The sequence below is a fragment of the Stenotrophomonas sp. 115C5 genome (assembly GCF_056861055.1).
Genome location: NZ_JBSPUQ010000008.1, coordinates 56998 through 114668 on the forward strand (window position 1 = coordinate 56998; position 57671 = coordinate 114668).

A 57671-nucleotide genomic window follows, 5' to 3' on the forward strand; every position below is an offset into this window, starting at 1 on the left:
ATCTACGAGTACGGCCCACGCATGCTGCATACCAAGGCCTTCATCGCCGATGACGACGTCTGCATCGTTGGCAGTGCCAACTTCGACCACCGCAGCTTCCGGCTGAACTTCGAGCTGTCGATGATGATCAGTGACCGTGACCGGGTGGCTGCCCTGGCCGAATTGCTGCAGGGCGAATTCGACCGTTCCACGCGGGTGCGCGACCAGGCCGGCCGCTCGTTGTGGCTGCACCGCCTGCCCGAGGCCTTCGCCCGGCTGGCCTCGCCGCTGCTCTGACGCAGCGCTACACTGCGGCGATCACCCGGGGAGCCCCACTATGTACTGGTTGTACCTGCTGCTGGCGCTGGGCTGTTTCGCCTTCGCGCTGAAGACCCCCAGCGCCGGGCTGATGACCCTGTGCCTGCTGGCCGCCCTCGCCTTCCTGCTGGCCTGGGTACGAGGCCGCTACGTGGCCCGCTTCGGCGATCTGCAGCGCGATCCGTCCACACTGGTCGATGCCGACGAACTGCGCCGCCTGCGCGAGCAGGCCCAGGCCCGCCCTGGTGACGACCACAACGATCACGATCCATCCCCTCTTTCCAAGTAGTTCCGTTCCATGACCCAGCTCAGCGTCAACGTCAACAAGATCGCCGTCCTGCGCAATTCGCGCGGCGGTGCCGAACCGGACGTGGTGCGTGCCGCCCAGGCCTGCCTGGATGCCGGCGCGCATGGCATCACCGTGCACCCGCGACCGGACCGCCGCCATATCACCGCCGAGGACGTGCTGGCCCTGTCCACGCTGACCCGCGCGCGTGGCGTGGAATTCAACATCGAAGGCAACCCGTTCGCACCGCCGCGCGAGGGTTACCCCGGCCTGCTGCCGCTGTGCGCGCAGACCCGCCCGGCGCAGGCCACCCTGGTGCCTGACAGCGACGGCCAGATAACCTCCGATCATGGTTTCGACTTCGAGCGGGATGCCGAGCGGCTGCGCCCGCTGATTGCCGAACTGAAAGCGATGGGTTGCCGCGTCAGCCTGTTTGTCGACGCGGGCAACCCGCTGCTGGAACAGGCGGCCGAAGTCGGGGCCGATCGCATCGAGCTGTATACCGGCCCCTACGCCGAAGCGCACGCCGCTGGCGACGCCGAGGCGATGCTGGCGCTGTTCGCCACCGCCGCACGCCGTGCACAGGCCGTCGGTCTGGGCGTGAACGCCGGCCACGACCTGTCGCAGGACAACCTGCGCGATTTCCTGGCCCACGTGCCGGACGTGCTGGAGGTATCGATCGGCCACGCGCTGATCGGCGAGGCGCTGTATGACGGGCTGGATGCTACGGTGCGCGGCTACCTGGCGCTGCTCTGACCGATGGATGCAGCCGAGCATAGGCTCGGCTCTACAAAGTACCCGTATCCACTGTAGAGCCGAGCCCACGCTCGGCTCAGACTTGCCCTGAACCCTTCAGGCGGCCGTCGCAGCCACTGAGACGGCTGCGACGTACGCTGCCGCAATGGGTATTGCGATCAAGGGCCGAGGTTCCACGTCCCACCTTGCCGGGCGCTTTGAAAGCACCGTCAGCGAGGCGGTGGACGACGGCTGGGCGGTGGACGAGAGCGAGGAGTTCCTTGCCCCGCGCCTCCGCACCGAGGTGCGTGCCGAGACCGCGCGTAGCATCATCACCCGCAACACCTCGCCGGACGTTGGCTTCAGCCAGTCGGTAAATCCCTACCGCGGCTGCGAGCATGGTGCGAACGTGCCGTAAGTGCTCACGGAAATTATTTATATAAAGCAATCACATACGCGCGTTCTGATGAGCACTTTGCACGCGGAATGCAGCCCGCGCCTTTCTGCAAAGGCCAATGGAACGACTCCTAGTTCGTGCCCGTACTTCGAAGAAGCCAACCGAGCCGCTTGGCTCAACGGCGCCTGACATTGAGGTGTGGATAACTCTGGGGGCAATGAGGCGTCGAATTCAGCTCAGTCCCTACGGCTACATGAATCCCCGTCAGTTGCACTGCCTGTGGTTAGCAATAATACTAATTGTTCGCTGAAGGGCTTGGGGGAGATATGGAACAAGACGCTCGCAAGGTCCAAGCGCCAATCAAAGGCCGCGGCGCCGCCTCACGCGTACCGAGCAGATTCGACACAACAGCGACAGTCGGAATCGATGATGGTTGGGAATCAGTCTATGAAGATCTTCGCGAGATGTCCTCGCTGAGGACTGAGGTAACTGAAGAGCGGGCGCGGAGTGTGATCAGCCGTAACACTTCACCTGATGTTGGCTTCAGCGCATCGGTCAATCCCTACAGGGGATGTGAACATGGATGTGTCTACTGCTTCGCCAGACCCTCGCACGCCTACCTGAGCCTATCGCCGGGTTTGGACTTTGAGACGAAGCTCTTTGCCAAGACGAATGCCGCAGAGCGATTGCGTAGTGAGCTGAGCCGCCCGAGCTACAAATGTGCAGCAATCGCTCTAGGCATCAACACAGATGGCTACCAGCCTATCGAAAGGAGTTATCAGATTACCCGCCAATGCCTTGAGCTCCTGGCCGAGACGCGCCACCCTGTGAGCTTCGTCACCAAGAGTGCGCTGATCACCCGCGACATCAACCTGCTCGCAGCGATGGCGAAGGATCGTCTGGTCACGGTCTACTTCTCCGTGACCACACTTGATCGAAAGCTGTCAGCCAAGCTCGAGCCCAGGGCAGCGGCACCACATGCGAGATTGAGGGCGATGGATGCACTGCATAGAGCCGGCGTTCCGGTAGGAGTACTGGTTGCCCCAGTAATTCCCCGCATCACTGACAACGAGCTCGAGGCGATCCTCGAAGCAGCTCATGCCCACGGAGCGCGGGCTGCAGGGTATGTGTTGCTGCGCCTACCCAACGAGATCAAGGAAATCTGGAAAGAATGGCTGGAGCTGCACTATCCGGATCGGGCGGAACATGTGCTGAGCCTGATGCGCCAACTGCATGGAGGGAAGGAATACGACTCTACCTTCGGAACGCGCATGCGTGGGACCGGGCCCTTCGCAGATCTCCTGGCGCAGCGTTTCAAGAAGGCACACCGGCAGCTTGGCTTCACAAAGCTCCCGCCTCTGAACACAGAACTGTTCCAGCCTCCTAGGGAGTACTCCCCACAAGGCCAACTCTTCTAACGCCGAAAAAGAGCGATCGCTGCAGGCAACTAGGAAAGAAACGGTCTCACGCCGTGAGACAGGCTGAGCCTAGCCTTCCCACGACGACGGAGAGCAAACCTATGAACTGGCTGAAGCTACTGCGCTTGTACTTCCCTGCCCTGCTGGCCGCTTTCTTGTCCTTGATCTGCGCGCTCATCGTGTCCTCGCTGAGCGGCAACAGCATGACCAGAGGCTTCTATCAAGCGATGATCTGGCTCCCAGTGGCCGGATTGGTTTGTGCCTTCATCCTCGGGGCTTGGACAACCTATCGCTGCAGGCAAGCAGAGCTCGGACTTGGTCCTACCTGCCCCTACTGCGGCGGGCCCCTTGGTCCCGAGAAACAAGGCCGATACAGCTTGCATCGGACATGTATGGCTTGCGGCAAGCATGCAAATGAGCGCCACTACCGCTAACGGTAGCTAGAGGTCACAGGACCTCGGACATGGTTGCCTACAGGCAAAAAAGTTGAAGCGTTGCATGCTGCAGCACCGAGTCAGCTCCGCAGCGAGCGCACAATCTGCGCACTGGCCTTGGAGAAAATGCGACCTGAGTCGCACAAACTTCGTTCTGTGAAATCGGTCTAAGAACTGCAGCGCATCCTTCCCTCTGAGCGTAACGCATTGAGTTCCCACAACTAACTGTTCGAAGATTGAGGCTGTCTGAGCGATCTCCGACAAGAATTTTTCCAGTCTTGAACTGGGAACAATGGTGCGACTATGTTCTCGCGCCATGACGATCTATGACGCTGAAATCCGGCACGTAAAAGCGCCAAAAGCAAAGGATCAAAGCGCTGGGAAGCGCACACATTCAAAACGATCCGGAGATGCCGGCACACCACTACCACCAGGTTTCAGCTTCCTGGTCAGCCGAGACACGGCAATGGCCATCGAGCCAGCATTTGAGTTTCTTTGCTATGAAACCCTGACCAGGGAAAAGCGGCCGTCTCTTGTTTGTTCCCCTGCATCAGCAAAGGGCTGGGCTGAGGACCTCATAGACTTCCATCACTACCTCGATGCGAGAGGCAGAACGTTCGAGCTGATCGATGAAGAGCTTCTTCAAGGCTATGCATACGATTTAAACAACAGCATCTCGCCTGTGACCTTTAGAAAGTTTGCGGCAAGTACGATACGTCGCCGCTGGTCAACATTGACCAAGGCAATCCGGTTCTGCCAGAGCCGTGGCTACCTGAAAAACCGCTTCGCTATCGTAGAGGTGCAGACGCCACAGGGCACCGCTCTCAACCTCGACGTTGGAGTGAAGCTTCCGGGTCTCAATGAGGCGGACGAACACGTTACCGCGCTACATATAGACACACTCAATGGTGTGTTCGATCAGCTTGGGCCCAGTCCCACCCATGTGGAGGACGGGGAACTCATCATCAACGATGGCCTGACCGGCCCACGCCTTATGGCAGAGCTCTGCAGGCATGCTGGACTTAGAAGAGCAGAAGTCTGCGATCTGAAAGTTCAGACAGTCCTGAACGCGATCACGAATGGAAAGGACAACTTTGTTCAAGTCGCGATCCAGGTGATGGGCAAGGGATCGAAGAAGCGGAAGGTGCCGGTTCCCGTTTGGCTTCTCAACGCGCTCAAAAGATATGCCGTGGAGGAGAGAGCCCGCCTACTTGGGCCGAGGACAGCGAGGGGCGGAATGGACCACGGCTTCCTCTTCGTTCAAAGGACCAAGAACTCGCGCTACAAAGGCGAACCAGTCACTCCCGAAGCACTCAATCGCGTCTTCGCCAGAGCGCGAGACGAGTATCTGAAGAAGCTGGCAAGCAAAGACGATATAGCTTATGAGCGTGCATCCCGCGAGCGAATCACGGTCCACGCGATCCGGCACACGTTCGCCCTACACACCTATGTGGCGCGACAGACAGCCGGCGATCCAGATCCCATCAAGTACATCCAGCTGGTTCTCGGTCACGCCATGCGTCAGACCACTGAGTCCATCTACCTCCGAAGCTGCGAGGCTCACTACAGCGAGCTGGAGAGCGAGATCCTGCAAAGAATCAACGCCAGCATGAAATGAACTCAGGCCTAAGCCCTCCGTGCAGTACCGCCACTCAGAGTACGAGTGGACACTTCTATCGCTGAACCAACTGAGATCTATGGCTGGTAAACGAATATCCCACGCAAGGCACACTCCGCAGCAAGATTGCAAGCGCCAAGCCTCTCCACAGCAGGATGCTCAGAGCATAACTGAGTATGGGTGGAGGGTTGATACTACGGATCAGAAGATGGTGGCGGTTTTCGATAGAGAAGCCGGCCTAGAGCCGAACATCGTGAACCTCACCCGCTGGAAGCAAATAGGCGCCGCAGCGCCAATCTTTGCCCAAGCCTACTGCCTCGCCTTTCGATACGACGCTAGGTCTACCAGAAGTAGTTCAGCAAACAACTTCATCAGCGGCTTCGTGAAATTTGCGCGGGAGAATCAAATAGAGATCAACTCCCCAGACGACGTTCCCGAGGGCATCGGAAACGCCTTCGTCGAATTCCTCGATGCAATCGAGGATGGCAAAAAGCGGTTCTCGATCAACACACAGCTGAACTATCACAAGACCTACAAGAAAGTGGCTGAGGCGCTACACAAGCTGGACCCGGCTTGGAAACGCCTATCAGTAGCTCACCAGCCGTTTGCCGGGAAACCGGCCCTCAGCATGCCCAAGGAAGACCCGACCGAAAGGCTTGGGCTGGTGATGACCGCAGCTGCCAAACAGGCGAAGGAGACCATGGATGATGTCTGGACATCCTTACCCAGGATGCATGAGGAGCTAGCGGCGCTGATGGACGGTGGAAAGCCTAGAACTTCCAGTCCCGAAGCGAAGGTAGCCTGGATACTCGATGAGTTCGGCGGCAACTATCCGCTGCTCAAGACAGTCAGAACCCTGCCGGGCCTGAGGGATATGAAGGAGGATGAGTACGTCGAACTACGCCGAATCGCCCATCCCATCGGCATTGACCTAGTGCCTTTCTTTCTGCTGTTGAGCATGCACACGGGATTCAATGAGCAGACTCTGCGAGAGCTGACGTTGAGTGGGATTGTCCCGATCGAGTTCCTCGGAGAAGCCAGGCTTCTAATCAAATCGTCCAAAAGAAGGGCCGGGCCCAGCCAGATTGGTGCCCCGCAAAGGCGCGCCATTCCTGCCAGCGACTACGAGTTGGCACCCGAACGCCTTATCCAGTTCGTGAGAGATTGGACTGCTCGAATTCGAAGCTTCGCAATTCCCCAGATCCAAGATGACCTGTTCATGCACGTCACCTCTGAGGGGGGGAAGAACAATCGTCGCGGACTCCGCGTCGACAGCTATGCCGGAATCAACGACAACTACAACACCAAGGTCGCGAACTTCATCATGAAGTTCTGCGAGGTTCGCAACATCAAGTACTCAGCGACCAGAGACAGCAGGCTCGCATTCTCCAACTTGATCGACGAGCTATCGGGAGGTGATGCGCTCGAGCTGAAGAGGTTACTGGGCCACAAGCGAATCTCTACTGGACAGAATTCTTATCAGACCTGGGAGATGCAGAAGCGAGGCGCAGAGAAGCTAGCAGGAGCTATTGCAGCACACCAGCGGTTCATCAACTCTGGTGGAAAGATTGACTCTCGGAGGAGCTCTACACAGCACGATCGGACGGCTGCTACACCTGGCTTCATCTGTGCTGATGTATTCCAGAGCCCCCAGTTTGGAGAGCGGGAGGGAAGGATGTGCGCAAGCTACGGGAAATGCCCGGCCTGCCCGCTAGCCGCTTCAGACGCGAACAAGGCTTATGCACTAGCAAGGTTCCTCCAGCTCAAAGAACTTTACGAGTCGAGCATTGGCGAGCTTGGCATCGAGATCTGGAAGAGCAAGTTCAGCGACAGCTACGAAGCCCTGACCACCAAGTGGATCCCCGCGGTCGACAGCGAGAAGAACCGGGACGCAGCCAGTCGAGTCGTTCTGGCGACGCTGCCGTCGCTCGAATAGAAGACCAGCCGTCAGTCCAACTGCCACTAATGCGAGATGAGAACGTGCCAAGTAGCGCGCTGAACGAAGAATCGAAGTTCCTCCACCCAAAGTTCAATGTCGAAGCCAGTTCGAAGCTCTGGCGGTTCGCGTATGACCTCGCTGGCTCCAACCGGGAAGAGGTAATCCTCGACTGGGAGTTTGAGGTTGGGGCGAAGTCGAAGTTCACGGACATCCAGAACAAAGGGCTTCTCCTGGAGTTTCAGAACTTCATGCAAACCGCGATTACGGCAGACGATGCCGGGATCCGTATGGAAGTCGGCAGCATCCCCAGTACCTTCATGGGTCTACGAGAGCTTGCCGTCTTCATGGTCTCTCGCGGACTGAAGAGCATTCGTGAAATGACCTCGGCACTAAGTTGGGAGTACGTGGAAGAGCTAGATGATCAGTACACCGACGTAGTGAACGTGCAGGGACGTGAGCGCAAATGGACGTTCTCGTCTGCCTTCAAGCTTCTGCATCCTCTCGTTCAGTTTCACACTGTGTCTCGAGTGTGCAAGAGCAGGCCAATTGCAGGACCTAGCGAGGCACCATTTGATGGGAGGAGCACCTACAACGTAGTGGTTCATTCCCTGGGCCTCCAGAAGAATGGCCGCCTGGGCCCAATTGAAGACGACATCTCCGTCCCCGCTCTGTCCGAGGCACAGATGTGGATTGAGTGTGGAGCGGAGGATCTTGTAGATCTTGTTAACAATGTGATGCCCGCACTAGAGCTGGCGAGATCGCAAACAGGACCTAGAAGGAATGAAGTTCTGAAGGAAATTCGATCTCGAATCGAGCGCTTTGAGATGAGTACTAATCCTTTGACAGGATTGGCTTGGCACGAATCCCTTGAGCCCTATGAAAGGACGACGGAGTACGGCGAGTTCGAAGTGAGCGGGCTTCAAGTACTCAGAAGAGCGATCATAGAGATGCAGAGTGCGTGCACGACCGTCATCCAAGGATGCACTGGAATTAGGTCGCATGAGCTGATGGGACTAAGAGTCTCAAACGAAGCGGCGATTGGCGGAGGCATTGTGGAGACCAGCCGATCGACAGATCTGGTGATGGATGTCTTCTCGCTGGTTGGGATCTCTGCCAAGCGTCAGGAAACCCAGCATCGCTGGACCGCGGGCTTTCGACCGTCGGGGACGAACAGTTTGCCAATTATCGTCGTTGCTGTAGACGTGCTCTGTAGGTTGTTCGCCTACTGGAGAGAGCTGTCGGGAAGAAGCGATCTACTCCTTTCGTTCACTTCTGCGAAGTCATTGCCGACTGATGCGTCGAACGTTGGGCGCATGCATACAGCCAAGCACGCCATCCATCAGCGTGAGTTCGCGGCGAATGCTCTGGTGCGCCGTTTAGGCATCTCAAAGGAACAAGCGATTTCCCTGGTGCGGGCACTGCGTCCGCAGCGTTGGCGCCCCACCTTTGCCCATTTCGTCTATAGATCCAATCCGAAGCTCATCACTCAGCTCCGACATCACTTCCGTCACATGAGCGAGCAGATCACAGACCACGGCTACATTGGCAACGATCCAGAGCTGCTCGCAGAGCTTGAGGGTGAGCGGACAATGGAGACTGCCCGCATGATGCTTGAGATAAGCGTCGGAAAAATGGTGGTGGCAGGGCCGGCAGCGGCGCTCCTAAAGAAGCATGCAAGCTCGGTCACGCAGCTGGTGGAGAAAATGGAGGGTGAAGATTCGCTCCAGAAGGCCGCAGCATTGGTGGAGCTTGCGGATATCCACCTCTGGACGGGTACGTACGCAAGTTGCCTTATCAACATTCTTCCTGGCAAGTCCAGCTGCAACTCGCAAGCTGCGATGCTGCCTCGGGCTGCACGCCCCAACTTTGGCGCTCGATCACCAGGTCTCTGCTCATCGTGTCAGTGCTGCGTAATCCTTCCCGAACATCAGGACTTCTGGGAGCAAAGGTTGAAGGCGAATGCGCGTCTCGTCGCGGAGGAACAACGCGGACAAACCTTCAGTAAAGGCTCTGCTGCTGGAAGGCGGGTCGCACAGAGCAGAAGCATCCTCGCTCGACTGACTGAGGTTAGCGAGGTCGTGTCCGCCGATTCTGACGAAACGCCGTCACGTTGTCAGAGTCTGAATGAACCGGCGAACTACGGAGACGATTGAGTTCGAACTTGAGCGAAGCATTCTGCAGATCACTCTTGTGGAGCTGCTCGCGCAACCTGGCGATCTCCGAGCGGGCCTGCTCCAATGCAGCCCCGTTGACTGTCTGGGTCTCCTCCTTGCTGGCTCTCTGGATTGCCTCGTAGACGTGGGCGTGGCGTTCCAAGCCGGGGCGGAAATTGTTACGGCTTATGCCCGCTTCGATCGCGACGGTACGTACAAAGATGATCTTGTGGCCAGCCATCATTCTTGCTCTGATGGTTGGATGAGTTGGCTTTCCAGCCACCAGACGCTTCAGTGCATCCAGTGCGCGGCGTTCAATGCTGTCCAAGAGGCTGTCCACTCCGCTGTCTCAAACTGCGATCGGGTCGTTGCTTCCAGCGACCCAAGATCTCCACCCGATTCGTAAGTTCTCGGGAGGTAATAATGCTAGCGAAGTAAGGGTCTCGCGAGGCACCTGAGACGCGGAGTTGTGAATTCCATCTAGAATTCTTCATTGCTGGACGATTCAACGCGGAATCTGATCTGCGCCGGGCGGTAGCGCATTGGCTCCGAGCTCAGACGAGTGGGCACTGGGTTCGTGCGGGTATTTCCTGCAGGAACCTCTGTAGCAGTACTGCCAGGCGCTCGGGCTCTACTTCAGACCGAAAGCGAATGGGGGGCACTCGTTTGGAGCTAGCTCTACGGCTAGTCTTCTTACAAGGGCAGGAAGCTGATCCAGGCTTCCCTATAGGCGATGGCGGGCAGATACCCAGTTGTGCAGGAACTCCTCCTGTTCCGATGTCTCAACAGCACCAAGGCGCACGCCTCTCACGCGCTTGATCGCATCCTCGCTGCTCAGGGAGATCTTGGTTGCGAGGAGAAGCATGCAAGCCACAGTACCTGCTCTACCAAGCCCCCCTTTGCAATGGACGGCAATCCTCTTTCCCTCAAGCAGGGCGTCGCAGAAGGGCGTCTCCAGGTCCTTCCAGCTCTGAAGGAATATGGAGTCGGGCGCGTTGCCATCCACAATTGGCAAACCGTACCACCGTAGGCCATGGGATTTCGCACGCTCCGGTAGAGCGGTGATCTGAAGCTCCTTAAACTCCCATGGCTCAATCAGGCTGATGAGATAGTTGGCGCCCCAAGAACCTATAGCTTGAAGGTCCATTTCCAGATCTCGAGACCAAGAGCCAGTCATTGCAGCTTCTTGATGTTTGCCTGGAGCGAAAGTGACTCCGATGGCTCCTCCACGTCGACCGACCGGCAGAGTTGCTATCTGAAGAGGGTTGGAAAGACTGGTTCTGGTCATGCAGACTCCGCCGATCAGTTGGTTGGTGCCTTCACGTAGAGACCAAAGAGGCCTCTAGGCGCCCTTCACAAGCTAGCTCCAGTCGCCTCATCCAGCTGACATGGAAAGCATCAACACCCTCTCCTCGATGCGTCTCCGGGAGATCCGTAAACCGCGGTCATCGGTAGGGTATGGCGACGCGAACAGTGGAGCTTCAACCCAAAACAGGAGTTGGTCGGGATGGACATAAGGGTTGTGGTCATCCAACAGCAGGGCTTGGCCCAAGCGGGGAGACACGAATCGAAGGTCTTTGGTAGGACCTTTCCATTCGACGTAGCGAGCCTCTGCGAACCAACCAGGCGCTTGCTCTTCCTCAGCCAGAAGTGATGCGATTCTTAGCGCGTTGTCCCGAGGCACCGTCGTGAAGAGCACAACCTCGTCGAAGCTGACCCGAACGTAGTCCAGGAAATCGCGAAGGCCTGGTCGAGGAATCTGACTGACCGCATTGGAGATCAGCGTTCCCTCTAGATCGAGGGCAAGGATGGTAGGACGCATGAGATAGGAGCCTGTCTACGTTTGAGTGCGTCGTAAGAGACGCGATCTGGCTCTGGGCCTGTCTTGCTGGGCACCCAGAACTGGAGGCGCAAGCCAGTAGTCGTCGCCAATGGGTAGCAGGCACTCCAATGCGACATCGACCATCAGCGGTCGCCGCCACGCGGGGTCTGGCAAGAAGCTGTAGTCAGACTTGCTTAGTGTTCCCAATGCTTGCTTGTGAGAGAGCCAGTCTGTTCGACTTCGTATCTCGCGGCTCAGCACGGTCACTGCCGCGGACTCGTCGCCGCCGGTGCTCAAGAAGTGACTGGCGGCTCCTCGAACTGATGACCAAAGCACATATCGCTTGCGTCCCAAGCTCAGCTGAAGCCAGCCTTCTTCCTGCACGCGTAAGATCTCCTCGGCGTGCTGAATCCCGATTCGATGCTTGCGTAGCAGTGACACGAGATAGGCGCCAACTTCTCGGTCGGAGAGCTGACGCCAAAGCCACTGACGGTCGTGTGCTGCGAGAGAGGGGCACCAGGCTCTCAGTGCACGGGTTAGCGAAGCACCCAGATCGCCTGGCAGCTGACTGCTTTCCCGATAGCTCCAGCTTATAGGGTCGTAAAGAGAGCGTCTTGTAGAGCCGTTTGACGAGCCCGTCTCAGCCAGAACACCCGCAGCCTTAAGGAATAGCAGCAAGTGCTGCGCAGTAGCTGGGTCAGCGGCTACAGGTGCGGAGATCGAAGTCGAGCGCTCAAGCGCACACCACGCGCATGCGTAGAACGGCCCAAGCGATACCAGTAGCGCATCGAGGTCTGGCCACGGGGAGATGAGGGTCTGTTGGTCACGTCCATAGATCACTCGATCCCCGGCAGTTCAACCAGCTCCGATGCTAGCAAGCTGCCGGGAACCCGTCCACACAATTTTCATGTATTCGCTGCCTCCGCCATAGATTCCATTCCGCCCCTACAGGCGGACCCGATGGCTACCAAAACGATCTACCAAAGTGCATACCTTCGGTTGGTCGGCCAGCTTCGCGAGCGACGTGAGTCGCTGGGGATCAGTCAAACCAAGCTGGCTTCCCATCTGGGGTGGCCTCAGCAGAGAATTTCTTCCGTTGAGTCCGGGGCACGGCGCCTGGATGTGTTGGAGTTCTGTCTCATCGCTTCCGCTTTGGGGCTCTCCCCTACCGAGGTCTCTGAGCACGTATCGAAGCTGATGAAGAGTGTGCGTGCCAGCCAGATTAAGGACAGATAGCGCCGGACGAATCGCCCCCAGAGATCAGGGCCTCTGGACCCAGCGACTATTTTCAGATCCGAACACAAATCGGAGGTCCCCCGTCGAGGCCATCCTTCCCTGGTACATTCAGAGGCAACGCATCATCTTTCCCGAGACGACACATGTAGATCCTATGCGGGAGAACATGTACGTCATCGATTGCTACTTCTAGTGGGTACAACTGGCAGCAACAACCGCGTTGGAAAGCAACGAAGGTAGATGCATTTGCGCTTACCAACAGGGGCTAGCGTTGCGCTAGCCCCGCTCCTTAGGAGATCCGCCTGTATCCATGCAGACAGCGCTACCTACGGAAGTAGAAATCCCGGTGGATGTCGTTGTCTGCCTCGCACAGGAAATCGATGCATCTCTCCAAGCGAGCCATAGTTTCGTGGAGCGCGATCTCTGAAGGATGCCTGTAGAGCGCATCTTCGAGCCTGTCCCAGCGTATCTCCCTCGTCTTGGGATGGACAAGGCGATTTCTATCGTCGAACAATTGCCTGAAATCCCTGTGGACGTCTGAATCAGGCGCGACGGTCCACTGCCTACAACATACGCCCAGGATAGCGAGCTTCTCTGTGATGCCCACCCGCTCTAGGTTCTGCTGGTAGAACTGTTCACCTAGCCGGCGGACTCCGTAGGCGTTGAGGAATCCCTCCAGAGCCATGCATACAAAAAGATGGCAGCTAATGGCATGGCGATAGGCGGCCTCGTGAAGCTTAAGAAGATCATCCGGCACATCATTCACAAACACGTCATTGAACCCGGTAGCCACCCGCGCTGTCGCCAACTGCGCTTCCCCAGCAGTTAGTCGCTCTATAGCAATGACGTAGGCGTCGGCCTCTTGATAGGCATAGCGGTAGTAAGGAGAGTGAGTATCTCTCCACGCGCCATCCCGCAGGAGTGGCATCACGGCGTCTTCCAGGTCAAAGGTGCTCTGCGAGGAACTGTTCAAGGCGAAACTCCAATGCGTTCACTTGATGTATAACAGCCCAGAGCCTCGATATCGTCACTTAGCAGAGCGCAAGAATCATGCTCAATATCAGTAGCAATCGGTGCTCTAAGTCCAAGCCTCGCTACTCTCCGCCACGTCTACGCTAGAGAGCGGGTTCAGCCCCCCGGCTGCAGGTTGTGTCGACCAACCAGCCGCTCCAACGGAGCTATATCCATCGGTGTGGCGTAGGCGCGTCGTCGAACTTTTGCGCCGCCCTTTCTGCGCCTATTCCTCATGGAACCTATGGCGTTGCATAACGGCGTTCAAGTCGTTGAACAGCTCTTCCGACATGCCAAGCTCACTCAGATAGCGACCTAGATGGCAGACATAGAAGGTGTAGCTGCCCTTCACGCTCAGTGGTATGTAGAGAATGCCTGCTCGTCTAATATGCCTTGAGTACTGATCAAAGTGCGGATGTACGATCCTAAACTTCTCAGGATCATTGGGGTAAGCAACAGGCACGTAACCCTTGACAGGTGGATCGACATGGACCTCCCTGCTGCTTTTGTACTCATTACAATCGGGACAGCAGACGCACAGGTTGAGTGGCTCAAACATGTACCCGAGGTACATAGCCTTTGGAGCAATATGCTCCACGGGAGAGCCCGCGGCAGACCTGATCGATAGGAGGTTTAGGCAATACGCGCATACCAAACGTTGTACGCGTCGGTAATGATCCCGGACATCCACACGGACCGGCTCAAGACTGGCGTCGGACCACATTGTGTGGTCGTATTCTGGATGCGCACGTACGGTCGCAATTCTATTGAGCGCATCCGCGCTAAAGGCAATAGGTTCGTCAATCAAGCCCGCTCCTCCTTGAGAAGCGCCGAGAGTGAGTCGATCAACGCTATCAGCTTATCGCTAGGGTCAAGCTTTGAGCGCACCTCGAACAACCAGTCGATTTCGCGCTTCATTTCGAGCGTAAATGGGCGGCCGACGCGCACTTGGGCGATGATATTGAAGCATACCCTGGAGATGTACTCGTTCATCATGCCGGGAGCATCAAACAGCTCCGCAAGTTGGAAGTCTGCGGAGCGGCGTTGAAACTGCGACGCAGGATAGAGCTTCCTTTTGCGTAGGTGACAGATGAAGGAGCCGGGGCCACTAAGCCTAGAGATGATCTGAGGCGAGTGCGTGGCAATCACAAACTGGCAACCGCTGTAATGCGAGAACGCGGACTGCAGGAGCGCCATGAAGCGCTCCTGCCACTCTGGGTGGAGACTGATTTCGGGCTCGTCTATCAGTATCAGAGAGTGGTCTTGGATGTGTCCTGCGACGCCGAGCATCAACACAAGCAAGCACTGCTCACCAGAGCTCGCCCGCTTAAGGCTGAAAGGCTGCCGTCCATTCTTCTCCACCTCGATGTCCATCAGCCGAAGCAAATTCTCGTCGAACAACCTTAGAATTGCGCCAAGATGTTTGGGTTCTATCACCGCTCCACTAAGAGTTGCGACGCTACTTCGGAAATCAACTGTGAGACGCAACGCGCCAGGCGCATCCATAAGGGAAGAGGCGAAGTCGAGGTCCCTCAAGACTGTCCGCAAGCTTTCGGTCGCCTCAAGGATGGATGCGACGCGGGTATCGAAGCTGTACCTGTAGGCGCCAAACTTGAAGGAGGATCTGTCGCCCCTGTGACGGCTCGACGTCTCATTTTCGCGCGAGCGTTCAAACTGCGGCTTTAAGACAAAGTTGAACACTGGAGAGAACTTCAGTGAATTCAGAACCCCCAGTAGGTTCAAGCTAGGTGGAGTTTCGGATAATTTCGACAGCAATCCGCGAGCTGCGGAAGACAGCAGCGATACAGCTGATGAAGCGCCATACATACCTTCGCCGCGCATGCCAACATAGCGGTAGTTCTTCTGTGCTTTCGCTTGTCGCCTCGGCGGGGCAGGAAACTTGTCGAACGGACTGGTTGATGCCGCAATGACCACAGGCAAGAGGGGGTCGCTAAGGCGACGAGCACTCATTAGGTTGTAGTCACTGATCCGTCCCCGAGCAATGTCCGACAACAGCCGGCTTTTCCCAACGCCGTTCTCCCCCACAACAACCGTATACGTGTTGTCCCTTGCACTGACTTCAGCCTCGTCGACCAGACGCACCGGACAACCGTCGTGGTAGACCTCGAGCACTCGTTCCATTGGGACCCTCCCTGTCTATCGGGGGAATGTTGGCAGATGTTGGGTGGCTATCCAAGATCGAGCTCCGTCCACTCCGGGCGCCACATTGTAGGGATGTGATCAAGTCAGAGGAGCGTATGTCAGTCTTTGGCCGGAGCCGCGTATGGTCAAAGACATATAACTGCTCCTTTGGCACCGCCAATCAGAAGCGAGATCGTTTCAAGCTGCGAAACACTAAGGATGCACTGCGTTGAAAGCGAGCCCTCCTCCAGTTGGCACGCGGCGAGCGGTATGCATGGCTACCGCTGGTTGGCGTCAGCCACTACAACGCCGGACATGGCTTAATGGCACTTGGCGCTTACCAACCAAGCGCCCCACCCCCGCCCAAGCACCGGCGCATCTCGGCCGGCTACTCCTGGAAAGATCGACAGGGTAGGCGGAGGTTGTCCCCGGAGGCATGGGTTATACCTTGGGGACAGATCCCGGGCACTCTACATACATCCCCTATCGGGAAGGCATAATCTAGCGGGGGATGAAGATCTCGACCACCTGCTAATCTAGTCGACGGGGAGAATGAGGTGTCTGCAAAAGGAGGATTGCTTAGGTGGATCGGAGCCTTTGTAGCTTTCGACATGGCGCTGCTGACATATGCACTGACGCCCGATTGGCGGTGGGGTGCCGCCGAGCCGAAAATGATCATCGGCGGGCTGACGACAGTGCTGTCGCCCCCCATGCTGTACATGATGACGTCAGTGTTGTCACCGGAGCTGAAGGCGGCGATCGTCTTCTGGAAAACTAGGTATCACTTGCCTGGCTATTCGGCATTCTCGAGGCACCTGAAGGAGGATTCGAGAATAGACGCCGATGCAGTTGCGGCACGACGGGGTCCCCTTCCGTTGGACCCGGATGCCCAGCAACGCCTTTGGTACAAGATTTACCGCGACCATCGCAATGATGAGGCGGTCCTTGATGCCAATCGTCGCTATCTCACTTTTCGGGATCTGGCAGTAGTCTCACTCATGGTGACCGTGGCGGCTCCCATCACACTCACTGTCTTTGATCTTGGCTTCGCCCGCGGTCCCGTTGCAGCAGTTTTCTGTCTTCAGTACCTTGGCGCTAGTGTCGTGGCCCGAGTAGCCGGTGTACGTCTGGTTCGAACTGTTCTAGCCATTGAGGGAACCCAGCCAGGTTCCGCTGCTCCTGGCGCGGCATGATCGCCCCTTCATCTACCGCTCCGGCCGCACAATGTTGGGGAGGTAGGTTGCCAGTTCGGCGCGATTGGCAAGGACGATCTGCTGCGATCTGGCGGATTCGTTCTCCTGCTCCTTGAGACCCAAGCGTGCCAACAAGTAGTAGCCCATAGCCTGTCTGCACCTCAACTTCAATCTTCCGTCTGACATGCCGTAGTCAAGTTCAATAACTCGCCGCGCGCCCTCAGAGAGCGCGGGGTTGGGGGCTATCTCGACATAGATCATGCGGTTCCACTGTTCGTCGCTACTGATCGCGGCTTGAGCGTTTCCAGATGGCTTGGCCGTCAAGATTCGGGCGAAGAGGAAGTCACGGTAGTCCTTGCGCAGATGACAGTAGGCTCGGATGTGCCATCGAAACCCGTCGTACGCCAATGCTAAGGGAGAGACACACCTTACATCTGGCTCAGCACGTGCCATGGTCTGGTAGGTGATCTCCAGAGATTTAGCGGACTGAATCGCAGTTAAGGTCTCCCGCAGGAGCGCGACATCGACCCGGCGGGTCGGGAAGCTCACGATCTCTGAAGGCGGCGGATTGCCTAGGAAGCTTAGGTCGGGGCTCAGCAAGCCAGTGGTGATGGCATGCAGCTCTGCCAGATATCGGGCGCTCGATCCTTCGGTAAAGATCGGCGCATAGGTCGGCATCGCAACGTACGCGCGTTCCTTGGCGTCGTACTTCGCATTCTCGGGCGCGCGCGCAGCGTATTCAGCAAAATCCAGAGTTGCTTGAGGGGGCGAAATTTTGAAGAACTCGACCAGGTCGGAACGATTGACCTTTCCCGCCCACAAGAGACGGGAGTCAATGAACTCTAGCCGGCGGGCCTGCCCCCAACGCTCCTTGCGGCCAGCACCGACTTTCAAGTCATTGAATTTATTAGACATTTGTGCAGCTCTCGATGTGGGCCACTAATTTTTATGACCTCGTAGTTTTTCGTAGTATAGTGCGTCCAACGGCCACCGGGGGTGGTCAACACGATGAGGCGCAACTCGAATGAGCAACATCACGTTCTTCCCGGTCGACTGCGGTGACATGACCCTGATCCGCCTCGCGGATGCTGCGGTCAGTTCTATCCTGATTGACGTTAACATCCGCGCGGCGGCGGACGATGCTGACGACACTTCAGTACGTGATGTGGCTTCGGATCTGCGAGCCAGGCTGCAGCGGGATGGGCTTGGCCGGCCCTATGTAGACGTCTTCATGTTGAGTCACCCCGACAAGGACCATTGTCTCGGTCTGGCCCGTCATTTCTACCTGGGGCCGATCGAGGACTATCCTGACGACAAGAAAGCTGATAAGGACAAGCGGATTGTTATACGTGAAATCTGGTCGTCTCCGTTGGTCTTCCGCCGTCGTTCAAAGGACCATGTTCTCTGCGACGACGCCTTGGCCTTCAATCGCGAGGCAAAGCGGCGGGTAACCCAGTACCGCCATGGTCTAGGGAACAAGGACGGTGAGCGCGTACTTCTGATGGGTGAGGACGTTGACGGCAAGACGGACGATCTCTCACCTATCGTCATCAAACCTGGCAGTACCTTCAGCCGCATTAATGGTGCTAATAGTTCCTACTTTGAGGCAACGCTGCTCGCGCCCATCCTTTGCGATGACCCGGACATTGTTGAGGAACTGAAGAAGAACAATTCCAGCATCGTCATCAACTTCGCGTTGGAATCCGTCGAGGCCGGACGCCCCCGCTGCAAGTTCCTGTCTGGCGGTGATGCGGAGGTTTACGTATGGGAGCTTCTCTGGACTGAATATGGGAAGAGCGGTGCGCTGCAGTACGACCTTCTTCAGGCACCACACCATTGCTCGTGGCATTCGCTGTCATGGGATAGCTGGTCCGAAAAGGGCGAGAAGGCCCAAGTGTCCCCTGAAGCGCGAGCTGCCCTGGGTCAGGCGAAGACAGGTGCCGTGATTGTGGCTAGCTCAAAGCGGATCTTGGATGACAAGAATGATCCGCCATGCATTCGCGCTAAGAGGGAGTACGAGAGCATCCTGGCTGCTGTGGGTGGAAAATTCATGTGCACCGGAGAGTATCCGCAGTACTGGGAGCAGACTCCGCTGGATCTCCAGGTTTCATTCGGGGCAGTCCGAGTCAGGAAGGCAGGCGCAGGCTCTTCTACGGTAGCGGCACTGGCTGCCGCGCCGCGTGCGGGCAGCCCCCAGTGACTTCAGATTTTCTCGACTGGGGGGTCAGCATCCCCAAAGATGAGGCTGATCCATTCCGCGATGGCCGCATGCAAGCCCTCCTCAGGGCCTGCAATGCACATGCGGATATCAATGTTGTGGAGCTGAGACGGCTTGAACACCCATTCGTCGCAGAGATCATAGTGGCCGATGTTGGTGATGGCGCCGTGTCCCCCGGGAACGACGCAGGGATTCACCGCATCGAACGAATGGCTCTTCTTTACCGAACTGGTGCCCGATTCCCATTCGAAGCTCGACCTCTCAGGAAGAGCTTTCCGAGAGCGCTGCATCAGTACTCCACGGGCGACCAAGGACCGCCGTCTCTCTGCATTATGGAGGGAGACTGGGAGCTCGCGGAACACAGGTTCACGCCAGAAGCGCTACTCGAGACCCTTCTAGCCTGGCTGGAAAAGACGGCAGATGGGACGATTCATGGGACCGACCGCGGCTTGGAGCCCGTCTTCTACAGCCTTGGGCAGTGCCTAATGCTTCCGCCGGACTTTGCGGAGGCTTTGAGCGATCCGTCCAAGGAGCTTGCTTTGATGGACGCGTGGGAGTGGGAACGCGGAGTGACATATCGCACGCGCATTGTCGCGTCCGCTTCTCCGGCACGGGCGCCTCATCGCATACTCATCATGGATGCCGCCCCAATCGCGCACCTGCCACTCTCCTCGCCGCCGTCATCGCTTGGCAGTCTTGAAGAGCTGCTTGTTGCTAAGGGAAGCTCGCTGATGCCGGGACTGGCCAAATCAGTTCAAGAGGCTTTCCGGCGATGCTGCAACGCCAACGTCCAGCCGGGTCAGGGGCGAATCATCTTGATCGTTCGTCTTCCGCGGCTAAGAGACGGTGAAGTTGTGAGCATCGACTCGATGGGCTTCAGAATCGATTGTGACCTGGTCGCGCTAGGGCTAAAAATACAGGCACTTGGCCGGTACGGAGAGAACGATACAGTCCAGCCAGTCCTTCTACTTGGAGAAGGACCAAGGTGGCCAGAGAAGGGTTGGCAAGATATCGAGGTGCTGCACATCGACGTCAGCCGCAGTCTTGATCGAGACGAGGCGAAGCGATGGTCGGGAATTGAAGAAGGTGAGTTCCGCGGTGTAATTGCAGGCGTGGGCGCACTGGGAAGTGCCCTAATCGATATATGGTCCCGCTCCGCATGGGGCCACTGGGACTACATTGATCCCGACGTTCTGGCTCAGCACAACGTCGTCCGGCATGTCGGCACCCAAGATCAGGTTGGGCTACCCAAAGTCGAAGTTGCCAAACGCCATGCGCGGCGGACGCTCGGGTTTGCCGACCCAGATGTGAAAGCGTTGCAGAATCGGGCCTCGGACCTTGATACAGAGCCGGTACACGCGTGCCTGAAGCGTGGCGATCTCCTCATCGATGCATCAACAACCATCCAGGTAACTAGGGCGTGGTCTGGAGCGGATCTGCCTCGAGGTATGGCAACCTTCTTGACGCCGTCGGGAGATGGCTGCGTGCTTCTTGCTGAGGACAGCGCGCAGGAAATCAGAGGCGCTTCGCTTGAGGCCCAGTACTACAGGGCGATCATCCAGCAAGATTGGGGAGCAGTGCATCTCGAAGCAAAGGGTCGCCCACTTCGAAGTGGGGCGGGCTGTCGCGATGTCTCAGTCGTCCTGAGCTACGACCAGGTGCTGCGAAGTGCATCATTGCTTGCAGGGCAGATCAGGAATAGGTCAATGCTCTCCGGTGCAAGTATCGATGTATGGGAGTCTTCGAGCGATGGCAGCATTCGTCACATTGAGGTGGCGGCCAGACAAACCTTTTCGAAAAAGGTCGGAGACTGGGAGATCTTCTGGGACGAAGGTCTCTGCGAACAACTCCTGGGGGAACGAGCCAACTCGCTTCCACTCGAAACCGGAGGAATCCTTCTGGGCGTCGTCGATTTCAAGCTCAACACAATCCATCTCGTGGACGGCCGTTCCGCGCCAAGGGACAGTGTGTCAACTGAGGCGGACTTCCAGTGCGGTAGCTACGGCGTGCAAGAAGACATCAATGAGGCCCAGCGACGAACAGCCGGTATGGTCCTTTGGATAGGTGCTTGGCACTCGCACCCCAAGGGCGTGAACGCAGTTCCCAGCATCCAAGATCAGGACCTTCTGTCACATCTCTGCACAAGGCTGGGTGCGCACGGATTACCCGCGGTGATGCTCATCGCGGGCGAGAATGGCATCGACGTATTCTTGCAGGTGAAAGGGGTCTAGATCGTTTTACGCACGGACGATTTCCCAGATCTCCTGTGCTCACTCTCATCCGAGTTGTCTGCGTGCCCCAGCCTGCGCGAAGCTCAGGCATCTATGAGGTGGTTCCTCACTTCAGCCGGCGAGGATAGGCCTTCCGGCTCCCTCCGCCTGCAAGCATCGCTGGATCCCCTGAGCCCCTGTCGGAAGCGGCAGGGGCTCCAATGGCGGAAGCGATCTAGGCGCTAACCGGCGCTCGACTGCCTCAGGCTACAAGGCGAAGTACTGCTGTCGCTTCGCTAGGCTTAAAGGAAAATTTCTTGTGGGCTGACGATGCAGTGAGAACTTTTCCCCGAACACATATAGTGCTGTGATGCCTTGTTCAACAGCTGCAGCTTCCGGATGCAGCCGATATTGGGCCACTTCACGAATAGGCGCCTGGAGATCGTCCTGGCCCAGGGCTTGCGCGCAGACGATGCGTCCGAAGCTGTGGCGGGGTCTGTCGCTGAACGGGATAATCCAGAAGCGACTAAGGTGGGCAACGGCGCGAAGCTTGTCAGCAAGGTCATCGACTGTTGGGCCTATGAAAGCGGTGCGGAGCTGGATTCTTCCCGGCGCGGCGAGCCAACGGACAACATGATGGCGGAAAGCCTCAATTGCCGGCTTAGGAATGAGCTCCTGATCGAGCACTGGGGTTCTTGTCTTGGCCGACGCGCAGAGCAAAGTCGAAGCGTTGTGGATGCTCTATAACGAGGAGCGCACCCACAGTGCTCTAGCATTAAAGGACTTGCGAAATCTACACGAGACAGGCCCCGAGCAAATTTCCAGAAGTCGGAAGAGGTCCAAATCTCTTCGGGCGCATAGCCCGGCCCACGGGCGCGGAAGCTTCGCAAGAACAGCAGTGCGACTGGCCGCAATGTATCGGGAATAGCCGCTTGCTGTACCTATGCCAAGTGCATATGATCAATCAGTGTGTCGAACGCGTCGCTCTGGCGTTGCAGAGGCCATTGAACTGAAATTGCTCGTCTCAAGCATCCAGCGAAGGATCATTCCATGAACGCCGTTTCTCAGCCAAACAAAAAGCCCTTCTTGCTGCTGATTGCAGTTTTTGCCATTGCAAACGCGGTCGACTTCATCATCTATGGCCAACATCTCTATAACCTTGCAGCAGTGCTTGGACTTCTGCTTATGGCATTCGGCATCTTGAAGAACAAGAATATTGCATCCACCTGCGGTGCAATCGTAGCGATAGTAGCAATTGCCGCAAAGTACCTCTAAGCGTTCGCGCCATTTTGGGCTCTAGCGTAACAGTGTCGTGCTGGAACGGACTGCATGTGCTGAAAGGCTGCGCGCCGCGAATGACGCCTGGCTGTAGAGAGTGACGACCTGTGTGTATGGTGTCTTAGCGCCTGTACCACGAATGGCGTTCTAATGCGGCGGCTAGCACTAGAAGCGACTTGTCCTGGATGCAGGATCATGATCGCGGCGAGTGGTTTCTATTTCTGAAATAAGCTCGTGGCTTTTAGTGGAGCGGACCCTCAAAGCGAGGCAGTCATGTTTCATGACTGCCTCGCGAGCACTCAGTTACAGCACGCGCGGATTCGCGTTTGCGTAGCCTTCTTTGAAGCCTTCAACAAAATCAGTGGTGGCGTCATACACAGCGATCGCAGTGAGGATGTGTGCCCAGATGCCGCCAGAAACTTCTTCGATCTCGTTAATTTCAAGAGTACGCATTTCGTTCATTTCCTTATGTCGAAAAAATAGAGACCAAGCAGGATGACCTCAATGAGGCGCCTGACAGGTGACCAGTCAACTCAGTTACGGGCGAGATTTACTCAAGTTCCCGGCGTGAATCGCGCCCATGTTTGCCTCGTACCAGGCATAGGCCTCACCGGCAAACTGGCCAACGTCGGTCCAAAAGCCGGCGCCGGAGATCTGTTCCACTTCGACCTCAGTAATCTCACGCATACACATTCCTTTAGTGATAGATGATGAAAAGCTTGACTTCCACGTCTCCTGACGCAGGAGATCGATCCGGCCGTTTGGCAGGCACGATCAACAAGCTCGAAGCGAGCACTACAGCTGCAGATGTGTTGCCAAGCAGGAAGCAAGCCATCGTTGAATTACATCCAATCCAGTCATGCCCACCACGCTTCGCAGCATCTGTTTGAGTGCGCGCGATTTCGTTATCGCATGCAAACTTTTGCGTTGTCAATAGACCGTTAGTGCTAGTCAGGCTGCACTTGCTCGTCGTCTTAACGCCATCGTATATTCGACGAAATGCGAGGGAAGGCACTAGTACTACATGGAACCAATCATTCAGTCTGAGTCTGCAGAGTGCGGACTGGCATGTCTGGCGATGATCGCAGACCACCATGGAAATCGGATTGGTCTCCGTGAGCTGCGTAGACAGCATCCCACATCTCTTAAAGGGGCAACGCTTGCGCAGGTGATGAAGGTGGCAGCGCGGCTAGGCTTGGGAAGCCGCGCGGTACGTTTGGACTTGGAGCACTTGAGTCAACTCCGACTTCCTGCTGTTCTTCACTGGGACCTAAATCACTTCGTCGTGCTGCAGAACGTCAGCAGGCGCGGGGTTGTTGTTCTTGATCCTGCGTTCGGAAGAAGACTGCTGAAGATTGATGAGTTCTCCAAGCACTTCACCGGCATTGCGCTTGAGCTAGCTCCAACCACCGACTTCAAGCGAGCTCCGATAGCGCCGGCTATCGCGATCTCCGATCTCACTGGCAGGATCGACGGCCTATGGCGATCACTGGGGTTGATACTGCTGCTGTCATGCGCGCTGCAGATATTTGTGTTGCTCGCGCCATTCTTCATGCAGTGGACGGTCGATCAGGTTCTGATCTCTGCTGACAGCAACCTGCTAACAGTGCTCGGTGTGGGGTTCGGACTTGCGCTCTTGATACAAGTCATGATCGGACTTGTCCGCGGCTCGGCCGTAATCTATCTGTCCAACCGCCTTGGTGTTCAGTGGGCGACAAACGTCTTCTCCCATCTGCTTAAGCTTCCCCTTGACTTCTTTGAGAGGAGGCATCTAGGGGACATCACCTCAAGAATGAGCAGTGTTCAGGCGATTCAGCGAACTCTAACAACAAGCTTTGTGGAAGCGATTGTAGATGGCCTAATGGCGTCAGTTACGCTTCTCATGATGTTCATGTATAGCTGGAAGCTCGCGCTTATCACGCTACTTGCAGTGTGCCTGTACATGGCAGCAAGGACGCTGGCCTTCAAGGCATTACGCACCGGATCGGAGCAGCAGCTGATCGCTTCGGCTCGACAGCAAAGCTACCTGATCGAGTCGATTCGCGGTATTCAGTCCATCAAAATTGGCGGACGAGAGACATCGCGAAAGCTGAGCTACTCCAACCTGCTGCAGGACACGACCAACTCTGACGTTTGGCTCGCTCGCTACGGTCTTGCATTCACTAGTTCGAACCAGCTCATATTCGGCCTTGAGCGCATAGCTGTTATTTGGATCGGCGCACTTCTTGCAATGCAGAACGTCTTCTCCGTAGGCATGCTTGTGGCATACCTGGCATACAAGGATATGTTTGCTCAGCGCATCGCTAGCCTGATTGACAAGTCCGTCGAGTTCCGAATGCTGAGGCTACATGGAGAGAGGCTGGGTGAGATCGCGCTGACCCCTCCCGAAGAAAGTAGTGACGCCTATCTTATTGAGACGCTACCAGAGCACTTGTCGATCGAGTGCAGGGGGCTTGGCTTTAGGTACTCACCGGATGAGCCTTGGGTCATCAAAGACTGCAACTTGCGCATCGCCCAAGGTGAGTCCGTCGCGATCACGGGGCCGTCAGGGTGCGGAAAGACTACCCTACTTAAAATTCTGCTGGGCCTCTTGCCGCCAACGGAGGGGACAGTCTTGGTCGGGGGCGTTCCACTGGAGAAGATCAGCGCCGAATCCTACCGGAATGCAGTGGGTGCCGTCATGCAAGACGATCAGCTATTTGCCGGTAGCTTGGCGGACAACATCTCATTCGGAGAAGACACTCCGGATGAATCATCCGTCTATCGTGCCGCAAATCTCGCGGCGATTCATGCGGAGATTATGGCCATGCCAATGGGTTACCACACCTTGATTGGTGACATGGGCACAAGCTTGTCGGGCGGCCAGAAACAGCGAGTCATTCTGGCTAGAGCACTCTACAGCAACCCAAGAATCCTCTTTCTTGATGAGGCCACGAGTCATCTCGACGTGGGTAGAGAACGCCTGGTCAACACTTCGATCCACGGGCTCGATCTCACAAGAGTGATCATTGCGCATCGCCCTGAGACTATCGCTAGTGCTGACCGAGTTCTTCTAATGACCAATGGGCAGTTGGTAGATCTGCCGGATCAGACGCGGGATCACAGGATCGACGAGATCCTTGAATCGGGACACGCAGCATGAGTGACCTTTTTCGGAAGGAGGTGATCGAGAATCGGAGAGGAAGTTGGCTAGGGAGTATTTCCTTGGTTCAACCCCTCCGAATGTGGTTGCTCGCGTCGTTGGCCGCAGTCGCAGGCGCGGTCGTGCTTTTCTTCCTATTCTTTGGTGAATACACGCGGAGGTCACGTGTGGCTGGTGAGTTGGTGCCAGACCTGGGCCTTTCGACAGTAGTTGCATCTTCGCCAGGAGTTGTCACAGCTTTGCGCGTTGAGGAGGGACAGCATGTTTCTGCGCAGGCTCCTCTCGTGCTCCTGAGCGCACCGAGAGTTACGGCTTCAGGCCAAGACGCGCTTGAAATACTTCGATCCCAACAAGAGGCTCAGCAGAAGAGCCTTATCAAGGGCCGCGACTCGCAAAATGAGCAGGTGCGACTGCAGCATGTAGGTCTTACAAGGCAGAGGGAGGCTCTGGAAAAGGAGCTATCTCAGATCGCTGGAGAGATCGAATCTCGAAGAGCGCAGGTCAGAATCGCACAAGATATTGTAGAGCGGTACAGGAAAGTGTCGGATGAGCGATACGTTAGCATTCTGCAGCTAAATCAGCAGGAGCAATCAGTGCTTGAACTGATGAATGCGCAGAAGGCGCTGGAGAGACAGGCTACCACTATAAATCGAACACTTGCCCAAGTTGAACAAGCGCTGGCGGAGTTACCTAAGCAGCAGGATTCAGCCAACGCCGCCATTTCGAGGGAACTGGCACTCTTAGCCAAGGAAACGATCCAGGTCGAGGCGAATGGCGAGATGTTGCTTCGAGCTCCAGTCAAAGGTCTCGTCGCGAATCGCTTGGTAGAGGTTGGACATGCCGTGCAGACAGGTCAACCCGTGCTCACTCTGCTTCCAGAAGGCTCGGAGCTTCGGGCGCAACTGATGGTTCCTAGTTCGGCGATAGGCTTTATAAAGCCTGGCGATAGAGTTCTGCTTCGCTATCAAGCTTATCCGTACCAGAAGTTTGGCACTCACTCTGGCCGCGTGCTTCAAATCTCTCGCAGCGCTGTCGTTGCAACCAAGGGGCAAGCCGATGAAGGTGAAGCGGTGTATCGAGTGCTTGTGTCACTTGATGAGCAGACAGTCCTTGCGTATGGACAGCCAGAGGCGCTTAGGCCAGGAATGCGATTGGAGGCGGACGTGATGGGAGAGCGACGGCGGCTTTACGAATGGGTGCTTGAGCCGCTCTACTCGGTTGTCGGCAAAGCTAGCGGCAGTTGAGTCGGAGAGATATCTGCCAGCAATCACGCCTTGAATATATCGGATGACGCCGCAACTTGTGATTCGCAGCTCCAAGCTTCCAGGATGAGGAGCCTCTGTCGCATCTTTGCATAAGACTTGGTGCCCGCGGTAATGCTCATCGCTGGTCAGAATGGCGTCGATGTCTTTTTGCAGGCGAACGGAAGTCAGATCGTTTCAAACGTAGACGACTTGCGCCTGTGCTGTAAGCAGCTCCATTAAGGCGGCGCCAAGCTCAGGAATCTATGAGATGGCTACTTCTCCTCGACCGCCGAGAGTAGGCTCCCGCCTCCCTCAGCCCCGGAGCACTGTTGAATCCTCAGATAGGCCCTGCAGGAGTCAGTACGGGTGGCATTGGCGGCCACGATTTAGGCGCCAACCTGCCCTCTATTGCCTTGCGCTGGGGGGCTAAGTCTTCCTCTTGGTCCTCTAGACTTAGGGGATGGCTCCATCATGGCCGGCGACGCAGTGAGCAGATTCCCGCGAACACATATAGTGTTGATGTTCCTACTGCTTCGCGCGCCCCTCGCACGCCTATCTGAACCTGTCACCAGGCCTGGACTTCGAGACCAAGCTGTTCGCCAAGACCAATGCACCGCAACTGCTGCGCAAGGAGCTGTCGAAGCCGGGTTACGTGCCGCAGCCGATCGCGCTGGGCATCAACACCGATGCGTACCAGCCGATCGAGCGCAAGTTCAAGCTGACCCGCCAGCTGATCGAAGTGATGCTGGAAACCAAGCATCCGTTCTCGTTGATCACCAAGAACGCACTGGTCGAGCGCGATATCGATCTGCTTGCACCGCTGGCGGCGGAGAACCTGGTCAGCGTGCATTTCTCGGTGACCTCGCTGGACCCGCATCTTTCCGCAAAGCTGGAACCGCGCGCATCGGCGCCGCATGCACGGCTGCGCGCGATGAAGCATCTGCATGAAGCGGGCATTCCGGTGGGTGTGATGGTGGCGCCGGTGATCCCATGGATCAACGACAGCGAGCTGGAGGCCGTGCTGGAGGCTGCGCACGACGCTGGCGCCAGTACAGCAGGCTACGTGCTGCTACGCCTGCCGCTGGAAGTGGCGCCGCTGTTCCGCGATTGGCTGGATACGCACCATCCCGATCGCGCCGCGCATGTGATGAGTACCATCCAGCAGCTGCGCGGCGGCAAGGACTACGACAGCCAGTTCGGCACGCGCATGCGCGGCCAGGGCGTGTACGCCGATCTGTTGAACAACCGCTTCAAGCTGGCCCGCAAGCGGCTGGGTTTCAATGCGCAGAACAGCCATTGGCCGAAGCTGGACTGCAGCCGGTTCCTGAAGCCGCTGCCGCCGCGCAAGGACTCGCCGCAGGGTTCGCTCTTCTGAGGCGTGTACGTCTGCTGGCGAATGCATCAGCGATTCGTCGCGCTGTGCTGTACCCAGCTCATTGATGGGCAATGCACGAAAAACATTAGGTGCGTCCATTGCACCGTTACAGCGTGCTGTCATAGACTCGTTACAAACATGAATTCCCGATGACTGAATGAGTCGGTCTCGGATGAGGAGCTAGGCAAGCGCATGATGCACGTTGCAACACGGAACACTCTGCAGTCCCGTCTTCTTCTTCTGCCGCTCCTTTCCCTGCCGATGACATTGGCAACTGCGGCAAACACTCTCGAAACCGTTCAGGTCACCGCCAAACGCCCTGCTGGAGGTAGCGGTGTAGGTGGTTTTGGATTTGGCGGCGGCAGTGGTGTCCACCTGTCCGAGTCTCAAATGGACAATGGCGGCGGCGGCGGTGCAATTCCGACCGAAACCGCGAAGGAGCAGCCGACCGATGACAAAGAGAAGGACTGCAACGGCCGCAAGGGCAATCCTGTCGTTCTCTACAGCGGCAACAAGGTCGAACCAGAACTTGATTTCGCCAGCCAGGGCGAAATGGGCCTGTTCCTGCAGCGCAACTACAATCACTACTGGAGCGCGACCGGGCTGTTCGGCAATCACTGGCTGAGCAACTTCGACTATTCGCTCGCATTCACCGATGCAAATCAGCTGGCGTGGGTGCAACGGCCTGACGGTCGTCGCATCAAGTACCTCAAGGATCCGGCCAGCGGTCGCTGGTATGAGGACAAGGCCCAGCCCATCGCGTACCTCTCCGCGAACGGCGATGGCACGTTTACGCTTCGAAACGAAAACAACGGTACGGAGACCTACAACGCCGAGGGCTACATCACCCGACTCAGCAATGAGCAGGGCGTGAGCTGGACGTTCTCCTATGCTGACCGTTACCTGCAGAAGGTGACGCACTCCTCGGGACGCAGCGTCAGCTTTGGCTGGGCCAACGGACAGGTCAGCCAGGTGACCGATCCGGCCGGCAATATCTATCGCTACGCCTATACCCCCAATGTGTTCGGGAACGGACGTGGCCGGCTCGCCAGCACGACGCTGCCTGGCACACCTGCAACGACGATCAGTTACCACTACGAAGATGCCCGCTTCCCGGGTGCCCTGACTGGCAAGTCTTTTAATGGCGTGCGCTATTCCACGTTTGCGTACGACGCGGAGCGCCGCGCCATCAGCACAGAGCACAACGGTGGCATTGAGCGGTTCCGCTTCAGCTACGCCGTACGCAGCACCGAACCGGTGCTTCCGCCCCCCGCTCCGACTCGACCCGGCGGTGTCCGTGCCGATGAAGAGCGTGGATGGTGCGAACAGCGCACCGGAGGCTCACGGATCTGCTATCAACCGCGCTCGCTGCCTGTTGACTCGCTGCCGATGGAGAGCGCTCTCGGTATGACGGCCGCCGCTGCGCCGAGCCTTACGCGGCCCGTCGATATTGATGTCACTGTGACCAACCCTCTTGGTCGTAGCACCACTTACACGTTCAAGGACGGAAAGATGGTATCGACCAAGGGTGATCCGTCGCCGAACTGCCCTGCCAGCTACAAGGAGCAGAGTTATGACGCCAACGGATATCCGGATCTGGTCCATGATTTCCAGGACAATCTGACCAACTTCGACTACAGCGCACAGGGTTACCTGCTGAAGCGGGTGGAAGCGGTCGGGAGCTCGGCCGAACGTACGACGTTGCAGGAGTGGGATACCACGCGCAACCGACTCCTCAAGACAACGGTGGTGGGTGATCTTGAAGTTGCCTATTCCTATGACGATCGCGGAAACGTGGCCAGCGCAACCGAGCGCAATCTGACGGCACGTGGAGTGCCCAGCCAGACGCGAGTGACCCGAAGCACGTATACCTATCACCCAAACGGATTGAAGGCCTCCATCAAAGTCGATGGACCGCTTGCGCAGGACGACGTCACCTCCGTTTTCAACAGTCAGGGCGATCTGACCAGTGTCACCAACGCGCTTGGTCATACGATCAGCTATTCCAACTACAACGGACTGGGGCTGCCGGGGCGCATCGTCAACGCGAACGGTGGTGTGCGAGAGTTGACGTATGACGGCCGTGGCCGCGTTGTGTCCGACAGAACCAGTTCGGGAACCGGCTGGGCGACGACCGCCATTGGCTACACCGCTGCAGGTGACATCGCCTCGCTTACCCAGCCTGATGGCTTGACAGTCCGCTACGGCTACGATGCAGGGCGCCGCCTGACGCAGGAAGTCCGTTCAATGGGGGACGGCAAGTGGGCGTGGACCCGTCATAGCTACAACAACGCTTCCAATCGCACGCGCACTGAGGTTTCACAAACCGACTATCCGATGGATTCGATGGTGAGCGGCGTGATTGACGAAATCACTCATGATGCGCAGTGGAACTGGTTCGTGCGTGGCTGGGCCTGTTCCACTGGCTCGGCTGGGTCAATCCAGGTGGACGGTTACGCCGACGGCAACGTCTACCTGGGTAGCACACAAGCAAACCTTGCCAGCGAGCCAGGAGTTGCAGCGGCTTGCCAAGCATCAGGGAGTGCCTATAGGTATCAGTTGCCGATATCGCTAGCCCAGAGGCAGCAGTTGGGCGGCCGCAAGTTCTCCGTCTACGGCCAATCTCCGCAGGGCCGTGGCCAGGACCGACCGCTCGCGAACTCAGGCGTGTTTGCGATTCCAACGGCAAACATCGTTGGTGACATCGGCGGCGTGACCCAGGACGGCAACTGGAACTTCTTCATTGAAGGCTGGGCCTGCTCAGTTGGCGTGGACGCCTCGATCGACGTACACGTCTATGCCGGTGGCGCAGCGGGTGGCGGTACATTCGTCACTTCGGGCCGCGCCAACTTGGCGACCGACGGAAACGTTGCCAACGCGTGCCAGGCACGCGGAAGTGCCTATTGGTTCAAGATTCCTCTTGACGGCAACGTAAGATCGAATCACGGGGGCAAAGCACTATTCGTGCACGGTATCTCGCCTGTTGGCGGTCCGAACCTGACCATCAATCGCTCGGGCACTTTCACCGTTCCAGCCGTTGTGCGGAGTGCGGAGTTCGTTTCCTTCAACGCCTATCCCACCAACATCACCAATGGACGGCAAAGCACGTTGACCATACAGGTCCGCAACACAGGCAACGTCGTATGGGACGGAAACACCTACCTTGCATGGGGCCAGGACCAGCTGGATCAATCCCGAGCACTGGCTGGTCCAGTATCCCCTGGAGGGATTGCATCGTTCAGCATCGACGTTGCGCCCTACCACGATGGCATTGGGATCAGGAGCTTTGCATACATTGCCCAAATGGCGACCAGCGGTATGGCTTGGGGACCCCGGCCCTACACCGTGATCGCGGTAGAAAACGCGGATTGGTACTGCCCGCCAAACAGCACCACCTGCGAGGCGCCGATGTGATGACCACACTGACCTTACCCCTCATCCAATCGAATGCTGTTATCCAGAGGGTGAACTACAGGTACTGCGCGAGAACTGCGTCCGGTGGTGCGGCTTGGGCCGTGGAAGCAAACGTCTTTCAGTCGGTCGAGAACAACAAGGGAAGTTGCGGTCGCAGCGTCTGCGAACGCCCTCGGTAAGAAAGGACCATCCATATGCCAGCACTGACGCTTGCCCTGATCGGGCTGAACGCTGTTGTCTCCGTCAACACATATGAGTACGACGAACTGGGCCGCGTGATCGTCGAGCGCGGCAATGGGGTACAGAACGTCCGCTATGCCTATGACGCGGAGGGACGCGTCACCCAGGTGACCGATTCCCAGAATCGTGTCACCCGTATGAGCTACGATCCCCGTGGACGCCTGATCAAATCAATCGACGCCGCCGGGGGCACGACTCAGATTGCCTACGACCTGGCAGATCGCCCCATCCGTGTGAGCGATCCCCGCAATCTCGTTACCACCTACGAATTCGATGGTTTCGGCCAGATGTGGAAACAGGTGAGTCCGGATACGGGAACGACACAGCACCAGTACGATGCTGCAGGTCTGAGGACTTCGACGGCGCGGGCCGATGGCAGCGTCGTCTCCTTCGGCTACGACGGTCTGGGACGAATGACTTCTGCGAGCGCAGAAGGCCGAACAATGGGTTATAGCTACGATTGGTGCGGCAACGGTAAAGGTCAGCTGTGCGGCACTTCAGGGCCCGGAACCGCCACCCATTTTGCCTATACACCGAACGGACAGCTGCAGATACGGCGCGACTTCACCGATCTGGCTGGTCAGAAGACGGACTACAGCACCACCTATGGATACGACGGCATCAATCGCCTGAGCCAGATCACCTATCCCAACGGTGACAAGGCGACCTACACATATGGCTCCCAAGGAAAACCAAGTGCGTTGATGGCGACGGTCGACGGGACTCAACGCTCAATCATCTCCCAGGCCAACTGGAAGGTCACGGGAGCGCATGAGTGGCTGGCCTATGGCAACGGGCTTGCCCGGGGCTACAACCACGATCAGGAGGGGCGGCTGACCGCAATGTCGGTCTGGGGACCCAATGGCAGCAAGGTCAGCTATTGGGACTATCAGTACAGCGGCGATGGCGAAATCACCGCCATTGTCGACGCTGTCGACCCGAACATGACCCAGTTGATCGGCTACGACGCGTTGAGTCGTATGACCAAGCTGACCCGCTTCGGTGTCATCAACAATCTTTCCTACGATGCCGGCGGCAATCACGACCGCTATCAGGCAGGCAATCAGCTGACCCAATACAGCATCGACCCGGGGAGCAACCGGGTGCTGAACTACACCAACCAGGACGGCAGCCGTCAGTACCAGTACGACGCATTGGGAAATCGCATCAGCGAAACCGCCGGCAGCCGGATCAGCACCTATGAATACGACGCCTTCAATCGCATGAGCCGCAGCAACATCGGTGGCACTGCGACTGACTACGTGCTCAATGCGCAGGGGCAGCGCGTTGCGAAGGTCAACAAGAACATCAACAGCCGCTACTTCTACGCTGGCCAGAACCAGCTCATGACTGAGCTGAACAACGGCGTGTGGACCAATTATTTCTGGTTTGATGGAGAGCTGGTGGGATTGGCGCGAAGCGGGCAGCACAATTACGTGCATACCGATCATTTGGGACGCCCGGAGTTCGTCACCAGCCCAAGCCAGCAGACCGTCTGGAAGGCGTACAACTACGCCTATGGGCGCAGTGTCCAGAAGGATGAGATTGGCGGGTTGAACATTGGCTTCCCGGGCCAGTACTACGACGCGGAAAGCGGCCTCTGGTACAACGGCTTCCGCGACTATGACGCGAGTATTGGCCGGTATGTGCAGAGTGATCCGATTGGCTTGGCGGGGGGATTGAATACCTACGCGTACGTCTCAGGGAATCCAATAAACTTCATTGATCCACTAGGTTTGACTCAGGAAGACATTGATCGCCTATACGCACTCGCGAAGGCAACGGAAACGGATCTTGATTTCCCTGCACGTGATCCATTTGTAAGGGATATGGGAAATGTGGCCGGGCAGTACAATCACGTAACCAGAAGGCTCTACTTAGACAAGCAGTATCTTGAGGTCCTTTCTGATGCTCAGAAGAGAGAGCTATATGACACCATCGTCCATGAAGTTCTCCATCGCAATAGAGGCGTGCTCTCGGGCAATGGAGATAAGTACACTGGGCGCCACAAGGAAATCTACGATGAGGCTGCGCGGAGAACGAGCCGAAATGCTGCCAAGATCAAGCTTGCTACAGAAAGCTGTGAATAATTTACTAGCGTTGACAGCCTGTGCATTTCTGTTTTCCATTCCCGGCGGCGACGCAGCTGCAGCACAGAGTGTTCGATTCTTCGTCGATAAGGCGGCGATGAATGCTCCGGATTGTTTGCGGGTCGATAGTCGGCATCTTCTTTTCGATTGCCATCAGATCGTCCCTGGCGACCGCAAGGTGTTCGGAATCAGAACATTCTATTCCTCGTGGAGGAGAGATAGATCGAGTTTCATGAAACTCACTGTCGAGTTGCCAGACGGACTTAAGTCTGGCGATTCCTACAAAATAGCGGATGGCACAGCCAAGGCGTTCCGTAGCACCGGGCCCAGTGCGTTCGCGGGCAAGAATGGATGCTATGGTGCTGCATCGTCGGGAACGATTACGATCGTATCGTCCAGTCCGGGCCGCGTTGATATTCAGGTCGACGCTCTCTTCGATCAGAAGAGCCCGTTGGAATGGCGGGGAGAGTGTGATGTTCCTGCTCGTATTTCTGAGAGATTCAGAACAACGGAACTGGACATTGGCCAACTGGATGCCTGGACGGGCAAAGCTGACCCGGACGCCTCGCCTTTTGATCAGGCCCACCCAGTGAGAGGGAAGTAGCGGTCTGTTGTTACATGTACTGCTGCACCGCATTCCCCCCAAACAACTTCTGCGCACTCTGGAACAGGAGCCAGCTGGTGGCGATGAACTTGTCGTCGCCCTGCGGCCGGTTGCCACGATAGGCGTGGGTGAACGCGATCGGGGCGATCAACAAACTGCCGGTGCGAAGTACGATCTTCCGCCCCTGGAACAGGAACTCGGTCTCGCCTTCGTCAATGTCGTCGTTGAGGTACAGCGTCCACAAGAGGAGCGTTCAGCATCATGGATGCGAACCATATCCGCCTACCGGTTCGAGTCGATGCTTCCGGATCCATGAGCGCATGAAATGAAGATCATCTACTGGCTGGGCATCGCGTTCCTGTGGATGCTCCCATTGAACTTTCTTCTACTGACAGCGGCCAAATTGCTGTCAGCGGATCCGCTAGGCAGCGAAGAGCTGGTCGGCCTCGGCATGGCCGTATTTGGTGGGGCAGCGGGAGGGATCCTGTATCGACGTCGTCCTCGCAAGCGACCCGGTCCGTCGAGCATCAATGATCCGGTGCTCGGTGCAAAGACGACTGTAGCCTTGCGGGATTCAAGTGGCGGCGAACAACGGCAGTCGGGGAATGGGCCATGAAAAAGGTACCGCTGCTCCATCTGCTCCTGTGCGCTGTCATTGCGGGCCTGATAGGCGGTACCTATCTTTCAATGTTCGGATCCACCGGAGGTGCCGATTGGACCGGAAAGCCAACAGAAGCAGAACTGCGCGCTGCTACCGAGACCTTTGAACTTCCTTCAGGGAGCCATCCCACGAACGTTAAGTTCTTACCGAAGGTCACGTTCTTGGGGGCCGTCTTCGACGCCGAACTCGAATCTGATCCAGAGCAGATCGCCGCTTTCTTCATCAAACAAGCCGCAGAGAAGCGGTGGCGACTGCAGAAAGACAAACGGCAGCGCCATTACAGATTGATGGTCTTCTGCGAGGATCGCCTGGCGCGCTCGGTAGAGCTGACGACAAGAGGCAGTACGGTGAAGCTCTATGGAGGAACCTACTGGGACTCGGACAGGGGCGGCGACTACTACTGCTCTCCTGAGGCCCGGTAAACCACCGACGGCATAACGAACTTGCCTGGATATCGGCTCCAATCGGGAGAAGTACGATGACCTCACCCTCCCCCAAACAACTTCTGCGCACTCTGGAACAGGATCCAGCTGGTCGCGATGAACTTGTCCCCACCCTGCGGGCGATTGCCACGATGGGTATGAGTGAACGCCGTCGGCGCAATCAGCAGGCTGCCGGTGCGTGGTGCGATCTTGCGGCCCTGGAACAGGAACTCGGTTTCGCCTTCCTCGAAGTCGTCGTTGAGGTACAGCGTCCACAACACGTGCCGGTGCAGAGTCTCGGCCTGCGCATCCTTCGGGTACAGCTCGCAGTGCCAGTACGGATAACCGCCCTCGCCCGCTGCGTACCACTGCAGGTTGATCGCACCCGGGCGCAGGCAGGTGCGGGCCAGATCGGCCAGCTGCTGCTGCGGCATGTCAGGGAAGTCCTCGGCAGACAGGCGTCGCGGTTGGCCGTTGCTGTCCTGGATCTGCAACATCAGCGGCGCAATCAACGCCTGTGGATAACGGCGTAGATAAGTCAGCAGGCCGTTGAACACCGCGATCTGCAGCTGCTGGTCGACATCCTGCCAGCCGTCCAGGCCACTGATGCGCAGATCCTTGCTGTGCTTGAGTTCCGGGAACACGCCACTGCCCACGGCACCGGGCTGCAGGCCACGCGTGGCGCGCAGGCGTTCAACGATGGCCGCGCAGACCTCGCTGGGGACGGCGTTGTGGATGACTTCGATGAAATCGACCGGGCCCTGCTCGTGCATGCGTGCATTCCTTAGGCGGCAACGGCTTGATGGTGCCGTTTGCCGCCCTCGGTGTCACCCCACGGTCATGTCATCGAACTGCCATGACCGCTGTCAGGCGATAGGCCCTCAGCCCTGTGCGTCGTCGTGCGCGTTGTGGTAGCGCACGGCTTCAGCCACTTCCTCGCGCGAGCCCAGGAACACCGGTACGCGCTGGTGCAGCTGGTCAGGCTGGATGTCGAGGATGCGCTCGCGGCCGGTCCAGGCGGCGCCGCCGGCCTGCTCGACCAGTAGGCCCATCGGGTTGGCTTCGTACATCAGGCGCAGCTTGCCGGCCTTGGACGGATCCTTCTTGTCCCACGGGTAGATGAAGATGCCGCCACGGGTCAGGATGCGATGCACGTCCGCCACCATGCTGGCGATCCAGCGCATGTTGAAGTTCTTGCCGCGCGCGCCTTCCTTGCCCGCCAGCAGGTCGCCCACGTAGGCCTGCATCGGCGCTTCCCAGTGACGCTGGTTGGACATGTTGATGGCGAACTCCTGGGTTGCCGCCGGGATCTGCATGTTCTCGGTGGTCAGCACGAACTCGCCCTTCTCGCGGTCCAGGGTGAAGGCATGGGTACCGTGGCCGACGGTCAGCACCAGCTGGGTGCTGGGCCCGTAGATGCAGTAGCCGGCGGCGATCTGCTTGCTGCCCGGCTGCAGGAAGGCGTCATCGCCCGGCAGTTCGACGTTGGTCGGGCAGCGCAGCACGGAGAAGATGGTGCCGACGGAGACGTTGACGTCGATGTTGGAGCTGCCATCGAGAGGATCGAACAGCAGCAGGAAATCGCCGCGCGGGTAGATGTCCGGCACCGGCTGGCTGTGGTCCATTTCTTCGGAGGCGCACGCGGCGAGGTGGCCCCCCCAGGCGTTGGCTTCAAGCAGGATCTCGTTGCTGATCACATCCAGCTTCTTCTGCGCTTCGCCCTGCACGTTGCCGGTACCGGCGTCGCCGAGCACGCCACCGAGGGCGCCCTTGCTGACGGCGATGGAGATGCTGGTGCAGGCGCGGGCGACCACGGCGATCAGCTGGCGCAGGTCGGCATTGATGCGGCCGGCGTGCTGTTCCTGGATCAGGAAGCGGGTCAACGAAGTACGGGACATGGTCGGGCAGGTCTCGGCAGCGGGAAAACGCCTATTGTCGCGCGTCTGGCGGGGGCGTGCGTGAGCGCGGGAAGGCGTAATCGTTTCCAGATGCGTTGCGCTGTCGGCGCCTTCCTTCATGGAGGCGCAGGGCGAGGCACACCGTGGCCAGGACACGCCGTAAACCCCACTCCGTGGTCCGGCCCAGCCGCTGGCGGCTGTGCGTTCTGGCGCTTGCGAGGCATGCCTCGCAGGCAAAGCGCCCTCACCCATGGGGGCTCGGTCGGCGCATCCATGCGCCTCACGGTCCTGGCCACGGTGTGCCTCGCCCTGCGCTTCAGGGTTCGCCGCGAGCGCGGTGGGAATGGCAAAGGCAAGAGCAAGAGCAAAAAACAAAGGCGCCTTTCGGCGCCTTTGTCTTCAAGCTACTGGAGCCTTGCTTCAGCCCTTGGCGACGGTGGCCACGGCCTTGGCGACGTATTCCAGGTTGTTCTGGTTCAGCGCGGCCACGCAGATGCGGCCGGTGCCGACGGCGTAGATGCCGAACTCGTCGCGCAGGCGTTCGACCTGCTCACGGCTCAGGCCGGAGTAGGAGAACATGCCGGCCTGCTCGTTGATGAAACCGAACTGCGGGGCACCGGCAGCGGCCAGCTTCTCGACCAGGCCGTGGCGCAGGGCGTGGATGCGCTCGCGCATCTCGGTCAGCTCCTGCTCCCACATCGCGCGCAGTTCCGGGTTGGTCAGTACGCCGGCCACCAGCGCAGCACCGTGAGTGGACGGGCTGGAGTAGATGGTGCGGATCACGCGCTTGACCTGCGACTGCACGGCCTTGGCGTCAGCGGCGGTCGGCGCCACCATCGACAGCGCACCCACGCGTTCGCCATACAGCGAGAACGACTTGGAGTACGAGTTGGCGACGATGAAGCTGTCGATGCCGGCTTCGGCGATGATGCGCACGGCGGCGCCGTCCTGCTCGATGCCCTTGTCGAAGCCCTGGTAGGCCATGTCGATGAAGGGGAACAGCTGGCGGTCCTTCAGCAGCTGGGCGACCTGCTTCCACTGGGTGACCGTGAGGTCGGCACCGGTGGGGTTGTGGCAGCAGGCATGCAGCAGCACCACGGTGCCGGCTTCCAGCTTGCCCAGGTCGGCCAGCAGGCCGTCGAAGTTGACGCCGTGGGTGGTCGGGTCGAAGTAGGTGTAGTCCACCACCTCGAAGCCGGCCGCGCTGAACACGGCGCGGTGGTTTTCCCAGCTCGGGTTGCTCAGCGCAACGGTGGCGTGCGGCAGCAGCTTCTTCAGCACGTCGGCGCCGACGCGCAGCGCACCGCTGCCACCGACGGTCTGTGCGGTGGTGACGCGGCCGGCGGCCAGCAGCGGCGAGTCCTTGCCGAACACCAGCTCACGCGTGGCCTGCGTGTACGCCGGCAGGCCATCGATCGGCAGATAGCCGCGCGGTTTGGCTTCAGCGGCGAGCTGCTGCTCTATCTGCTTGACGGCGCGCAGCAGCGGAATGCGGCCGCTCTCGTCGTAGTAGATGCCCACACCCAGGTTGACCTTGGTCGGGCGGCTGTCGGCGTTGTACGCCTCGGTCAGGCCCAGGATCGGGTCGCCTGGGACCAGTTCCACGTTTGCAAAGAAGGACACGGCGGTACTCGTTCGGTAGACGGAAAGGGGGAGGAATTGCGCCACGCGGTTCGCGGCTTTTCGGCCGGAAACAGCCCATCGTAACAAAGCCCGCCGGGGCTGGCCGCCGCCATCGTCATCCGCGGCCCCGTACCATGGCGTGCGTTGCCGCCCGATCCATCAACCTGAATCATGAATCCCGCCGCACGACGCTGTTGCCTGCCGCTGTCCGCCCTGCCGCTGTCTGCCCTGCTGCTGTCGCCCTGGACAGCGGTGGCCGAGCCTGCGCCCACCGCCCTGCCTGCGGTGCAGGTACAGGCTGCTCGGGTGCCGGGCATCGACCCGTTCGCGCTGCCGGCCAGCCAGGACACGGTCTGGATCGACGCCAGCCGCGCGGGCACCGGCGCGCAGCTGTCTGAGGCCTTGGCCGGGGTCCCCGGACTGCTGGCACGCGACCGGCAGAACTTTGCCCAGGACACGCAGCTGTCGATCCGTGGTTTCGGCGCGCGCTCGACTTTCGGTGTGCGCGGGGTGCGTGTGTTGATCGACGGGGTGCCCGCGACCATGCCCGACGGCCAGGGCCAGCTGTCGCATGCCAGCCTGTTGGGCGCTGAACGCATCGAGGTGCTGCGCGGGCCGTTCTCGGCGCTGTACGGCAACTCCTCCGGCGGCGTGCTGCAGGTCTGGAGCGCGCAGGGCCAGGCCGGCGACCCCTGGCGGCTGCGGCTCAACGCTGGCGCCGACAACACGCTCAGTGTCGGCGCGCAGCTGAAGGGTGCCGGCCAACTGCTGGACTACAACATCGCCGCCAATCACCTCCGCACCGATGGCTGGCGGGACCACAGCCGTGCGCGCCGTGAATCGCTCAACGCACGCATCGGTGGTGCGCTGGGCGGTGGGCGGCTGGAGCTGTTGCTCAATGCGCTCGATGCCCCCGATGCACAGGATCCGCTGGGCCTGACCCGTGCCCAGGTGGCGGCTGATCCGCGCCAGGCCACGGCGGTGGCGCACCCGTACAACACCCGCAAATCGGTGCGCCAGCAGCAGGCCGGCCTGCGCTGGACCCGTGAAACGGGCGCGCAGCGCTGGCAGTTGATGGGCTATGCCGGGCAGCGCGCGGTGACCCAGTTCCTGCCCATTCCGCCCACGGCGCAGGCCAATCCGCTGCATGCCGGCGGCGTGATCGATCTGGACGCCGGCTACGGCGGGCTGGACGCGCGCTGGGGCTGGCACGGCGATCTGGCCGGGCGACCGCTGGACCTGGTGGCCGGGCTCAGCGCCGACCGCCAGCGCCAGCATCGGACCGGCTACGAGAACTTCATCGGCAGCACGCTGGGCGTACGTGGGCGCCTGCGCAGAGACCAGATCGACACCGTGCATAACGTCGATCAGTTCGCGCAGGCGTGGTGGCAGTGGAGTCCACGCTGGTCATTGCTGGCTGGCCTGCGCCACAGCACCGTGCGCTTCGAATCCGACGACCGCTACATCATCGGCCGCAACCCGGATGACAGTGGCCGCCGGCGCTACCAGGCCACCACGCCGGTGGCCGGGATCAGCTTTGAGGCCAGCCCGCAGTGGCGGCTGCATGCTGCGGTCGGCCGCGGTTTCGAAACCCCCACCTTCAACGAACTGGGCTATCGCGCCGACGGGCAGGCGGGATTGGCACTGGACCTGGCGGCCGCCCGCAGCCGCAATCTGGAGATTGGCAGCAAGTGGCACGCGCAGGGCGGAACCCAGCTCGATATCAGCCTGTTCCGTGCAGATACCGACGATGAGCTGGCCGTTGCCAGCAACACCGGAGGGCGCAGCACCTATCGCAACATTGGCCGCACCCGCCGCCAGGGCGTGGAACTGCAGTACCGACAGCCGCTGGCCGAGCAATTGGAACTGCAGTTGGCCTGGACTTGGCTGCAGGCGCAGGTGCGCTCGCCTTACCTGACCTCGAACAACGTGGTCGCGGCGGGCAGTCGCTTGCCGGGTGTGCCGCGCCAGCAGGCGTTCGCCCGCCTGCAGTGGAGCCCTGCCGACTGGCAATGGGCACTGGAGGCCACGGCCAGCAGCGATACCGTGGTCAACGACGTCGCCACCGAACGGGCGCCGGGCTTTGCCTTGTTGCACGTGGAGGGCGGACGCCGCTGGACCCTGCCCGGCGGTGAACTGCGTGCTTTCGCGCGGCTGGAGAACGTGCTGGACCAGGCCTACATCGGCTCGGTGATCGTCAACGATGGCAATGGCCGCTACTACGAGCCCGGGCCGGGACGGCGGGCCAGCGTGGGGGTGCAGTGGTCGTGGCGCTAGCGCGGGACCGCTGCGCGCGCCGGGCAGGGCCCGGCGCTACCGTCAATCGGGGGCCTTGGCCGGTACGAACGGCGAGGTCGGGTCGCTGGCGGGGAAGGTTTCCTCCAGCGCCTCGTCCTGGTTGTCGCTGGCGCGCTGCTTGCGCTCGCGGCGCTTGAGCGGGCTCTCCTGGCCACCGCGATGGCGGTCACCGCCATCCTTGCGGTCCTGGGCCGCCTGTTCAGCCACATGTCTCACCGGCAGATGGTCGTCACCGTGCTCGGCATCGAAGAACGGCGCACCGGTGCCGCGGTAGTCGGCGTTGTCGGCATCGCGCTTGCCGCGCTGTTCACCGGGAAGGGGCGGGTGGTTTTCCCGCATCGGGTCTCGTGAGGTCTCTCGGCTCATGGTCTGGTACCTGCACTCGGGGCTCCCACTACACCGCCCTGCAGGTAAAGCCACTGCGAACCTGGCGTCATGAACATCTCGCTCACCCCCCGGTAACGGCACCGCGCGTATTCCTGCCCACCCGCCCCCGCTGCAGGAGCCGGCCATGCCCCGTCTTGAACGACCCGCACCGTCCGTGTTCAACGCCCTGCTCGATCCGCTTGGCCAGCGCACCGCGCAGCGCCGCACGCGCCGCCAGGAAGATCCGCAGGCGGTGGCACAGGATTACCTGCAGTACATGCTCAGCGACTACGAGGAGAGGCGTGGCCAGAGCCACCGCAACTGGCGTGATCTGTGCCCGGTGTATGCCTTCGCGCTGACCACCCATGCCGCGGATTGGCCACGTGGTGATGCCGCCGATACCTGCGAGGAACTGGCCGAGCACTGGGAGCAGATGCGCGGGCAGTCGCGGTTGAGCTGGTCGCAGGCACGGCCGGTGGTGGAGGACGCCTGGCGCGCACTGGACCATATTCCGGCGGCGGCGGTGAGGCCGTTGCTGCAGTAGTGGCGGGCACTTGAAGCAGCCGAGCGTGGGCTCGGCTCTACAGCCAAGTGGCCGCGCTACCTGACGTGCACGGCACGGACACGGCTGGTTTACACCCTCCGGCCCACGCTGGGCACCCTGCCCCGCCAAAGGTGCGCCCATGGCCCGCCCGATCTGGACTGGCACGCTGTCGTTTGGCCTGCTCAATGTGCCGGTGTCGCTGATGTCCGGCGAACGCAAGGTCGATCTGCAGTTCCGCATGCTCGACTCCCGCGATCGCAAGCCGATCCGCTTCGAACGGGTCAACGCCGACACCGGCGAGGAAGTGCCCTGGAAGGACATCGTCAAAGCCTATGAGTACGACAAGGGCAGCTACGTCGTGCTGGAGGAAGGTGATATCCGGTCGGCCGCGCCGGAAAGCCACGAAGCGGTGGAGGTGGAATCGTTCGTGGACGCGGCGCAGATCGACCCGCGCTACTACGAGAAACCCTATCTGCTGGTACCCGGCAAGAAGGCCGAAAAGGGCTACGTGCTGCTGCGCGAGACATTGCGCAGTACCGGCAAGGTCGGCATCGCACGGGTAGTGGTGCGCACACGGGAATACCTGTGTGCGGTGATGCCACAGCAGGACGCGCTGGTGCTGATGATCCTGCGCTATCCGCAGGAACTGGTGGATCCCGAGGATTACAAGCTGCCCACCGGGAAGCTGGCCGACTACCGCATCACCAGCAAGGAAACGGCGATGGCCGAACAGTTGATCGAGTCGATGGCCGGCGACTGGGATCCGTCGCAGTACCACGATGAATTCCGCGAGCGCCTGCAGCAGGTGCTGAACAAGCGCATCAAGTCCAAGGGCGGCACCACGCGGGTGGACGATGAGCCGGCACCGCGCGAGGACGCCAGTACCAACGTGGTCGATTTCATGGCACTGCTGCAGAAGAGCCTGGACGCGAACACGCGCACGCCGGCGAAGAAGACAGCGACGCGCAAGGCACCGGCGAAGAAGGCTGCGAAGAAGACCGCCAAAAAGGCCGTGAAGAAAACCACCCGGCGCAAGGCAGGTTGAACCATGTCGCTGCACCAGTACCGGCGCAAACGCCGACTTGGCGGTGGCGCCGGGCAGACACCGGAGCCTGACGACACGCGCGCCCACGGTGATCCGAAGCGGCGGCCGACCTTCGTCATCCAGCTGCACCATGCCAGCTCGCGCCACTACGACTTCCGCCTTGAGATGGACGGCGTGCTGAAGAGCTGGGCGGTGCCGAAAGGTCCTTCGCTTCGCGTCGGTGAGAAGCGGCTGGCCGTGGAAGTGGAAGATCACCCGCTGTCCTACGCCACTTTCGAGGGAGACATTCCCGAAGGCCACTATGGTGCGGGCCACGTGGAAGTCTTCGATCACGGCACCTGGGCCTGCGAAGGTGATCCTCTGCAGGCACTGGCGGCGGGCAAGATCGACTTCGTCCTGCATGGGCAACGCCTGATCGGTGGCTGGAAGCTGGTGCGCACCGCGATGAAAGGACGCCAGGTGCAATGGCTGCTGATCAAGCGCGACGATGGTGAAGCGCGCGACGCCGAGGCGGATGACCTGCTGACGGCACCGATGCCGAAACGAGAACCTGCGGCGAAGAAGCGTTCCGCAGGGAAGGCGGTGCGCTCGGTCCCCGCCGCGCGGACGACCACACGCAAGGCCGATGCGCGCTGGCATGCACGCGCACTGCAGCTGCATGGCGCACGTGATACGCCCTATCCGCGCGGGTTCAAACCGCAGTTGACCAATCATCGTGACAGTGCCCCGGACGGCGAGCGCTGGCTGCATGAGATCAAGTGGGATGGCTATCGGCTGCTGGCCGACCTGCACGCTGGCGAGGTGAAACTCCGCTCGCGCAACGGCCTGGACTGGACGGCCGATTTTCCCGAGGTCGTGCAGGCCGTGCAGGCGCTGCCGGTGCGCGATGCGCGCCTGGACGGTGAGCTGGTGGTGCTGGACAAGGAAGGACGCAGTGACTTCGCAGCGTTGCAGCGCGTGATCGACGGCAGTTCGAAACAACCACTGCGCTACATCGTGTTCGATCTTCCGGGTGTGGCCGGCGTGGATATCAGTCGTGCACCGCTGGTGGAGCGCAAGGCGCTGCTGAAGGACCTCATTGGGCCAGCGCCCGGCACCCTGGCCTTCAGCGAACACGTGATCGACCATGGGCCGCAGGTATTCGATGCCAGCGGCGAGGCCGGCTTTGAAGGCATCGTCAGCAAGCAGGTGGATGCGCCATACGTGAATACCCGCGCGCGCAGCTGGGTGAAGGTGAAGCACGAAGACACCGACGAGTTCGTGATTGTCGGCTACACGGCACCCAAGGGTTCCCGGGTGGGATTCGGTTCGCTGCTTCTGGCCACGCCGGACAAGGCTGGCCTGCGCTATGTGGGACGCGTTGGCACCGGCTTCGACGATGAAAGCCTGCGCGCGCTGCTCAAGGCACTGCGGCCGTTGGCAGTGAAGACGCCCGTGCTGCAGCTGCCGGTGCATGTGCCGTTCCGCGCTGCCAGCGTAAGCTGGGTGAAGCCGGTGGCAGTCGCCGAGGTCGCCTTCCGTGGCTGGGGCAAGGAAGGCCTGCTGCGCCAGGCCAGTTTCAAGCGGCTGCGCAGCGACAAGCAGAAGGAGGACCTGGGAATGAGCACCGCAGATGCCGAAGCCGGAGGTGAGGTCCAGATCACTCATCCGGAGCGGGTGGTGTTTCCAAAGCAGAAACTGCGCAAGGGCGACGTGGCCGACTACTACCAGCGCATGGCGCGCTGGATCCTGCCCGAAATCGCCGGACGTCCACTGTCACTGCTGCGCTGCCCGGACGGCGTGGGCAAGGCTTGTTTCTTCCAGAAGCACCATGGTCCCGGCCTGGGCGATGCGGTACATGCGGTGCCCCTGCAGCAGAAGAGCGGCCGCGAGGATTACGTCTACATCGACGACACGCGCGGCCTGCTGCAGCTGGTGCAGATGAACACTCTGGAGCTGCATCCCTGGGGCGCGACCGTGGCCGATCCCGAACATCCGGATCGCCTGGTGTTCGATCTCGACCCCGGCGAAGGCGTCAGCTGGGCACAGGTGAAAGCCGGTGCACGCGATGTGCGTGACCGCCTGCAGCAGGTGGGCCTGATGAGCTTCGTACGCCTGTCCGGTGGCAAGGGCCTGCACGTGGTGGTGCCGCTGCAGCCCAAGGCAGGCTGGGACGAGGCGAAGGCGTTCTGCGAGGCGTTCGCGCAGGCAATGGCGCTGGAGCAGCCTGATCGCTACGTGGCGACGATGAGCAAGGCCAAGCGCGGCGGGGTGATCTTCATCGACTGGCTGCGCAATACGCGAGGCGCCACCAGCGTGTGCTCGTGGTCGCTGCGTGCACGCGACAGTGCCGGCGTGGCAGTGCCGCTGCGCTGGGAAGAGCTTGCACGCGTCAGTGCGGCCGACGCGTTTCCGATGGCCAAGGCACTGGCGCGGGCGAAGCGGCTGAAGGGAAACCCGTGGCACGGCATCGAGCGCTTGAAGCAGACGTTGCCGCGCATGGACCTGTAGAGCCGAGCCCATGCTCGGCTTTCATGCACATAGACACAGGCCGCCGAGCATGGGCTCGGCTCTACAGGGGCGGCGTTACCTTGCGTCGCGCGACGCGCGGCGGCCGAACCACCAGCCGATCAGCAGCTGCAACGGCAGCGACGCCAGCAGCGAAATGACGAACCAGAGCGGGAAATCCGCGCCTGCGGTCCACACCGCGTAGCCGCAGCCCAGTGCGATCAACGACCAGATCGAAAAACCATGCGAGCGCGGCCAGCAGGGCGCGTAGTAGGTGGCGAAGGAAATGCCGGCGATGCCACCGAGCACGCTGAAGGCCAGATCCCACCCCAGCTGCACGCTGTTGTTGTCCGGCGACATGCCCACCAGCGGCGGCAGCCAGCTGGCGACGCTGCTGACCAGCGCAAGCGACAGCACGCCGCCGATCAGGGCGACGAAGGACAGGAACAGGGTCTTGAGCAGGCCGGGCATGCGCGCATTGTACGGCTGTGCGGCGTGCCTGGGGTTTGCCGGCCTGCGGCCGGTACTACCGATGGATCGGCATGGCCGCCGCGTCCGTGGGAGAGGGGGACGGAGCGACGGCGGCCATGCACAGGCGGTCAGGCGGCGAAGTCGAGCACCACGCGGCCTTCGATGGTGCCCGCGTGCATGCGCGCGAACACCTCGTTGATGTTTTCCAGGCGGTCGGTGCTGACTGTGGCGGCGACCTTGCCCTCGGCGGCGAACTGCAACGACTCCTGCAGGTCCAGCCGGGTGCCGACGATCGAGCCCCGCACGGTGATGCCGTTGAGCACCATGCCGAAGATGTCCAGCGGGAAGTTGCCCGGCGGCAGACCGTTGAGCGAAACGGTACCGCCACGGCGGACCATGCCCAGTGCCTGCTCGAACGCCTTCGGCGACACCGCCGTGACCAGGGCGCCGTGCGCGCCGCCGATTTCCTTCTTCAGGAAGGCAGCGGGGTCGGTGGTGCGCGCGTTGACGGTGATCTGCGCGCCGAGCTGCCGGGCCAACGCCAGCTTGTTGTCGTCCACGTCCACCGCCGCCACGTTCAGGCCCATTGCGCGGGCGTACTGCACGGCCATGTGGCCCAGGCCGCCGATGCCGGAAATCACCACCCAGTCCCCTGGCTTGGTGTCGGTCACCTTCAGGCCCTTGTAGACGGTCACGCCGGCGCACAGCACCGGCGCGATCTCGACGAAGCCCACTTCCTTCGGAAGCAGGCCGACATAGTTGGCATCGGCCAGTGCGTACTCGGCGAAGCCGCCGTTGACCGAGTAGCCGGTGTTGCGCTGCGTCTCGCACAGCGTTTCCCAGCCGCCCAGGCAGTGTTCGCAATGGCCACACGCCGAGTACAACCAGGGGATGCCGACCCTGTCGCCTTCCTTGACGTGCCCTACCCCGCCTCCCACGGCCACGATGTGCCCCACGCCCTCGTGACCGGGGATGAACGGCGGGTTCGGTTTCACCGGCCAGTCGCCCTCGGCGGCGTGCAGGTCGGTGTGGCAGACGCCACAGGCCTCGATCTTGACCAGTACTTCGCCCGCCCCCGGGCGCGGTACCTGGACTTCCTCGATCACCAGTGGCTTGCCGAACTCACGCACGACAGCGGCCTTCATGGTCGAATTCATGTTCGGATCTCCGTAGTGCGCTTGCCCACAGAATGACGCCGGCTCGAGGCCGGCGCTTTGATCACGATCAAACCTTTGACGATTCGTGCAGCAGGTTCAGCCGGCCAGCACCGACGCCTCGCGGGCGAGGCGCTCGATGGCGTCCCAGTCACGGGTCTGCAGCAGTGCCGGCGTGGTCAGCCACGAGCCGCCCACGCACAGCACGTTGGGCAGGTGCAGGAACTGCGGCGCAGTCTGCGCGCTGATGCCGCCGGTCGGGCAGAAGCGCACATCGGCGAACGGGCCGTACCAGGCCGCCAGCAGTGCGGCGCCACCGGCCTGCACCGCCGGGAAGAACTTGAAGGTGTCGTGGCCGTGCTCCAGGCCCAGGATCAGGTCCGAGGCGGTGGCGGCACCGGGCAGGTATGGCAGGTCGGCATCGCGCGCGGCCGCATACAGCGCCGGCGTGGCGCCCGGGGAAACGGCAAAGCGCGCACCGGCCTGCTTCGCCGCCTGCATCTGTGCGGCGTTGAGCACGGTGCCGGCGCCGATCACCGCATCGGGCACGGCCTCGACCATGGCCTTGATCGCATCCAGTGCCTGCGGCGTGCGCAGCGTCACTTCGATCACCGGCAGGCCGCCGCGGAACAGCGCCTGGGCCACTTCGACCGCTTCATTCACATCTTCGGGGGTGTACACCGGAATCACCGGTGCAAGCTTCAACAGCGCGCGCAGGCGCGGATCAGCGCTGGACATGGTCTTGCTCCTTGCCCGACGGGGCATCGCGGATCGCCGCCGGGTCCGGCAGCGCAGCGGCGCATGATGCCACGTGGCTCACGAAGGTGCTGGCGGCGCACCGCCCTGCCCTCGGTTCAGGCCGGGTCGGCCTGCAATGCCTGGATGCGGCGCTGGTACCAGTCACCACCGAGCGGATCGAACACCGCCGAGCGCTCCATCTGCGCCTCGTACACGTGTACCGAGATCGCCAGTGCGTCATCGCTGGCGTTGCGCAGGGTGTGGTACTCGTGCGGCGGAATCAGGCTGCCGGCACTGCCGCAGCCCCCGCGCAGCACGGCATGGCGACGGAAGCGCCAGCGCTCGCCGGCACACTCCAGCAGTTCATACCGGGTGATCTCCAGCTCGCCTGACCACACTCCCTCCACACACCACATGGCATCGTGGTCGTGCAGCGGCGTGCCCTGCCCTGGGCCCCAGCTCATGGCAATCACGCTGTAGCCGTGTTCGCGGCTGTGGTACAGCGGGCGTCGCGCGTAATGATCACTGACCGGACGGTGCACGCACTCGGGCAACTCGATGCGGCTGTCCGCGATGGCTTCCTGCAGCGCAAGCTGCAGGTCGGCGGTGATGCGCTCGGCATCACCGGAGGTCATCGCCGCGTCGACTGCGGCGATCAACCGATCGCGGCCACGGAACGCCGGAAACGGAGAGGTCTGCAGGTCCATGCCCCGACTGTAGCGGAGCCTGGTTAAGGGAATGTTGGCGTTCGCGCGCGTCGCGCCCGCATTCAAGGTGAACACGCGCGGAAGAGCGGTTCAGATGCATAGGCAGTAGAGCGATCACAATGGAACCTCGCGCAGCAGAACGTGTCGAACACGACACGATTCAGATCCTCTGCGACATTCCGCAACTTCGCGCCCCACGGGCGCAAGGCTAGAATTCTCCGACTTACCTGGTTCTATACATGTCAGTGCGAATTATTAGCGATGCCGCGTTGCCGGCATCGAAGGGCAAGGCTGCCACGATCAACGACATCGCACGACTGTCGGGAGTTTCCAAGAAAACGGTTTCAAGAATCATCAACAACTCGCCGCTGGTGCGCAAAGACACCCGCGACAAGGTCGAGGCGTTGATGCGCGAGGTCGGTTACGTGCCCGACCCCCTGGCACGCGGTCTCGCGTTCCGCCGCTCCTTCCTGATCGGCCTGGTGTATGACGACCCGGGCGCCCAATGCATCGTCGACCTGCAGCACGGCGCGCTGGAAGCGCTGCGCGGCACCGGTTATGAGCTGGTCGTGCATCCCTGCGACAGCCAGTCTCCGGACTGCGCGCACGGCGTGCGCCGCTTCGTGCAGCAGCAGAAGCTGCATGGCGTGATCCTGGGCCCGCGTGCCTCCGAGTCGACAGCGTTGACGGAGATGCTCGACGGCATCGAATGCCGCTACGTCCGCATCAACGCGCATGTGTCGGATGACGAGGCACAGGCCGTGGTCACCCACGATCGCGACGGTGCAGCCGCGGCAGCGGGCTACCTGCTCTCGCTCGGCCACCGCGACATCGCGGTGATTGCCGGTCCGGGCGACCGCCGTACCGCACGCGAGCGCACCCATGGCTTCCTCGACCGGTTGGCCCAGGTGGGCCTGACCCTGCCGGGTGAGCGGGTGCTGGAAGCGGGCGACACCTTCGAGTCCGGCGTGCATGCCGCAGAGCGACTGCTGATGGGCGGACAACGCCCCAGTGCGATCTTTGCCGGCAACGATGAAATGGCTGCCGGCGTGTACCAGGTGGCATTGCGTGCGGGCATCGCGGTGCCGCAGCAGTTGTCGATCGTCAGCTACGACGACAGCCCGCTGGCGTCGCGGCTGTGGCCGCCGCTGACCTCGGTGCGTCGCCATGTGTCCGATATCGGCCGCGTGGCTGCGGCGATGCTGGTGCAGGCCGACGTGCCGGATGCGCCGACCGCAACCAGCGTGCATCCGCAACTGATGGTGCGCGGTTCCTGCCGGGCCGTGGACGCCTGACTGCCCTGCCCTCGCCTGCGCCGCTGCAATGGCGCAGGCAGGCAACAACGAAAACGGCGCACCCCTGTGCGCCGTTTCAGTGCAAAGCCGTGCGCGTTGTGTGCTTACACGTCGCCGCCGTCGGCCCAGCCTTCGCCCGTGCCGGCCTGGAACACGCGGTCATCGCCCTGCACCTCACCGGCCGGCAGATGCGCCTGGTTGGCCAGCGCCGCGTAGATGGGGGTGAAGTCCGGCGACGTCGCCTGCATCAGCTGCTCGAAGCTGTCGATGACGAAGTAGGTCTTCTGGAAGGTGTCGATGCGGTACTTCGTGCGCATGATCCGCTGCAGGTCGAAACCGATGCGGTTGGGCGCGGCCGATTCCAGCGAGTACAGCGACTCGCCCTTCGACGACACGATGCCGGCACCGTAGATGCGCAGGCCCTCGGGCGTGTCGATCAGGCCGAACTCCACCGTGTACCAGTACAGGCGGGTCAGGTTCTGCAGCGCGTCCGGGCCGATCGCGTGGGCTTTGACGCCGCCACGGCCGTACGCCTCCATGTAGTCGGCGAACACTGGGTTCATCAGCAGCGGCACGTGGCCGAACAGATCGTGGAACAGGTCCGGTTCGGCGATGTAGTCGATCTGGTCCGGGCGACGGATCCACCAGGTCACCGGGAAACGGCGGTTGGCCAGGTGGTCGAAGAAATCCAGTTCCGGCAGCAGGCCTTCGACGCCGACCAGGGTCCAGCCGGTGGCCGCGCCCAGTACTTCGTTGAGCTGGTCGAAGCGCGGAATCATGTGCGCGTTCATGCCCATCTCGTCCTGTGCATCCAGGAATTCCTGGCAGGCGCGGCCGACCAGCAGTTCGCGCTGGCGCTGGTACAGCGTGCTCCAGGTGGCGTGGTCGTCGGCGCTGTAGGTGTCCCACGGCTGCTCGACGAGCGCGGTGGTATACACCGGCACGTAGCCCTTGTCGGTCTGCTGGTGTTCGACGCGGCGGGGCTGGGCGAGGTCCATGGGGCACTCCTGGATGGGATACCCACGATGCTAGGGCAGGGTGCGCGCAACAGGGTTGCAAAAGTTGCGCCGATTGGCCTTGTTGGCGCAATATCCTTGCGTACTCACCATGTTGCGGGGCAACAATGGCCGGAGAAGTCCAGTTCGATCGCACGGATATACGTCTGCTGGCTGAAATCCAGCGGGATGGGCGCGCCACCAACGCCGAGCTCGCAACACGGGTGAACCTCTCGCCCTCGGCCTGCCTGCGCCGCCTGCAGCGGCTGGAAAGCGAGGGCGTGATCGTCGGCTATGGCGCGCGGCTGGAGCCACGGCAGCTGCGGCTGGGCCTGCAGGCCTTCGTGCGCGTGCAGCTGGAAAAGCACGACCAGGCCGCCATCGGCCACTTCGTGGACAGCGTGCAGGGCTGGGATGAAGTGGTGGCCTGCCATGCACTGACCGGCGACATGGACTATCTGCTGCACGTCTACGTGCGCGACCTGGAGCACTTCTCGCACTTCCTGCTGGACCGGCTGCTCAACGCCGGTGGCGTGGCCGATGCCAATTCCAGCTTCGTGCTGCGCACGGTGAAGGGATTCCAGGCATTGCCGCTTTCACAGCTGGAATAAGCGCGCCGCCGCGATTTGACGCAGCCGGGCGGGTAGCTGAGCATCACCGCCCTGCGCTCGCCGCAGCGTTCCTTTCCGGTTCCACGCATGCCCGAACTCCAGCACCCGGTGCCCACCACCACCTTCCTGCCGCTGCAGCGCAAGTCGCTGGCGCGCTACATCGCCCATGGCACGCCACCGCAGACCGCAGTGGAGCAGGCTGGGCTGATGGCCGCGCAGCTGTGCCGGACGCGCCTGCATCCAGCCGCCGAGATCGAGCGCCTGCTGCATGATGCCTGCGCACTGTTTGCCGGCAACGAAGGCGCGGCCGCTCAGCTGGCTGGCCCCGGTGGCGGTGGCCAGCCGGAGCTGGATGCCTGGTTGACCGCATTGGCCGCCCACGGCGTGCTGCTGGCGCCGGCGGAGATCCTGCAGGACTTCATCGTCCAGTCGCCCAGCGAGTACCCCGGCCTCGACCTGCAGCAGGCCTGCCAGGAAACCCTTGCCGAACACGAGATCCGCTTCCCGGCCGCGTTCGCCAGCGACGATGAGGACGACGTCCAGGACGAAGCCGTTGCCAGCGATGCGCGTGCGGTCGAACACCATGGCCTGTACACCTCCGAGCAGGCCCGCGTGCTGCGCGCCATCGCCGCCAACCCCGATGAACTGATCGACCTCGATGGCTATGCCGGCACCGGCAAGGGCCACCTGGTGCTGGCGCTGATGGATGCGCGGCCGGGCCGCTACACCTACGTGGCGCCCTCGCGTGGGCAGGTGGAAGCCTTCCGCAGCCGCGTGCCGGCCAGCACCGCGGTGCGCCTGCTGACCCAGATCGAGTTCGCCAACCGCGTGGCGCAGCATGCCGCGCGCAGCGGCCACACCGGGGGCTTCGTTGCCAGCTACCGGCGCAGCACCCGCACGCCGCGCGAGATTGCCGGCCGCATCGGCCTGCAGGGCATCGGTGGGCGCAGCCCGGAGCAGGTGCTGCTGACTGCGTTCGAGGCCATCAACCGTTGGTGCGCGTCGTCGGCACCGGGCTTGGCGTTCCAGCATTTCGACCGTTCGGTGCCCGCCGCGATGCTCGACGTGTCGCCGTACATGGCGGCCGCCGAGCACGTCTGGCGCTGCATGTTCGACGCCGAACTGCAGCGGGGCACGCTGCTGAGCCTCAGCCCGGCGCACATCGGCAAGTGGCTGGCGCTGCGCGGCATCACCCCGCCGCTGGACATGGGCATGCTGCTGGTGGACGAGGCGCATGACCTGAGCCCGTCGTGGAAGCAGTTGCTGGCCGGTCATGCGCCTGGCGTGGTCAGCCTGGGGGATCCGCACCAGTGCCTGTCCGGCACGGTGCCGCGCTGGGCCGCGTCGAAGGTGCTGGAAATGCACCAGTCGGTGCGCCAGGGCAACCAGGTCGAGGGTCTGGTCAACCAGACCCTGGCGCTGGATGGACTGGGCCAGGACAGTGGGCCGTTCGTCGGTGCCGCCGACCGTGCCACCGCTGTGCTGCATTACCGCCACTGGGCGCAGGTGCCGAGCGAGGGCCTGCGCATCCATGGCAGCGTCGCCGATCTGGCCCTGGATGCGGCACAGCTGCACGCGCTCGGGCTGCGGCCCTATCTGCATCCGGCATCGCTGCGCGCGCTGCGCAGCGTGCTGCAGCGGCCGCTGGATGCGTGGCGCCGGCGCCACGACAGCGCCTCGGACCCGGCATGGGAGCACGTCCTCGCCACGCAGGCCGACGAAGGGCAGGGCGCGCTGGTCGAACTGTTTGCGTCTGCCGATCGGGTGCAGTCACTGCTGCAGGCGCTCGACGACCAGGACACGCCTGCTGAAGGGCGGGTGGCGCTGTGCCTGGCCGAACACGCGAAGAACCTGCAGTTCGACGTGGTCTCGCTGTCACCCGGTTGCTTCCGTGCGGGGCAGGGCGGACGCATCTGGCACAACCCGGTGCGCGCGGTCTATCTGGCACTCACCCGTGCGCGACGCCAGCTGCATGTGCCGGCCGATGGCATGGAACAGCTGCAGCACACGGCGACACTGCAGGAGCAGGCCCGTCAGGCGCGCAGGCGCGAGCGGCAGCAGGCCAGCGGTTACCGGCCTGCGCGCTAGAACGCGCGTCGCTGTCTGGCAGCGACACGCTGGCTCAGGTCAGCACTTGTCCTTGCGGCCCATCAGCTTGCCCAGGCGCGAGGCTTCCTCGCACTTCGGCGCGGCCACGGGTGCCGGTGCGGCGGCCGCGGCGCGTGCGCGCTGCAGCTGCTGGATCTTCGCGCGGATCTGCGGCATCGCGGCCATTGCGGCCTTTTCGCCCTCCAGGATCGCGGTGCCACGCTGGCTGAAATCGGCGGCGCCGATGTCCAGCACCTTCGGGCGGATGACGATGTCGGCGCGTGCCAGTTCCTGCTCGCCCAGGCGCTGGCCCATGATCGAGATGGACTGGTTGACGATGCCCAGCATGTCGGTCGGCGCCTTGCCGCTGGCCTTGCTGGAGATGTCCACGGCGATCACGAAGTCGGCGCCGAGCTGGCGCGCGGCATCGACCGGCACCGGGCTGACCACGCCACCGTCGATGTAGTTGCGGCCACCGATCTTCACCGGCTCGAACACGCCGGGAATGCTGCTCGACGCGCGCACCGCCTGGCCGACGTTGCCGCGCACGAAGATCGCGCGCTCACCGGTTTCCAGCTGGGTGGCCACGGCGGCGAACGGCTTCTTCAGGCGTTCGGCGGGGCGGTTGGCCACCTGTTCGTTGACGTAGTCCTGCAGCTTCTGGCCCTGCACCAGGCCACCGGAGAACAGGCGCACGTCGCGGATGCTGGCTTCGTCCAGCGCGACCGCCTTGCTCTGCATCTGGAACGCATCCATGCCGCTGGCATACAGCGCGCCGACCACGCTGCCGGCACTGGTGCCGGACACCACGGCCGGTTCGAAGCCATTGGCCTCCAGCATCTTGATCACGCCGATGTGGGCGAAGCCCTTGGCTGCACCACCGCCGAGGGCGATACCGATCTTCACCGGCTTGGCCTGCGGCACCACGGTCGGTGCAGGCGGCGGCGTGGGGCGGACCGGGTCGCCACCGCAGCCGGCCAGCAGGCCGATCAGGGCGACGGACAGCAGCATGCGGGGGCGGAACAGGCTCATCGGCAGTGCGCTCGCGGCGCCGGATTCAGGAAAGGGCGCCAGCATACCGAAGCCGTGGCGGGGCGGGCAGGGTGGGGAAGTTCCCTATTCAGGAAAACGGGCGCGGTAGGTGCCGACCTTGGTCGGCACACGCAGACTCCAGTGCCGACCAAGGTCGGCAGCTACCAAACGAGTGGGTCAGAACCGGTTGTCGCCGTCCAGCATCCGGCCCAGGCCGCCCAGTACCGAGCCTTCGCCGCGGTTCTGGCCACCGCCCTGCGGCGCGGCCATCCACATGCGGCCGGCCAGGCGCGAGAACGGCAGCGACTGCAGCCAGACCTTGCCCGGACCGGTCAGCGTGGCCAGGAACACGCCCTCGCCGCCGAACAGCATGCTCTTGACGCCGGCCACCCGGCGCACGTCCATGTCCACGGTGGGGTGGTAGGCCACCACGCAGCCGGTATCCACATCCAGCCGCTCACCCGCGGCCAGTTCGCGTTCCACCACGCAGCCGCCGGCGTGGATGAACACCCAGCCGTCGCCCTCCAGCTTCTGCATGATGAAACCTTCGCCGCCGAACAGGCCGGTCATGATCTTGCGCTGGAACTGCACGCCGATCTGCACGCCGCGCGCGCCAGCCAGGAAGCTGTCCTTCTGGCAGATCAGTCGGCCGCCATGCTGGTCCAGCTTCATTGCCAGTACGGTGCCGGGGTAGGGCGCGGCGAAGGCGACCTTGCCCTTGCCGTGGCCGCTCTGGGTGTAGACGGTGGCAAACAGGCTCTCGCCGGTCAGCACGCGCTTGCCGGCGGCCATCACCTTGCCCATGAAGCCGCCGCCCTGGTCGCCGTTGGCGGCGCCGAACACCGTATCCATCTGCACGGTGGCGTCCTTGAACATCAATGCGCCGGCCTCGGCAATGGCGCTCTCACCGGGGTCGAGCTCGATTTCCACGAACTGCATTTCATGGCCGACGATGCGGAACTCGATGTCGTCGGCGCGGCTGCTGGCAGCGGCGGGGACCGGCGGCGGGGTGTTCGGCATGCCCGGGGCCGCGGACTGCAGTTCGGGCACCTCGGCGATCGAGGTCCACCCGCTCATGCCCTGGCACCAGGCCAGGGCACGCGGATTGGCCTGCGCATAACGGCGCGCGGCCTCGTCATCAAGCGGGCCGATACGCTCGGCCTGGGCGGAGGCATGGAAGTACCACTGGGTCATCGCGGCGGCTCCGCAGGGCTGGAAAACCCCGAGTCTAGCGAGCACGCGGGGGCCGGGGCGACGGGGCCATGAACGGCAGGCATTTGCGGGGCAGGTGCTGTATTGCAACAATTATCTGGTAGCGCCGTTTTACCACCCCTCCAAACACAGCCTACCGCCATGTCCCCGACCCGCACTTCCCGTGGCCGCCTTCCGGTCGCGCGCCCCCTCGTTGCCGCTTTTTCCGCCCTGTTGCCGCTGGTAGCAGCCGCCCAGGAAACTCCCGCTGCCAAGGATCCGGTTGCCCTCGATGCCCTGCAGGTGACCGCGCAGCGGCGCGTTGAGAACGCCAAGGACGTGCCGGTCGCGATCAGCGCGATCCAGGGCGAGAAGCTCGATGTGCTGGGTTCTGCGGGCGATGACATCCGCTTCCTGGCCGCGCGCGTGCCCAGCCTCAACATCGAGTCGTCCTACGGCCGTGCCTTCCCGCGCTTCTACATCCGCGGCCTGGGCAACACCGACTTTGACCTCAATGCGTCGCAGCCGGTGTCGCTGGTGTACGACGACGTGGTGCAGGAAAGCCCGCTGCTGAAGGGCTTCCCGCTGTTCGACCTGGCCAACGTGGAAGTGCTGCGCGGTCCGCAGGGCACGCTGTTCGGCCGCAATACCCCGGCCGGCGTGGTCAAGTTCGACTCGGCGCGCCCGTCGCAGGATGCCGACGGTTACGTGCGCGTGGGCTATGGCAGCTACAACAGCTGGAACGTGCAGGGTGCCTACGGTGGGCCGCTGACCGATCGCTGGTCAGCACGCGTCTCGGCCATCTACCAGCGCCGCGATGACTGGGTCGACAACACCCGCGCCGGTGCGCCCAACAGCGGTTTCGAAGGCTATGACGAAGCCGCCGGCCGCGTGCAGTTCCTGTACGAAGGCGATGACTTCGAAGCGCTGTTCAACCTGCACAAGCGCAAGCTCAACGGTACCGCCCGCCTGTTCCGCGCCAACATCATCCAGAAGGGTGGCAACGGCCTGGTCGAGAACTTCGACCGCGACAAGGTGGCCAACGACGGCGTCAACTTCTCCGATCTGGAAACCTGGGGCGGCAGCGCGCGCCTGCAGTGGAACCTCGGCTCGGTGACCCTGCACTCGATCACCGGTTATGAAACCGCTGAATCGCTCAACCGCGGTGACATCGACGGTGGCTACGGCGAGGCATCGCTGGGCGCTGGCAACTATGGGCCGGGCTTCATCCCGTTCTCGTCCGAGTCGGCCGACGGCCTGCCGCACCACCGCCAGTGGACGCAGGAATTCCGCGTCGAATCCAACGAATGGGGCCGCTTCGACTGGCAGGCCGGCGTCTTCTATTTCGACGAAGACGTGACCATCAACAACTTCAACTACAACTCGCTGAAGCCGGGCAACCCGCAGACCGGCCATGTGGTGCAGAACCAGCGCAACAAGGCATGGGCGGTGTTTGCCTCGGGTGACTTCGATGTCACCGACCGCTTCAAGCTGCGTGCCGGTGTGCGCTACACCCAGGACAAGAAGGACTTCAACGCCAGCGTGCTGC

Annotated in this window: 47 protein-coding genes and 3 pseudogenes (2 of these 50 only partly in view); 29 read left to right on the forward strand and 21 right to left on the reverse strand. The window is 61.0% G+C overall.

From position 1 onward, the window contains the following. The 5 genes and pseudogenes from cls to AC13FN_RS11710 form a co-directional block, all read left to right on the forward strand. Positions 1 to 276: the 3' portion of a cardiolipin synthase gene (gene cls / locus AC13FN_RS11690; RefSeq protein WP_217014683.1), read on the forward strand. It extends 1185 nt beyond the left edge of the window; only the last 276 of its 1461 coding nucleotides appear in the window; its start codon lies off the left edge, out of view; its stop codon occupies positions 274 to 276. 40 nt (positions 277 to 316) lie between these two features. Then, the gene (locus AC13FN_RS11695; protein ID WP_049436128.1) at positions 317 to 586 is read left to right on the forward strand and encodes a hypothetical protein; all 270 of its coding nucleotides are present in this window, start codon (positions 317 to 319) and stop codon (positions 584 to 586) included. A 9-nt stretch (positions 587 to 595) separates the two neighbouring features. Beyond that, complete coding sequence (locus AC13FN_RS11700) at positions 596 to 1339, forward strand: pyridoxine 5'-phosphate synthase (protein WP_217014685.1); 744 nt, start codon at positions 596 to 598, stop codon at positions 1337 to 1339. A 145-nt stretch (positions 1340 to 1484) separates the two neighbouring features. Further along, positions 1485 to 1727: pseudogene (locus tag AC13FN_RS11705) on the forward strand (radical SAM protein); the annotation flags it as partial. A gap of 314 nt (positions 1728 to 2041) precedes the next feature. After that, positions 2042 to 3133, forward strand: coding sequence for a PA0069 family radical SAM protein (locus AC13FN_RS11710; RefSeq protein ID WP_482984411.1), 1092 nt, complete (start codon positions 2042 to 2044; stop codon positions 3131 to 3133). 46 nt (positions 3134 to 3179) lie between these two features. On the opposite strand, the gene AC13FN_RS11715 is transcribed toward AC13FN_RS11710, so the two are convergent. Continuing rightward, positions 3180 to 3338: a hypothetical protein gene (locus AC13FN_RS11715; RefSeq protein WP_354275992.1), complete on the reverse strand. Its 159-nt coding sequence runs from the start codon at positions 3336 to 3338 to the stop codon at positions 3180 to 3182. A gap of 545 nt (positions 3339 to 3883) precedes the next feature. Here AC13FN_RS11715 and AC13FN_RS11720 point away from each other — a divergent pair. The 3 genes from AC13FN_RS11720 (at position 3884) to AC13FN_RS11730 (ending at position 9277) form a co-directional block, all read left to right on the forward strand. After that, positions 3884 to 5185: a tyrosine-type recombinase/integrase gene (locus AC13FN_RS11720; RefSeq protein WP_482984410.1), complete on the forward strand. Its 1302-nt coding sequence runs from the start codon at positions 3884 to 3886 to the stop codon at positions 5183 to 5185. Between the two features lie 208 nt (positions 5186 to 5393). Then, on the forward strand, positions 5394 to 7121 hold the full coding sequence (locus tag AC13FN_RS11725) for a hypothetical protein (RefSeq protein ID WP_482984409.1): 1728 nt from the start codon (positions 5394 to 5396) through the stop codon (positions 7119 to 7121). 29 nt (positions 7122 to 7150) lie between these two features. Further along, the gene (locus tag AC13FN_RS11730; protein WP_482984408.1) at positions 7151 to 9277 is read left to right on the forward strand and encodes an integrase; all 2127 of its coding nucleotides are present in this window, start codon (positions 7151 to 7153) and stop codon (positions 9275 to 9277) included. Between the two features lie 724 nt (positions 9278 to 10001). Here the strand turns inward: AC13FN_RS11730 and AC13FN_RS11735 are convergent. Together AC13FN_RS11735 and AC13FN_RS11740 are read right to left on the reverse strand one after the other, a co-directional pair. Beyond that, positions 10002 to 10565 (reverse strand): cyclin-dependent kinase inhibitor 3 family protein, encoded by a 564-nt coding sequence (locus AC13FN_RS11735; protein ID WP_482984407.1) that lies wholly within the window; start codon positions 10563 to 10565, stop codon positions 10002 to 10004. Positions 10566 to 10652: 87 nt separating this feature from the next. Next, positions 10653 to 11099 (reverse strand): NIF family HAD-type phosphatase, encoded by a 447-nt coding sequence (locus AC13FN_RS11740; protein ID WP_241877576.1) that lies wholly within the window; start codon positions 11097 to 11099, stop codon positions 10653 to 10655. Between the two features lie 960 nt (positions 11100 to 12059). Here AC13FN_RS11740 and AC13FN_RS11745 point away from each other — a divergent pair. Then, complete coding sequence (locus AC13FN_RS11745) at positions 12060 to 12335, forward strand: helix-turn-helix domain-containing protein (protein ID WP_241877577.1); 276 nt, start codon at positions 12060 to 12062, stop codon at positions 12333 to 12335. 322 nt (positions 12336 to 12657) lie between these two features. On the opposite strand, the gene AC13FN_RS11750 is transcribed toward AC13FN_RS11745, so the two are convergent. Further along, positions 12658 to 13308, reverse strand: a complete 651-nt coding sequence (locus AC13FN_RS11750; protein WP_241877578.1) for a hypothetical protein — start codon at positions 13306 to 13308, stop codon at positions 12658 to 12660. 842 nt (positions 13309 to 14150) lie between these two features. Then, positions 14151 to 15488 (reverse strand): AAA family ATPase, encoded by a 1338-nt coding sequence (locus AC13FN_RS11755; protein ID WP_482984406.1) that lies wholly within the window; start codon positions 15486 to 15488, stop codon positions 14151 to 14153. A gap of 611 nt (positions 15489 to 16099) precedes the next feature. Here AC13FN_RS11755 and AC13FN_RS11760 point away from each other — a divergent pair. Next, entirely contained in the window at positions 16100 to 16681 is a 582-nt protein-coding gene (locus AC13FN_RS11760) for a hypothetical protein (protein WP_241877580.1), read from the forward strand. Between the two features lie 12 nt (positions 16682 to 16693). Here the strand turns inward: AC13FN_RS11760 and AC13FN_RS11765 are convergent, their stop codons facing one another. Continuing rightward, positions 16694 to 17596: a helix-turn-helix transcriptional regulator gene (locus AC13FN_RS11765; RefSeq protein ID WP_482984405.1), complete on the reverse strand. Its 903-nt coding sequence runs from the start codon at positions 17594 to 17596 to the stop codon at positions 16694 to 16696. Positions 17597 to 17705: 109 nt separating this feature from the next. Between AC13FN_RS11765 and AC13FN_RS11770 the strand changes: the two genes are divergently transcribed. Then, entirely contained in the window at positions 17706 to 18881 is a 1176-nt protein-coding gene (locus tag AC13FN_RS11770) for a ComEC/Rec2 family competence protein (protein ID WP_241877583.1), read from the forward strand. Positions 18882 to 18949: 68 nt separating this feature from the next. Next, positions 18950 to 21130: a ThiF family adenylyltransferase gene (locus AC13FN_RS11775; protein WP_482984404.1), complete on the forward strand. Its 2181-nt coding sequence runs from the start codon at positions 18950 to 18952 to the stop codon at positions 21128 to 21130. Positions 21131 to 21376: 246 nt separating this feature from the next. Here the strand turns inward: AC13FN_RS11775 and AC13FN_RS11780 are convergent, their stop codons facing one another. Beyond that, the gene (locus AC13FN_RS11780) at positions 21377 to 21796 is read right to left on the reverse strand and encodes a hypothetical protein (RefSeq protein ID WP_482984403.1); all 420 of its coding nucleotides are present in this window, start codon (positions 21794 to 21796) and stop codon (positions 21377 to 21379) included. A 363-nt stretch (positions 21797 to 22159) separates the two neighbouring features. Between AC13FN_RS11780 and AC13FN_RS11785 the strand changes: the two genes are divergently transcribed. After that, complete coding sequence (locus tag AC13FN_RS11785) at positions 22160 to 22384, forward strand: hypothetical protein (protein ID WP_482984402.1); 225 nt, start codon at positions 22160 to 22162, stop codon at positions 22382 to 22384. Positions 22385 to 22690: 306 nt separating this feature from the next. On the opposite strand, the gene AC13FN_RS11790 is transcribed toward AC13FN_RS11785, so the two are convergent. Together AC13FN_RS11790 and AC13FN_RS11795 are read right to left on the reverse strand one after the other, a co-directional pair. After that, entirely contained in the window at positions 22691 to 22840 is a 150-nt protein-coding gene (locus AC13FN_RS11790) for a class IIb bacteriocin, lactobin A/cerein 7B family (protein WP_482984401.1), read from the reverse strand. A gap of 84 nt (positions 22841 to 22924) precedes the next feature. Then, complete coding sequence (locus AC13FN_RS11795; protein ID WP_167357707.1) at positions 22925 to 23074, reverse strand: hypothetical protein; 150 nt, start codon at positions 23072 to 23074, stop codon at positions 22925 to 22927. Between the two features lie 337 nt (positions 23075 to 23411). Here AC13FN_RS11795 and AC13FN_RS11800 point away from each other — a divergent pair, with 337 nt between their 5' ends. From AC13FN_RS11800 to AC13FN_RS11825, 6 genes and pseudogenes are all read left to right on the forward strand, one after another. After that, on the forward strand, positions 23412 to 25529 hold the full coding sequence (locus AC13FN_RS11800) for a peptidase domain-containing ABC transporter (RefSeq protein ID WP_482984400.1): 2118 nt from the start codon (positions 23412 to 23414) through the stop codon (positions 25527 to 25529). Between the two features lie 593 nt (positions 25530 to 26122). Next, on the forward strand, positions 26123 to 26773 hold the full coding sequence (locus tag AC13FN_RS11805) for an HlyD family secretion protein (RefSeq protein ID WP_482984399.1): 651 nt from the start codon (positions 26123 to 26125) through the stop codon (positions 26771 to 26773). A 520-nt stretch (positions 26774 to 27293) separates the two neighbouring features. Further along, positions 27294 to 28148: pseudogene (locus AC13FN_RS11810) on the forward strand (PA0069 family radical SAM protein); the annotation flags it as partial. A 192-nt stretch (positions 28149 to 28340) separates the two neighbouring features. Then, positions 28341 to 31562, forward strand: a complete 3222-nt coding sequence (locus AC13FN_RS11815) for a DUF6531 domain-containing protein (RefSeq protein WP_217014690.1) — start codon at positions 28341 to 28343, stop codon at positions 31560 to 31562. 194 nt (positions 31563 to 31756) lie between these two features. Next, positions 31757 to 33892: an RHS repeat-associated core domain-containing protein gene (locus AC13FN_RS11820; RefSeq protein WP_478415504.1), complete on the forward strand. Its 2136-nt coding sequence runs from the start codon at positions 31757 to 31759 to the stop codon at positions 33890 to 33892. Continuing rightward, the gene (locus tag AC13FN_RS11825; protein ID WP_482984398.1) at positions 33825 to 34496 is read left to right on the forward strand and encodes a hypothetical protein; all 672 of its coding nucleotides are present in this window, start codon (positions 33825 to 33827) and stop codon (positions 34494 to 34496) included. The genes AC13FN_RS11820 and AC13FN_RS11825 overlap by 68 nt, the downstream gene beginning before the upstream one ends. Before the next feature lie 10 nt (positions 34497 to 34506). On the opposite strand, the pseudogene AC13FN_RS11830 reads toward AC13FN_RS11825, so the two are convergent. Then, positions 34507 to 34743, reverse strand: a pseudogene (locus tag AC13FN_RS11830) (2OG-Fe(II) oxygenase); the annotation flags it as partial. Between the two features lie 78 nt (positions 34744 to 34821). On the opposite strand from AC13FN_RS11830, the gene AC13FN_RS11835 reads away from it, so the two are divergent. Continuing rightward, positions 34822 to 35112, forward strand: coding sequence for a hypothetical protein (locus tag AC13FN_RS11835; protein WP_482984397.1), 291 nt, complete (start codon positions 34822 to 34824; stop codon positions 35110 to 35112). Continuing rightward, positions 35109 to 35579 carry a hypothetical protein gene (locus tag AC13FN_RS11840; protein ID WP_482984396.1) on the forward strand — a complete coding sequence of 157 codons (471 nt, stop codon included), beginning with the start codon at positions 35109 to 35111 and terminating at the stop codon, positions 35577 to 35579. The genes AC13FN_RS11835 and AC13FN_RS11840 overlap by 4 nt, the downstream gene beginning before the upstream one ends. 62 nt (positions 35580 to 35641) lie before the next feature. Here the strand turns inward: AC13FN_RS11840 and AC13FN_RS11845 are convergent, their stop codons facing one another. The 3 genes from AC13FN_RS11845 to AC13FN_RS11855 form a co-directional block, all read right to left on the reverse strand. Next, entirely contained in the window at positions 35642 to 36352 is a 711-nt protein-coding gene (locus AC13FN_RS11845) for a 2OG-Fe(II) oxygenase (protein ID WP_032129276.1), read from the reverse strand. A gap of 108 nt (positions 36353 to 36460) precedes the next feature. Beyond that, entirely contained in the window at positions 36461 to 37477 is a 1017-nt protein-coding gene (locus AC13FN_RS11850) for a class 1 fructose-bisphosphatase (RefSeq protein ID WP_049436134.1), read from the reverse strand. Between the two features lie 420 nt (positions 37478 to 37897). Beyond that, positions 37898 to 39100, reverse strand: coding sequence for an amino acid aminotransferase (locus tag AC13FN_RS11855; protein ID WP_329766996.1), 1203 nt, complete (start codon positions 39098 to 39100; stop codon positions 37898 to 37900). Between the two features lie 171 nt (positions 39101 to 39271). Between AC13FN_RS11855 and AC13FN_RS11860 the strand changes: the two genes are divergently transcribed. Beyond that, positions 39272 to 41377, forward strand: a complete 2106-nt coding sequence (locus AC13FN_RS11860) for a TonB-dependent receptor family protein (protein ID WP_482984395.1) — start codon at positions 39272 to 39274, stop codon at positions 41375 to 41377. 42 nt (positions 41378 to 41419) lie between these two features. On the opposite strand, the gene AC13FN_RS11865 is transcribed toward AC13FN_RS11860, so the two are convergent. Further along, positions 41420 to 41764: a hypothetical protein gene (locus AC13FN_RS11865; RefSeq protein ID WP_029380149.1), complete on the reverse strand. Its 345-nt coding sequence runs from the start codon at positions 41762 to 41764 to the stop codon at positions 41420 to 41422. A 145-nt stretch (positions 41765 to 41909) separates the two neighbouring features. On the opposite strand from AC13FN_RS11865, the gene AC13FN_RS11870 reads away from it, so the two are divergent. The 3 genes from AC13FN_RS11870 to ligD all read left to right on the forward strand — a co-directional run bounded on the left by AC13FN_RS11870 (position 41910) and on the right by ligD (position 45843). Continuing rightward, positions 41910 to 42308 (forward strand): hypothetical protein, encoded by a 399-nt coding sequence (locus AC13FN_RS11870; protein WP_010487387.1) that lies wholly within the window; start codon positions 41910 to 41912, stop codon positions 42306 to 42308. Positions 42309 to 42447: 139 nt separating this feature from the next. Beyond that, positions 42448 to 43353, forward strand: a complete 906-nt coding sequence (gene ku, locus AC13FN_RS11875; protein WP_217014696.1) for a non-homologous end joining protein Ku — start codon at positions 42448 to 42450, stop codon at positions 43351 to 43353. Positions 43354 to 43356: 3 nt separating this feature from the next. Beyond that, a complete protein-coding gene (gene ligD / locus AC13FN_RS11880; protein ID WP_482984394.1) occupies positions 43357 to 45843 on the forward strand; it encodes a DNA ligase D in 2487 nt (828 codons plus the stop codon). Between the two features lie 75 nt (positions 45844 to 45918). On the opposite strand, the gene AC13FN_RS11885 is transcribed toward ligD, so the two are convergent. From AC13FN_RS11885 to AC13FN_RS11900, 4 genes are all read right to left on the reverse strand, one after another. After that, the gene (locus AC13FN_RS11885; protein WP_049436144.1) at positions 45919 to 46311 is read right to left on the reverse strand and encodes a hypothetical protein; all 393 of its coding nucleotides are present in this window, start codon (positions 46309 to 46311) and stop codon (positions 45919 to 45921) included. Positions 46312 to 46439: 128 nt separating this feature from the next. After that, on the reverse strand, positions 46440 to 47468 hold the full coding sequence (gene adhP / locus AC13FN_RS11890; protein WP_049436145.1) for an alcohol dehydrogenase AdhP: 1029 nt from the start codon (positions 47466 to 47468) through the stop codon (positions 46440 to 46442). A 96-nt stretch (positions 47469 to 47564) separates the two neighbouring features. Next, a complete protein-coding gene (gene eda, locus AC13FN_RS11895) occupies positions 47565 to 48203 on the reverse strand; it encodes a bifunctional 4-hydroxy-2-oxoglutarate aldolase/2-dehydro-3-deoxy-phosphogluconate aldolase (RefSeq protein ID WP_197644344.1) in 639 nt (212 codons plus the stop codon). A 116-nt stretch (positions 48204 to 48319) separates the two neighbouring features. After that, positions 48320 to 48910, reverse strand: a complete 591-nt coding sequence (locus AC13FN_RS11900; protein WP_049436148.1) for a cysteine dioxygenase family protein — start codon at positions 48908 to 48910, stop codon at positions 48320 to 48322. Positions 48911 to 49149: 239 nt separating this feature from the next. On the opposite strand from AC13FN_RS11900, the gene AC13FN_RS11905 reads away from it, so the two are divergent. Next, positions 49150 to 50205: a LacI family DNA-binding transcriptional regulator gene (locus tag AC13FN_RS11905; RefSeq protein WP_197578837.1), complete on the forward strand. Its 1056-nt coding sequence runs from the start codon at positions 49150 to 49152 to the stop codon at positions 50203 to 50205. Between the two features lie 104 nt (positions 50206 to 50309). Here the strand turns inward: AC13FN_RS11905 and phhA are convergent, their stop codons facing one another. Further along, on the reverse strand, positions 50310 to 51203 hold the full coding sequence (gene phhA, locus AC13FN_RS11910; RefSeq protein WP_010487370.1) for a phenylalanine 4-monooxygenase: 894 nt from the start codon (positions 51201 to 51203) through the stop codon (positions 50310 to 50312). A gap of 125 nt (positions 51204 to 51328) precedes the next feature. Between phhA and AC13FN_RS11915 the strand changes: the two genes are divergently transcribed. Continuing rightward, a complete protein-coding gene (locus AC13FN_RS11915; protein ID WP_004153377.1) occupies positions 51329 to 51811 on the forward strand; it encodes an Lrp/AsnC family transcriptional regulator in 483 nt (160 codons plus the stop codon). Positions 51812 to 51898: 87 nt separating this feature from the next. Further along, entirely contained in the window at positions 51899 to 53899 is a 2001-nt protein-coding gene (locus tag AC13FN_RS11920; protein WP_482984393.1) for a hypothetical protein, read from the forward strand. Between the two features lie 39 nt (positions 53900 to 53938). On the opposite strand, the gene AC13FN_RS11925 is transcribed toward AC13FN_RS11920, so the two are convergent. Continuing rightward, a complete protein-coding gene (locus AC13FN_RS11925) occupies positions 53939 to 54931 on the reverse strand; it encodes a patatin-like phospholipase family protein (RefSeq protein ID WP_019337382.1) in 993 nt (330 codons plus the stop codon). A gap of 177 nt (positions 54932 to 55108) precedes the next feature. Continuing rightward, entirely contained in the window at positions 55109 to 56125 is a 1017-nt protein-coding gene (locus tag AC13FN_RS11930; protein WP_054170637.1) for a TIGR00266 family protein, read from the reverse strand. A 159-nt stretch (positions 56126 to 56284) separates the two neighbouring features. Here AC13FN_RS11930 and AC13FN_RS11935 point away from each other — a divergent pair, with 159 nt between their 5' ends. Next, positions 56285 to 57671, forward strand: partial view of a TonB-dependent receptor gene (locus AC13FN_RS11935; RefSeq protein WP_482984392.1) — the 5' portion only. 884 nt of this gene lie beyond the right edge of the window; 1387 of the gene's 2271 nt are visible here — the first part of the coding sequence; its start codon is at positions 56285 to 56287; its stop codon lies beyond the right edge, outside the window.

What these genes read in the sequence shown, in the direction of transcription:
- AC13FN_RS11695 (WP_049436128.1), top strand. Translation starts at nt 317, where the DNA reads ATGTACTGGTTGTACCTGCTGCTGGCGCTGGGCTGTTTCGCCTTCGCG.
- AC13FN_RS11700 (WP_217014685.1), top strand. Translation starts at nt 596, where the DNA reads ATGACCCAGCTCAGCGTCAACGTCAACAAGATCGCCGTCCTGCGCAAT.
- AC13FN_RS11710 (WP_482984411.1), top strand. Translation starts at nt 2,042, where the DNA reads ATGGAACAAGACGCTCGCAAGGTCCAAGCGCCAATCAAAGGCCGCGGC.
- AC13FN_RS11715 (WP_354275992.1), bottom strand. Translation starts at nt 3,338, where the DNA reads ATGCTGTTGCCGCTCAGCGAGGACACGATGAGCGCGCAGATCAAGGAC.
- AC13FN_RS11720 (WP_482984410.1), top strand. Translation starts at nt 3,884, where the DNA reads ATGACGATCTATGACGCTGAAATCCGGCACGTAAAAGCGCCAAAAGCA.
- AC13FN_RS11725 (WP_482984409.1), top strand. Translation starts at nt 5,394, where the DNA reads ATGGTGGCGGTTTTCGATAGAGAAGCCGGCCTAGAGCCGAACATCGTG.
- AC13FN_RS11730 (WP_482984408.1), top strand. Translation starts at nt 7,151, where the DNA reads ATGCGAGATGAGAACGTGCCAAGTAGCGCGCTGAACGAAGAATCGAAG.
- AC13FN_RS11735 (WP_482984407.1), bottom strand. Translation starts at nt 10,565, where the DNA reads ATGACCAGAACCAGTCTTTCCAACCCTCTTCAGATAGCAACTCTGCCG.
- AC13FN_RS11740 (WP_241877576.1), bottom strand. Translation starts at nt 11,099, where the DNA reads ATGCGTCCTACCATCCTTGCCCTCGATCTAGAGGGAACGCTGATCTCC.
- AC13FN_RS11745 (WP_241877577.1), top strand. Translation starts at nt 12,060, where the DNA reads ATGGCTACCAAAACGATCTACCAAAGTGCATACCTTCGGTTGGTCGGC.
- AC13FN_RS11755 (WP_482984406.1), bottom strand. Translation starts at nt 15,488, where the DNA reads ATGGAACGAGTGCTCGAGGTCTACCACGACGGTTGTCCGGTGCGTCTG.
- AC13FN_RS11760 (WP_241877580.1), top strand. Translation starts at nt 16,100, where the DNA reads ATGGCGCTGCTGACATATGCACTGACGCCCGATTGGCGGTGGGGTGCC.
- AC13FN_RS11765 (WP_482984405.1), bottom strand. Translation starts at nt 17,596, where the DNA reads ATGTCTAATAAATTCAATGACTTGAAAGTCGGTGCTGGCCGCAAGGAG.
- AC13FN_RS11770 (WP_241877583.1), top strand. Translation starts at nt 17,706, where the DNA reads ATGAGCAACATCACGTTCTTCCCGGTCGACTGCGGTGACATGACCCTG.
- AC13FN_RS11775 (WP_482984404.1), top strand. Translation starts at nt 18,950, where the DNA reads ATGCAAGCCCTCCTCAGGGCCTGCAATGCACATGCGGATATCAATGTT.
- AC13FN_RS11785 (WP_482984402.1), top strand. Translation starts at nt 22,160, where the DNA reads ATGAACGCCGTTTCTCAGCCAAACAAAAAGCCCTTCTTGCTGCTGATT.
- AC13FN_RS11790 (WP_482984401.1), bottom strand. Translation starts at nt 22,840, where the DNA reads ATGCGTACTCTTGAAATTAACGAGATCGAAGAAGTTTCTGGCGGCATC.
- AC13FN_RS11795 (WP_167357707.1), bottom strand. Translation starts at nt 23,074, where the DNA reads ATGCGTGAGATTACTGAGGTCGAAGTGGAACAGATCTCCGGCGCCGGC.
- AC13FN_RS11800 (WP_482984400.1), top strand. Translation starts at nt 23,412, where the DNA reads ATGGAACCAATCATTCAGTCTGAGTCTGCAGAGTGCGGACTGGCATGT.
- AC13FN_RS11815 (WP_217014690.1), top strand. Translation starts at nt 28,341, where the DNA reads ATGATGCACGTTGCAACACGGAACACTCTGCAGTCCCGTCTTCTTCTT.
- AC13FN_RS11820 (WP_478415504.1), top strand. Translation starts at nt 31,757, where the DNA reads ATGCCAGCACTGACGCTTGCCCTGATCGGGCTGAACGCTGTTGTCTCC.
- AC13FN_RS11825 (WP_482984398.1), top strand. Translation starts at nt 33,825, where the DNA reads ATGAGGCTGCGCGGAGAACGAGCCGAAATGCTGCCAAGATCAAGCTTG.
- AC13FN_RS11835 (WP_482984397.1), top strand. Translation starts at nt 34,822, where the DNA reads ATGAAGATCATCTACTGGCTGGGCATCGCGTTCCTGTGGATGCTCCCA.
- AC13FN_RS11840 (WP_482984396.1), top strand. Translation starts at nt 35,109, where the DNA reads ATGAAAAAGGTACCGCTGCTCCATCTGCTCCTGTGCGCTGTCATTGCG.
- AC13FN_RS11845 (WP_032129276.1), bottom strand. Translation starts at nt 36,352, where the DNA reads ATGCACGAGCAGGGCCCGGTCGATTTCATCGAAGTCATCCACAACGCC.
- AC13FN_RS11850 (WP_049436134.1), bottom strand. Translation starts at nt 37,477, where the DNA reads ATGTCCCGTACTTCGTTGACCCGCTTCCTGATCCAGGAACAGCACGCC.
- AC13FN_RS11860 (WP_482984395.1), top strand. Translation starts at nt 39,272, where the DNA reads ATGAATCCCGCCGCACGACGCTGTTGCCTGCCGCTGTCCGCCCTGCCG.
- AC13FN_RS11865 (WP_029380149.1), bottom strand. Translation starts at nt 41,764, where the DNA reads ATGAGCCGAGAGACCTCACGAGACCCGATGCGGGAAAACCACCCGCCC.
- AC13FN_RS11870 (WP_010487387.1), top strand. Translation starts at nt 41,910, where the DNA reads ATGCCCCGTCTTGAACGACCCGCACCGTCCGTGTTCAACGCCCTGCTC.
- ku (WP_217014696.1), top strand. Translation starts at nt 42,448, where the DNA reads ATGGCCCGCCCGATCTGGACTGGCACGCTGTCGTTTGGCCTGCTCAAT.
- ligD (WP_482984394.1), top strand. Translation starts at nt 43,357, where the DNA reads ATGTCGCTGCACCAGTACCGGCGCAAACGCCGACTTGGCGGTGGCGCC.
- AC13FN_RS11885 (WP_049436144.1), bottom strand. Translation starts at nt 46,311, where the DNA reads ATGCCCGGCCTGCTCAAGACCCTGTTCCTGTCCTTCGTCGCCCTGATC.
- adhP (WP_049436145.1), bottom strand. Translation starts at nt 47,468, where the DNA reads ATGAATTCGACCATGAAGGCCGCTGTCGTGCGTGAGTTCGGCAAGCCA.
- eda (WP_197644344.1), bottom strand. Translation starts at nt 48,203, where the DNA reads ATGTCCAGCGCTGATCCGCGCCTGCGCGCGCTGTTGAAGCTTGCACCG.
- AC13FN_RS11900 (WP_049436148.1), bottom strand. Translation starts at nt 48,910, where the DNA reads ATGGACCTGCAGACCTCTCCGTTTCCGGCGTTCCGTGGCCGCGATCGG.
- AC13FN_RS11905 (WP_197578837.1), top strand. Translation starts at nt 49,150, where the DNA reads ATGTCAGTGCGAATTATTAGCGATGCCGCGTTGCCGGCATCGAAGGGC.
- phhA (WP_010487370.1), bottom strand. Translation starts at nt 51,203, where the DNA reads ATGGACCTCGCCCAGCCCCGCCGCGTCGAACACCAGCAGACCGACAAG.
- AC13FN_RS11915 (WP_004153377.1), top strand. Translation starts at nt 51,329, where the DNA reads ATGGCCGGAGAAGTCCAGTTCGATCGCACGGATATACGTCTGCTGGCT.
- AC13FN_RS11920 (WP_482984393.1), top strand. Translation starts at nt 51,899, where the DNA reads ATGCCCGAACTCCAGCACCCGGTGCCCACCACCACCTTCCTGCCGCTG.
- AC13FN_RS11925 (WP_019337382.1), bottom strand. Translation starts at nt 54,931, where the DNA reads ATGAGCCTGTTCCGCCCCCGCATGCTGCTGTCCGTCGCCCTGATCGGC.
- AC13FN_RS11930 (WP_054170637.1), bottom strand. Translation starts at nt 56,125, where the DNA reads ATGACCCAGTGGTACTTCCATGCCTCCGCCCAGGCCGAGCGTATCGGC.